General features: G+C 69.0%; 48 protein-coding genes and 4 pseudogenes. 27 read left to right on the top strand and 25 right to left on the bottom strand.

The window, feature by feature from the left end:
• Window positions 1–196: 196 nt before the first annotated feature.
• The 6 genes from IEY95_RS16305 to IEY95_RS16280 all read left to right on the top strand — a co-directional run bounded on the left by IEY95_RS16305 (window position 197) and on the right by IEY95_RS16280 (window position 6,262).
• The gene (locus tag IEY95_RS16305) at window positions 197–2,932 is read left to right on the top strand and encodes a SpoIIE family protein phosphatase (RefSeq protein WP_189186752.1); all 2,736 of its coding nucleotides are present in this window, start codon (window positions 197–199) and stop codon (window positions 2,930–2,932) included.
• Between the two features lie 191 nt (window positions 2,933–3,123).
• Window positions 3,124–3,288, top strand: coding sequence for a hypothetical protein (locus tag IEY95_RS16300; protein WP_189186751.1), 165 nt, complete (start codon window positions 3,124–3,126; stop codon window positions 3,286–3,288).
• Window positions 3,289–3,366: 78 nt separating this feature from the next.
• Complete coding sequence (locus tag IEY95_RS16295) at window positions 3,367–3,864, top strand: winged helix-turn-helix transcriptional regulator (RefSeq protein ID WP_189186750.1); 498 nt, start codon at window positions 3,367–3,369, stop codon at window positions 3,862–3,864.
• Between the two features lie 118 nt (window positions 3,865–3,982).
• A complete protein-coding gene (locus tag IEY95_RS16290; RefSeq protein WP_189186749.1) occupies window positions 3,983–4,507 on the top strand; it encodes an SRPBCC family protein in 525 nt (174 codons plus the stop codon).
• Complete coding sequence (locus tag IEY95_RS16285; RefSeq protein ID WP_189186748.1) at window positions 4,507–5,568, top strand: LLM class flavin-dependent oxidoreductase; 1,062 nt, start codon at window positions 4,507–4,509, stop codon at window positions 5,566–5,568. The genes IEY95_RS16290 and IEY95_RS16285 overlap by 1 nt, the downstream gene beginning before the upstream one ends.
• Window positions 5,569–5,758: 190 nt before the next feature.
• Entirely contained in the window at window positions 5,759–6,262 is a 504-nt protein-coding gene (locus IEY95_RS16280; protein ID WP_189186747.1) for a DUF6174 domain-containing protein, read from the top strand.
• Between the two features lie 712 nt (window positions 6,263–6,974).
• Here IEY95_RS16280 and IEY95_RS16275 read toward each other — a convergent pair.
• Both IEY95_RS16275 and IEY95_RS16270 read right to left on the bottom strand, forming a co-directional pair.
• Entirely contained in the window at window positions 6,975–8,336 is a 1,362-nt protein-coding gene (locus IEY95_RS16275; RefSeq protein WP_189186746.1) for a tannase/feruloyl esterase family alpha/beta hydrolase, read from the bottom strand.
• 82 nt (window positions 8,337–8,418) lie between these two features.
• On the bottom strand, window positions 8,419–10,026 hold the full coding sequence (locus IEY95_RS16270) for a long-chain fatty acid--CoA ligase (protein ID WP_189186745.1): 1,608 nt from the start codon (window positions 10,024–10,026) through the stop codon (window positions 8,419–8,421).
• A gap of 241 nt (window positions 10,027–10,267) precedes the next feature.
• Between IEY95_RS16270 and IEY95_RS16265 the strand changes: the two genes are divergently transcribed.
• The 9 genes and pseudogenes from IEY95_RS16265 to IEY95_RS50645 form a co-directional block, all read left to right on the top strand.
• Window positions 10,268–11,026, top strand: coding sequence for an ABC transporter ATP-binding protein (locus IEY95_RS16265; protein WP_189186744.1), 759 nt, complete (start codon window positions 10,268–10,270; stop codon window positions 11,024–11,026).
• The gene (locus IEY95_RS16260; RefSeq protein ID WP_189186743.1) at window positions 11,019–11,711 is read left to right on the top strand and encodes an ABC transporter ATP-binding protein; all 693 of its coding nucleotides are present in this window, start codon (window positions 11,019–11,021) and stop codon (window positions 11,709–11,711) included. Before IEY95_RS16265 ends, IEY95_RS16260 begins: the two co-directional genes overlap by 8 nt.
• A 48-nt stretch (window positions 11,712–11,759) precedes the next feature.
• The gene (locus tag IEY95_RS16255; RefSeq protein ID WP_189186742.1) at window positions 11,760–13,007 is read left to right on the top strand and encodes an ABC transporter substrate-binding protein; all 1,248 of its coding nucleotides are present in this window, start codon (window positions 11,760–11,762) and stop codon (window positions 13,005–13,007) included.
• 76 nt (window positions 13,008–13,083) lie between these two features.
• Entirely contained in the window at window positions 13,084–13,950 is an 867-nt protein-coding gene (locus tag IEY95_RS16250) for a branched-chain amino acid ABC transporter permease (protein WP_189186741.1), read from the top strand.
• Window positions 13,947–14,978 carry a branched-chain amino acid ABC transporter permease gene (locus IEY95_RS16245; RefSeq protein WP_189186740.1) on the top strand — a complete coding sequence of 344 codons (1,032 nt, stop codon included), beginning with the start codon at window positions 13,947–13,949 and terminating at the stop codon, window positions 14,976–14,978. Before IEY95_RS16250 ends, IEY95_RS16245 begins: the two co-directional genes overlap by 4 nt.
• 72 nt (window positions 14,979–15,050) lie before the next feature.
• A complete protein-coding gene (locus IEY95_RS16240) occupies window positions 15,051–17,009 on the top strand; it encodes a helix-turn-helix domain-containing protein (protein WP_189186739.1) in 1,959 nt (652 codons plus the stop codon).
• Between the two features lie 669 nt (window positions 17,010–17,678).
• Window positions 17,679–18,005 (top strand): hypothetical protein, encoded by a 327-nt coding sequence (locus IEY95_RS16235; RefSeq protein ID WP_189186738.1) that lies wholly within the window; start codon window positions 17,679–17,681, stop codon window positions 18,003–18,005.
• A complete protein-coding gene (locus IEY95_RS16230; RefSeq protein WP_189186737.1) occupies window positions 18,002–18,496 on the top strand; it encodes a recombinase family protein in 495 nt (164 codons plus the stop codon). Before IEY95_RS16235 ends, IEY95_RS16230 begins: the two co-directional genes overlap by 4 nt.
• Window positions 18,497–18,514: 18 nt before the next feature.
• Window positions 18,515–18,631: pseudogene (locus tag IEY95_RS50645) on the top strand (helix-turn-helix domain-containing protein); the annotation flags it as partial.
• On the opposite strand, the gene IEY95_RS50165 reads toward IEY95_RS50645, so the two are convergent.
• Window positions 18,601–18,729, bottom strand: a complete 129-nt coding sequence (locus tag IEY95_RS50165; RefSeq protein WP_268240467.1) for a hypothetical protein — start codon at window positions 18,727–18,729, stop codon at window positions 18,601–18,603. The pseudogene IEY95_RS50645 and the gene IEY95_RS50165 sit on opposite strands and share 31 nt — an antisense overlap.
• A 5-nt stretch (window positions 18,730–18,734) precedes the next feature.
• On the opposite strand from IEY95_RS50165, the gene IEY95_RS16220 reads away from it, so the two are divergent.
• Entirely contained in the window at window positions 18,735–19,319 is a 585-nt protein-coding gene (locus IEY95_RS16220) for a DinB family protein (RefSeq protein ID WP_189186736.1), read from the top strand.
• Between the two features lie 16 nt (window positions 19,320–19,335).
• Here the strand turns inward: IEY95_RS16220 and IEY95_RS50160 are convergent, their stop codons facing one another.
• Entirely contained in the window at window positions 19,336–19,965 is a 630-nt protein-coding gene (locus IEY95_RS50160; RefSeq protein ID WP_373294475.1) for a transposase, read from the bottom strand.
• A pseudogene (locus IEY95_RS16215) lies at window positions 19,955–20,644 on the bottom strand (IS4 family transposase); the annotation flags it as partial. The pseudogene IEY95_RS16215 and the gene IEY95_RS50160, both read right to left, overlap by 11 nt.
• A 355-nt stretch (window positions 20,645–20,999) precedes the next feature.
• Here IEY95_RS16215 and IEY95_RS50390 point away from each other — a divergent pair.
• Window positions 21,000–21,878 carry a Rieske (2Fe-2S) protein gene (locus IEY95_RS50390; RefSeq protein ID WP_189186735.1) on the top strand — a complete coding sequence of 293 codons (879 nt, stop codon included), beginning with the start codon at window positions 21,000–21,002 and terminating at the stop codon, window positions 21,876–21,878.
• A 19-nt stretch (window positions 21,879–21,897) separates the two neighbouring features.
• Window positions 21,898–22,374: a hypothetical protein gene (locus tag IEY95_RS16205; protein WP_189186734.1), complete on the top strand. Its 477-nt coding sequence runs from the start codon at window positions 21,898–21,900 to the stop codon at window positions 22,372–22,374.
• A gap of 329 nt (window positions 22,375–22,703) precedes the next feature.
• Here the strand turns inward: IEY95_RS16205 and IEY95_RS16200 are convergent, their stop codons facing one another.
• Together IEY95_RS16200 and IEY95_RS16195 are read right to left on the bottom strand one after the other, a co-directional pair.
• Window positions 22,704–23,123: a CBS domain-containing protein gene (locus IEY95_RS16200; RefSeq protein ID WP_189186733.1), complete on the bottom strand. Its 420-nt coding sequence runs from the start codon at window positions 23,121–23,123 to the stop codon at window positions 22,704–22,706.
• A gap of 99 nt (window positions 23,124–23,222) precedes the next feature.
• Window positions 23,223–27,602, bottom strand: coding sequence for a cation-translocating P-type ATPase (locus tag IEY95_RS16195; RefSeq protein ID WP_189186732.1), 4,380 nt, complete (start codon window positions 27,600–27,602; stop codon window positions 23,223–23,225).
• A gap of 161 nt (window positions 27,603–27,763) precedes the next feature.
• Here IEY95_RS16195 and IEY95_RS16190 point away from each other — a divergent pair, with 161 nt between their 5' ends.
• Window positions 27,764–28,081, top strand: coding sequence for a hypothetical protein (locus tag IEY95_RS16190; RefSeq protein ID WP_189186731.1), 318 nt, complete (start codon window positions 27,764–27,766; stop codon window positions 28,079–28,081).
• Between the two features lie 117 nt (window positions 28,082–28,198).
• Here IEY95_RS16190 and IEY95_RS16185 read toward each other — a convergent pair whose 3' ends face one another.
• A complete protein-coding gene (locus IEY95_RS16185) occupies window positions 28,199–28,336 on the bottom strand; it encodes a hypothetical protein (protein WP_189186730.1) in 138 nt (45 codons plus the stop codon).
• 224 nt (window positions 28,337–28,560) lie between these two features.
• Entirely contained in the window at window positions 28,561–29,403 is an 843-nt protein-coding gene (locus tag IEY95_RS16180) for a hypothetical protein (protein ID WP_189186729.1), read from the bottom strand.
• Between the two features lie 1,042 nt (window positions 29,404–30,445).
• Here IEY95_RS16180 and IEY95_RS16175 point away from each other — a divergent pair.
• Complete coding sequence (locus tag IEY95_RS16175; protein ID WP_189186728.1) at window positions 30,446–30,619, top strand: hypothetical protein; 174 nt, start codon at window positions 30,446–30,448, stop codon at window positions 30,617–30,619.
• Between the two features lie 814 nt (window positions 30,620–31,433).
• Here IEY95_RS16175 and IEY95_RS16170 read toward each other — a convergent pair.
• The 8 genes from IEY95_RS16170 to IEY95_RS16135 all read right to left on the bottom strand — a co-directional run bounded on the left by IEY95_RS16170 (window position 31,434) and on the right by IEY95_RS16135 (window position 39,760).
• Window positions 31,434–31,967, bottom strand: coding sequence for a DUF3558 family protein (locus IEY95_RS16170; protein ID WP_229703070.1), 534 nt, complete (start codon window positions 31,965–31,967; stop codon window positions 31,434–31,436).
• 372 nt (window positions 31,968–32,339) lie between these two features.
• On the bottom strand, window positions 32,340–32,756 hold the full coding sequence (locus IEY95_RS16165) for an ester cyclase (RefSeq protein ID WP_189186726.1): 417 nt from the start codon (window positions 32,754–32,756) through the stop codon (window positions 32,340–32,342).
• Between the two features lie 482 nt (window positions 32,757–33,238).
• A complete protein-coding gene (locus IEY95_RS16160; protein WP_189186725.1) occupies window positions 33,239–34,420 on the bottom strand; it encodes a cytochrome P450 in 1,182 nt (393 codons plus the stop codon).
• 42 nt (window positions 34,421–34,462) lie between these two features.
• Window positions 34,463–35,818 carry an NAD(P)/FAD-dependent oxidoreductase gene (locus tag IEY95_RS16155; protein WP_189186724.1) on the bottom strand — a complete coding sequence of 452 codons (1,356 nt, stop codon included), beginning with the start codon at window positions 35,816–35,818 and terminating at the stop codon, window positions 34,463–34,465.
• On the bottom strand, window positions 35,808–36,017 hold the full coding sequence (locus IEY95_RS16150) for a ferredoxin (protein ID WP_189186723.1): 210 nt from the start codon (window positions 36,015–36,017) through the stop codon (window positions 35,808–35,810). Before IEY95_RS16150 ends, IEY95_RS16155 begins: the two co-directional genes overlap by 11 nt.
• A 345-nt stretch (window positions 36,018–36,362) precedes the next feature.
• Entirely contained in the window at window positions 36,363–37,334 is a 972-nt protein-coding gene (locus IEY95_RS16145) for a helicase associated domain-containing protein (RefSeq protein ID WP_189186722.1), read from the bottom strand.
• Between the two features lie 507 nt (window positions 37,335–37,841).
• Window positions 37,842–39,212: an outer membrane protein assembly factor BamB family protein gene (locus tag IEY95_RS16140; RefSeq protein ID WP_189186721.1), complete on the bottom strand. Its 1,371-nt coding sequence runs from the start codon at window positions 39,210–39,212 to the stop codon at window positions 37,842–37,844.
• A complete protein-coding gene (locus IEY95_RS16135) occupies window positions 39,209–39,760 on the bottom strand; it encodes a SigE family RNA polymerase sigma factor (protein ID WP_189186720.1) in 552 nt (183 codons plus the stop codon). The genes IEY95_RS16140 and IEY95_RS16135 overlap by 4 nt, the downstream gene beginning before the upstream one ends.
• Before the next feature lie 192 nt (window positions 39,761–39,952).
• Here IEY95_RS16135 and IEY95_RS16130 point away from each other — a divergent pair.
• Window positions 39,953–41,269, top strand: a pseudogene (locus IEY95_RS16130) (nuclease/transposase family protein); the annotation flags it as partial.
• Window positions 41,270–41,655: 386 nt separating this feature from the next.
• Entirely contained in the window at window positions 41,656–41,784 is a 129-nt protein-coding gene (locus IEY95_RS50155; RefSeq protein ID WP_268240466.1) for a hypothetical protein, read from the top strand.
• Window positions 41,785–42,916: 1,132 nt separating this feature from the next.
• Here the strand turns inward: IEY95_RS50155 and IEY95_RS16120 are convergent.
• The gene (locus IEY95_RS16120; RefSeq protein WP_189186719.1) at window positions 42,917–43,363 is read right to left on the bottom strand and encodes a MarR family winged helix-turn-helix transcriptional regulator; all 447 of its coding nucleotides are present in this window, start codon (window positions 43,361–43,363) and stop codon (window positions 42,917–42,919) included.
• Between the two features lie 167 nt (window positions 43,364–43,530).
• Between IEY95_RS16120 and IEY95_RS16115 the strand changes: the two genes are divergently transcribed.
• Both IEY95_RS16115 and IEY95_RS16110 read left to right on the top strand, forming a co-directional pair.
• Complete coding sequence (locus tag IEY95_RS16115; protein ID WP_189186718.1) at window positions 43,531–44,496, top strand: alpha/beta hydrolase; 966 nt, start codon at window positions 43,531–43,533, stop codon at window positions 44,494–44,496.
• Between the two features lie 161 nt (window positions 44,497–44,657).
• A pseudogene (locus IEY95_RS16110) lies at window positions 44,658–44,894 on the top strand (acetoacetate decarboxylase family protein); the annotation flags it as partial.
• 129 nt (window positions 44,895–45,023) lie between these two features.
• On the opposite strand, the gene IEY95_RS16105 reads toward IEY95_RS16110, so the two are convergent.
• From IEY95_RS16105 to IEY95_RS16085, 5 genes are all read right to left on the bottom strand, one after another.
• The gene (locus IEY95_RS16105) at window positions 45,024–46,358 is read right to left on the bottom strand and encodes a flavin monoamine oxidase family protein (protein ID WP_189186717.1); all 1,335 of its coding nucleotides are present in this window, start codon (window positions 46,356–46,358) and stop codon (window positions 45,024–45,026) included.
• Between the two features lie 324 nt (window positions 46,359–46,682).
• The gene (locus IEY95_RS16100) at window positions 46,683–46,835 is read right to left on the bottom strand and encodes a hypothetical protein (protein ID WP_189186716.1); all 153 of its coding nucleotides are present in this window, start codon (window positions 46,833–46,835) and stop codon (window positions 46,683–46,685) included.
• A 234-nt stretch (window positions 46,836–47,069) separates the two neighbouring features.
• Window positions 47,070–50,045: an aminotransferase gene (locus tag IEY95_RS16095; protein WP_189186715.1), complete on the bottom strand. Its 2,976-nt coding sequence runs from the start codon at window positions 50,043–50,045 to the stop codon at window positions 47,070–47,072.
• Between the two features lie 51 nt (window positions 50,046–50,096).
• Window positions 50,097–50,537 carry an Lrp/AsnC family transcriptional regulator gene (locus IEY95_RS16090; protein WP_189186714.1) on the bottom strand — a complete coding sequence of 147 codons (441 nt, stop codon included), beginning with the start codon at window positions 50,535–50,537 and terminating at the stop codon, window positions 50,097–50,099.
• A gap of 247 nt (window positions 50,538–50,784) precedes the next feature.
• Window positions 50,785–51,753, bottom strand: a complete 969-nt coding sequence (locus IEY95_RS16085; RefSeq protein WP_189186713.1) for a hypothetical protein — start codon at window positions 51,751–51,753, stop codon at window positions 50,785–50,787.
• Window positions 51,754–52,037: 284 nt separating this feature from the next.
• Here IEY95_RS16085 and IEY95_RS16080 point away from each other — a divergent pair, with 284 nt between their 5' ends.
• Both IEY95_RS16080 and IEY95_RS16075 read left to right on the top strand, forming a co-directional pair.
• On the top strand, window positions 52,038–53,003 hold the full coding sequence (locus IEY95_RS16080) for a DUF6454 family protein (protein ID WP_189186712.1): 966 nt from the start codon (window positions 52,038–52,040) through the stop codon (window positions 53,001–53,003).
• A gap of 345 nt (window positions 53,004–53,348) precedes the next feature.
• Window positions 53,349–53,870: a hypothetical protein gene (locus IEY95_RS16075; RefSeq protein WP_189186711.1), complete on the top strand. Its 522-nt coding sequence runs from the start codon at window positions 53,349–53,351 to the stop codon at window positions 53,868–53,870.
• 550 nt (window positions 53,871–54,420) lie between these two features.
• Here the strand turns inward: IEY95_RS16075 and IEY95_RS16070 are convergent.
• Together IEY95_RS16070 and IEY95_RS16065 are read right to left on the bottom strand one after the other, a co-directional pair.
• Complete coding sequence (locus IEY95_RS16070) at window positions 54,421–54,876, bottom strand: hypothetical protein (RefSeq protein ID WP_189186710.1); 456 nt, start codon at window positions 54,874–54,876, stop codon at window positions 54,421–54,423.
• Between the two features lie 208 nt (window positions 54,877–55,084).
• Window positions 55,085–56,017, bottom strand: a complete 933-nt coding sequence (locus tag IEY95_RS16065) for an RICIN domain-containing protein (protein WP_229703002.1) — start codon at window positions 56,015–56,017, stop codon at window positions 55,085–55,087.
• 1,086 nt (window positions 56,018–57,103) lie between these two features.
• Here IEY95_RS16065 and IEY95_RS16060 point away from each other — a divergent pair.
• Window positions 57,104–57,426, top strand: a 323-nt coding sequence (locus IEY95_RS16060; protein ID WP_189186709.1) for a hypothetical protein, incomplete at its 3' end; no start/stop codon positions are given.

Below are 57,426 nucleotides of genomic sequence, written 5' to 3'. Positions count from 1 at the left end.
GGCTTGGCCTCAGTGGTGCCCCGCAGCAGATGCCAACGGCCGAGTTGGCGCCGCCGCTCGCCCCAGTTGTCGACCGACCGATTTCATTGCGAGCCCACTCAATATGCGCTGAACTCTGTCGCGCTGAAACCGCCCCAGTTTCCGTCCTGGCATCCACGGATCATGGCGGAATACAAGAAAGTGGTACAAAGGACGCATGATCAGGTGCTGGCGTGGTCCACCTGCCCGGCACAGTGGATTCTGCGGTCCACGAGCGTCGTGGAAGCAGCGGCTGCGCCCGCCGAAGTCCGTGGCGGGCCGGGTGTTCCTGCTGCAGGCAGGGGTCGTCCTGCTCCTCGTCGTCGTCGCGTTGGTGGCTCTCGTCCTGCAGGTTCAGCGGGACAACACAGAAGGAGCGCGTAACCGGTCGTCCACGGCGGCACGCTTCGTGGCCCACAGTCCCGGCCTGCTCCAAGCGCTCGACAGTCCCGACCCGACGGCCGTACTGGAGCCGCGTGTCGTGCAGGCGCGGAAGGATGCCGGCGTCGACTACGTCACGATATTCAGCCCGGCGGGGATCCGGTACGCCCACTCCGACCCGCGGCAGATCGGGAAGCACATCCTCGGCACCATCCCGGACGAGCCGGTCGTACGGCTCGCCAAATCTCCCTATGGCCCTGCCGTGAGCGCGTCCATCCCGATCCGTCGGCCTGACGGTTCCATGGCCGGGGTAGTGGCGGCCGGGGTCACGGTCAAGCAGTTGAACAACTCCGTGAGCCAACAGCTACCGGTGCTGCTGGGGGGCGCGGGCGTGGTCCTGGCGCTGTCTGCGGGAGGTACGGCGCTGGTGAGTTGGCGGCTGCGGCGGCAGACCCACGGGCTGGGGCCGGCCGAGATGACCCGGATGTATGAGCACCACGACGCCGTGCTGCATGCGGTGCGCGAGGGCGTCGTGATCACAGGGGGTGACGGGCGGCTGCTGCTGGTCAACGATGAGGCACGGCGCCTGTTGAGCCTCCCGCCGGACGCCGAGGGACGTCACGCGGACGAGCTGGGCCTGGACGCGGGCATCACCGATGTACTGATGTCCCACCTGCCGGTTACCGATGAGGTGCATCCGGCGGGTGGCCGGCTGCTGGCAGTGAGCGTGCGACCCGCTGCACCGCACGAAGGCGGTTCCGGGAGCGTTGCGACATTGCGGGATACCACTGAGCTGCAGGCGCTGGCGGGCCGGGCCGAGGTCGCCCATGAGCGCCTGGCGTTGCTGTACGACGCCGGCGTGCGTATCGGCACCTCGCTGGACATGCCGCGCACGGCGCAAGAACTGGCGCAGCTGGCGGTCCCACGGTTCGCCGACTTTGTCACCGTGGACCTGACCGAGCCGGTGTTGCGGGGCGAGGAGCCCGGGGAGCCTTGCCTGACCCTGCGCCGAACGGCCGTCGCCGGGATCCGCGAGAGCCGGCTCTTCCCACTGGGGCAACTGATCACGTATGCGGCGCCCACGCCACACGCACGGGCGCTCAGGGGCCGGGAGGCGGTGCTTGAAGCCGACCTGCGTCTTGCTGCCGTATGGCAGCAACAGGACCTGGACCGGGCGGCGCGACTCCTCGAAGACGGGTTCCATTCGCTGGTCACGGTTCCCCTGCGGGCGCGTGGCATCGTTCTGGGGCTGGCCAACTTCTGGCGTGCGGACCGGCCCGAATCGTTCGGTGCGGACGACCTGACCCTGGCCGGGGAACTGGCGGCCCGGGCCGCGGTGAGCATCGACAACGCCCGCCGCTACACCAAGGAGCACACCGTGGCCGCCACGCTGCAGCGCAGCCTGCTGCCCAGCGGCGCGCCCGAGCAGAACGCCGTCGAGGTCGCCCATCGGTACCTGCCGGCCATGGCCGGGGTGGGCGGGGACTGGTTCGACGTCATCCCGCTGCCTGGCGCCCGGGTCGCGCTGGTCGTCGGCGACGTCGCCGGCCACGGCTTGCACGCAGCGGTGACCATGGGAAGGCTGCGCACCGCGGTACACAACTTCTCCGCCCTCGACCTGCCACCCGACGAACTGCTCGGACACCTGGACGAGCTCGTCGCCCGGATCAACCAGGAGGCGGGCTGGGACGACACGGCGACCATCGGGGGCACCTGTGCCTATGCCGTCTACGACCCGGTCACTGGCGACTGCTCCATCGCCAGTGCCGGTCACCCCGTGCCCGCGCTGGCCGGTACGGACGGCGCCGTCGGCTTCCCCGACGTACCCGTCGCCCCACCGCTGGGTCTGGGATGTGAGCCGTTCGAGACGGCAAGGCTCCGCCTGACAGAGGGCAGTCGGCTCGTGCTCTACACCGACGGGCTCATCGATTACCGCGACCGGGACATCGACGACGCACTGCGGCTGTTGCTCGACATTCTCGCCACTACCCCGGACGCCGGAGCCGAGGAGACGTGCCAGGCCCTGGCCGCCACCGTGCTACCGCCACAGCCGAGCGACGATGTCGCACTCCTGGTCGCCCGTACCCGCCTGCTGGGTCCTGACTGCGTCGCCGAGTGGAGTGTCCCCCGCGACCCGGCGGCCGTTGGGCCCATCCGCGCCGAGTGTGCCCGCCGGGTGTGCACCTGGGGCCTGGAGGACATCTCCTTCGCCACCGAACTGATTCTCAGCGAGCTGATCACCAACGCCATCCGGTACGGCGAGGAGCCCATCGGGGTACGGCTGCTCTACGACCGGTTCCTGATCTGTGAGGTCTCCGACGGCAGCAGTACCTCCCCGCACATCCGCCGGGCGGCCGACACCGATGAAGGCGGCCGCGGGCTGTTCCTCGTGGCTCGGTTCGCTCAACGCTGGGGCACCCGGTACACCGCGCGCGGCAAGATCATCTGGACCGAACAGCCCCTGCATACGGGCACCGAGGGGGAGGGGTCGGGCGACCTCCTCCTGGACCAGTGGGACGACGCGACGCTGTGACTTCTCGTGACGTGGACACCAGTGCCGGGTTCCTGTCTCGCTGGGTATTTGTCCTGGTGGCGGGGTAGTTGACGGTGCTCGGGGGCGGGTGCTGGACGATGGTTCCACGAGCTCGGCCGGGGCGGGATGAGGACGAGCGGACCGTCATTCGCCGGTTGTCGCGGGCACGGAAGGCCCTGCACGATGCAGTGATGCGGGCCTGGATGATCGAGCTGAGCTGGTCAGGGCTGCGGGTGCCGGCGATCGCGGTGGAGCCGGACTGCAGCCGTCCCGCGTACTGCCCAGGTGAGCCAGGGTGCGCCACCTACCGCTCGGTCCGGCGGCTCGCCGATCACTCCTCGGTCCGGTATCTCTGACGTAACGGGGGCCCACGGCCACGCTGTCCCCATCTGCCTGCTGGGTTTCATTCTGGAACCGACCGTATGCTGGCCTGCATGAGGCGGACATCCTTTGCGCGCTGGCCCTGCTCGATCGCGCGCACCATGGAACTGCTGGGCGACTGGTGGACGCCGCTGGTGCTGCGCGAGGCGTTCTACGGGATCCGGCGGTTCGACGCGTTCCAGGAATCGCTGGGAATCGCGCGCAACACCCTCGCCGACCGGCTCCGGCGGCTGGTGGACGAGGGCCTGCTGGAGAAGCAGCCCTACCAGACCGATCCGTTGCGCTACGACTACGTGCTCACCGAGAAGGGGCGCGACTTCTACCCCGTGCTGCTGGCGATGAACCGGTGGGGGGACCGCTGGCTGGCCGGCGAGGCGGGTCCCCCGGTCACCCAGTACCACGACGTCTGCGGGCACGAGAGCCACGCCGAGGTGGTGTGCGCCGCCTGTGGTGAGCCGATGACGGCGGAGAACACCCACCCCCGAATGGGGCCGGGCTATCCGCCGCACCTGGCCGAGCGGCCGGACATACGGGAGCGGTTCACGAGCTGATCCAGCGGTTCGGCAGTGCCGCCGCCGACCCTTGACAGGTGAGTCTATCTACGCAACTTTAATGGTCAGGCCCTGATTTCTGCGGGGATCTCCGGTACCGACAGGAGGCCGGCCAGCGATGGAGTGGACGGGCGCGCGCTATGCCGACACCCCCACGGTCGAGGTGCGAATCTGGATCGATGCCCCACCGGAGCGGGTGTGGGAGCTGGTGTCCGACGTCGGGCTGATGCCGCGCCTGAGCGCGGAGCTGCAGTCGGTGCAGTGGCTGGACGGGGCGACCGGTCCCGCCCTGAGGGCGCGGTTCCTCGGCCGGAGCGTGCATGAGGCACTGGGGGAGTGGTCCACCACCTCCCACGTCGTGGAGTTCGAGCCACCGCGGGTGTTCGCCTGGGCGGTCGAGGACCCCGAACATCCCACGGCGCTCTGGCGGTTCACCTGCGAACCGCGGGACGGCGGCACTCAGCTCCACCAGTGGATGCGAATGGGCCCGGGCCGGTCCGGCCTGTCCTTGGCGATCGAGCGGATGCCGGAGAAGGAACAGAAGATCGTCTTCGTGCGGCTGCGGGAGTTCGAGACGAACATGACCGCGACCGTTGAGGCGATCAGGATGCTGGCCGAAGGCGCCGGGAAGGCGGGGATGTGATGCGGACCGCGACCACGATCGAGGCCTCCGGCGGGAGCTGGCCGGAGACGGTGGATTTCGTCACCGAGGCCGAGAAGCTGGGCCTGGACATCTGCTGGGTGGCCGAGGCCTGGGGCTCCGAAGCACCCTCGCCCCTGGGCTATCTGGCCGCGCGGACGGAGCGGATGCTACTCGGCTCAGGGATCATCCAGCTCGGCACCCGCAGCCCGATGGCTATCGCCCGGGCGGCGATCACCTTGTCGAACATCTCCGAGGGGCGCTTCCTGCTGGGGCTCGGCCCGTCCGGGCCGCAGGTGATCGAGGGCCTGCACGGGGTGCCGTTCGCCCGGCCGCTGGCGAGGATGCGGGAGACCGTACAGATCGTGCGGCTGGCGATGTCGGGCGAGAAGATCTCGTACTCCGGGCGGGAGTTCACCATCCCGCTGCCCGGCGGGGAAGCCAGGCCCATGCGGCTGTCGATGCGCGCCGAGCACGCCATCCCGATCTATCTGGCCACCCTCTCACCGAAGTTGCTGCACCTGACCGGTGAGATCGCCGATGGCTGGCTGGGCACCAGCTTTGTGCCCGAGGGGGCCCAGGAGGCGTACTTCGACCACCTGGCGGCGGGCCTGGCCGCCTCCGGCCGGTCCCGCGCCGACCTGGACATCTGCCAGGGCGCCGAGGTCAACTTCGCCCCCGACGAGGACGCACTGCGCGCGATGGTCGCCCCCCGGAAGAAGGAGCTCGCCTTCAGCCTGGGCGGAATGGGCTCGGCCGGCACGAATTTCTACAACGACGCCTACAGCCGCCAGGGTTGGGCCGAGGTCGCGGCCGAGGTCCGGCAGCGCTGGCAGGCCGGCGACCGGGACGGGGCCGCGGAGCTCGTCACCGACGAGATGGTGCTGGGCACCACGCTCATCGGCACCGAGGACATGGTGCGCCGACGGCTGCGGGTGTGGCGCGCCGCCGGGGTCGACACTGTCCGTCTCTACCCCGCCGGCGAGACGCTGGACGCCCGGCTCGCCACCCTGGGCCGGGCCCTGGAGCTGGTTCGCGAAGTGGAGTGCGACTCGGGACAGTAGTGCCCGGGGAGAAGCAGCGCGGTTCGCCGAACGCTTCCGCCCACAGGCGTGTTCAAGTGATCCGCAGCAGCACGACCGACAGCGATTCGGAACATGCGGCACAGCCGCGCGAGGACGCAGGCGCCGCAGGTACCCGAACGTTCATGGGCCGACCGACGTCATAGAGGTAGCCGTCTCCGAGGGAGCCACCATGACTGCCGTACGTTCCAGCCCCCGTCTTGTATCCGCTGCCGTATTGACAGGGGTGCTGATGTGTGCGGCTGCCGGCTGTGGCGGCGAGACCTCGACGTCCTCGGGATCCACGGCGGAGACTGGGCCGAAGAGCGCCACAGCGCAGAGGGAGTCCACCTGGGAGGAGCCTTCCTCGTACGCCTACACGCTGAAGTCGAGTGAAGGGGAACGGTCCCTGATCGGGACATTCCGGGTGACGGTCCAGCACGGCAAGGTGACGGAGGCGGTCGGTCTCGACGAAAGCGGCCGGCGGGTGGTCAAGCAGTCACCCGATGCTGTGCCCACGATTCGCGAGCTGTTGGAGGAGCTGGACCGGGCCCGGCACGACCAGGCGGATGCGGCGGAAGTGGAGTACGCAGCGGACGGGCACCCGGTGCGGATCTCGCTGGACTGGCAGAAGAACGCGATCGACGACGAAGCCCTTTACATCATCAGTGCTTATGAACCGGCAGGCAGTCAGTAACGCGGCGAGGCTCGTAATAATCCGCGTGAACCACTTCACGAAGCTTTTGGGCGTTGTGGCTGACGGGCCGTCGGACGACGGCGATGACTTCCACCACCCTGGGTCTTCCAGGCACGCGCGGAGCACCCCTTGGCCAACACAACTTCCAGCCCCTCCTTCAAGAAGCGCTATGTTGGGCAGACACATCCTGGCCCACGGCGGTTGCGGCGGGCACTGCGAACTCCGTCACCGGCTTCCACAACCTCGAGATGTGCGTCTCGGAGCTGATGTGCGGCCAGAACCTCACGCGGCGCACTTCGTCGCCGACGTGTCCCGTCCGGCCGGATCATGGCGTGGGGGCTTTTTGCGGCCGCATGACCGGCACCGTTCGCCATCAGGCAGGGAGTCGAGGAACCGACGGATTTCGCTGACCTGCTGAAACGCGGCTCAGACCATGAACGTCCCGCGTTGGAGTGTGGAGTTTCCCGATGAACCTCCAAAACAGCTGCCGTGACTACACCATCCCGCGGGACATGACCCTTGGTGCGGTCATGAACCGGCCTGCGGTCCTCCCGTGGTGAGGGGATGGGGGCGGACCCCGCCGTCCTGGTCGTCCCTGCGGAGCGGGCTGTCCGCTGCACCGCCGCACCGCGCCGGCCCGCCCGCCCGCGGAGGCGGTCCACATCGCGGTCACCGCGGGTGTCGGCCGCCTCCACTGCGCATCACGTCGATGTCATTGCAGCGCACAGGAGTTGACCAGGTCGCCGGATGCGGGCCTGGGCACGACGCCGCTCGTCGGCGGGGCCGCCCGGTGCTCGACCCAGTCGGTCAGGGCGCCGAAGGCGGAGCGGTAGCAGGGAAGGATCGGGCGGAGCCGTTGCGGATAGGTGTCGTAGAGGCCGTCGACGTGGGTGCCGCCCTCGATCGTGTAGGAGCGGTGCAGACGGCCGCGGTGGCTGTCGTCGATCATGCGCGTATAGACGTCCGAGTCGGTCGCGATAGGCAGCAGTGCGTCGAGTGATCCGTGCAGTGTGAGCATGGGTTTGCCGATCCGGCCGGTGAGCGAGATCCGTTCGACCGCCCGGCGCACGGAGAGCGGTCGCGACGCGTAGTCGTAGGAGGCGTCCGAGGCACAGGGCGCGAGGATCTCGACCGTCGTCGAACCGGCCGACGCACCGGGGCACTTAGGGTCGTACGAGGGGTCGACCTCGGCGCGGTACACCTTCTGCGTCAGACCCCAGTAGGCCGCCTGGTGGTAGGGCCACAGGAATTCGGTGCCGGGGGCGAATCCGGCGGCGAGCATGTCGTCGTGGGCGGCCCGGCCCGCCTGGTAGGCGACGGCGGTCGGCAGATAGGTGAGCAGGTTCGGCCCGTCGGGCGTCCAGAGGGTGCCCTCCCAGTCGACCCCGCCGTCGTACAGTTCGGGGTGGTTCTCCAGCTGCCAGCGGGTCAGATAGCCTCCGTTGGAGATGCCGGTCATGTATGTGCGGCGCGGCTGATGCCCGTACGCCTGCCGGACGACGGTCTTCGCGGCGCGCGTCAGCTCGGTGGTGCGCCGGTTCCATTCCGCGATCGCGTCACCGGGCCGCTTGCCGTCGGTGTAGAAGTCGGGGCCGCTGTTGCCCTTGTCGATGGAGGCGAAGGCGTAGCCCCGGGCGATGACCCAGTCGGAGATCAGGGTGTCCAGCGAGTACTGCTTGCGCGTCCCGGGCGCGCCGGTCACCACGAGGCGGCCGTTCCAGTGCTCGGGCAGCCGGATGACGAACTGGGAGTCGTGGTTCCAGCCGTGGGTCTTGTTGAGGTGCGAGGAGTCGGGGAAGTAGCCGTCGACCTGGATGCCGGGGACACCGGTGGGGTTCTTTGTGCCCTTTGCGGCGAGTGAGGCCCAGTCCGCGGGGTCGGTGTAGGCGGTACCGGCGGTCGCGGCCGTGGTCATGTCGGGAAGACAGGCCGTGGTCTGCAACTCCGCGCCGGGTACGGCGATGTGGGCTTGGCCGGCGCAGGGGTGCGCGGCGTCCGCCGCGGCGCTCGCGGACACTCCCGCCGTCGACAGAAGCACGGCGGACAACAAGGTGAGGGGGCGTCTGAGGTGCATCGTTCGGGCTCCGGGTGGGAGAGAAGAGGGAAGCGGGTTGCGGACTGCCCGACCAGCCGGTTCGGGCAGAGGGGCTTGGGGATCAGGAGTCGAAGCGGGCGCGCAGCGCCTTCTTGTCGAACTTGCCGACGCCGGTGCGCGGGATGGCCTCGACGACCTCGATACGGTCGGGAAGCTGCCAGCGCGCGAAGCCTGTGGCCTCGAGGTGATCCCGTATGCGTGCGAGGGTCACGGTGGAGCCCGGGCGCGGGGCGACGCAGATCAGCGGACGTTCCTGCCACTTGTCGTCGGGGACGGCGATGACCGCGGCTTCGGCGACCTCGGGCAGGGCCATGACGGCGGACTCCATGTCCACCGAGGAGATCCACTCACCGCCCGACTTGATGAGATCCTTCGCGCGGTCGGCGATGACGACATAACCGTCCGGTGAGCCGACGGCGATGTCCCCGGTACGGAACCAGCCGTCCTCGGTGAACTGGGCGGCGCCCTCACCGCCCAGGTAGGAATCGGCGATCCACGGGCCGCGCACCAGCAGATCACCCATCGAAATGCTGTCCCAGTCCAGGGAGTTGCCCGCCTCGTCGCGGATGTCCATCTGCACGCCGGGCAGCGGAAGACCCGCCCGGGTGCGCACCGCGTCGGTGATCCGCTCCTCGTCCCAGTCACGCATGTGTTCCTTCGGCCAGGCCAGGCTGGCCAGTGGCGAGGTTTCGGTCATGCCCCACACCTGCACCAACGGGATGCCGAAGTCGCGCCGGTAGCGTTCGATCAGGGCGCGTGGCGGACGGGCCCCGCCGCACAGCAGATGTCGCAGTTCGGGCAGCCCGCCGCGGGCGGCGATCTCGTCGGCGACCGCCATCCAGATGGTGGGCACGCCTGCGGCGACCGTGACCCGCTCGGCGGCCATCAGCTCGACCAGCGCCGCGGGATCCAGCGACCCGCTGAGGAACACCTGCTTGGCACCGTAGGGAGTGGCGGTGTAAGGGACGCCCCAGGCATTGGCGTGAAACATCGGCACGACCGGCAGCACGCAGTCACCGGGACCGATCGACATGGCGGCCTGCGAGGACGCGGCGATGGCGTGCAGCACGGTCGAACGATGGGTGTAGATCACGCCCTTGGGGCGTCCGGTGGTGCCGGAGGTGTAGCACAGACCGAGCGGCGACCGTTCGTCGATGTCGCGGGGGGCGTATGCGTCCGGCAGGCCGGCGATCAGCTCCTCGTACGCCACCACCCCCGGCAGCGCGGTGTCGGGCACCTTGTCGCCGAGCACGACGATGTGCCGCACGCCGGCGAGGCCGCCCCGTTCGTGCACCTTCTCCAGGAGGGGCAGCAGATCGGGATCGGCCAGGACGGCGCGGTCGTCCGCGTGGCCGATGACGTAGGCCAGGTCCTCGGGGGAGAGCCTCAGGTTCAGGGTGTGCAGGACGCGCCCGGTGCAGGGCACGGCCCAGTAGGCCTCCAGGTGCCGGTAGCCGTTCCAGGCGAGGGTCGCCACCCGGTCACCCGGCGCCAGACCGAGGGCGTCCAGAGCGTGCATCAACTGCTGGGCGCGGCGCGCGAATTCGGCGTACGTGTAACGGTGCACACGGCCGTCGGGAAGGCGCGTCACGACCTCGGTGTCGGGGAAGTAGCGCGGGGCGTGGCCGAACAGCAGCCAGGTATTGAGCGGTGTCTCCATCATCGCCATGGCGCACATCGTCACCGCGGTGCGGAACCGTAGCGACGGAGGAAGTCTCCACACCCTCCCGCACCTCAATGGAGCATGTACCCACACCGGCGACGGACGCCGCGACGCGCAGAGGGAGAAAACCCACACCCTCGCAGGGTCACCTTGTGGAGATTCTCTCCGTAGCCGCCGCTCATGGCCGAACTTAACGTCTGCCCCACATCGGCATCCGCCGGTGCATCCCCTGCGCATCCGAGGCGTCATGAGACAACCGCGCGCCATTTTGGTCACGCAAGGCCTGTCCAAGGAGTTCCAGGGATTCCGCGCCGTCAGCGCGGTGGACCTGAGCGTCGCCGAGGGCACGGTCCACGCGCTCGTCGGCCCCAACGGAGCGGGAAAGACAACCCTGTTCAACCTGCTGACCGGATTTCTCAAGCCGACCGCAGGGCGCATCACCTTCGACGGACACGACATCACCGGACAGCCGCCGGAGCGTATCGCCGGCCTCGGCGTCGCCCGCTCCTTCCAGGTCACCAGCCTCTTCGAGCAGATGACGGCGAGGGAGCACGTCGAGCTCGCGCTGCAGTCCGGCACCGGTCTCGGCCGCCGGTTCTGGCGCACGGACACACTGATGCGCCGCTTCTCCGGCCGGGCCTTGGAACTCCTTGGCGACGTGGGGCTCGCGCACCTCGCCGACCGGCCCGCCGGACACCTTCCCTACGGACAAAAACGCGCCCTGGAACTGGCCCTCGCCCTCGCCCTGGACCCCGCGCTGCTGCTGCTCGACGAGCCGACGGCCGGCATGGGACTGGAGGACATCGACCGCACCGTCGCCCTCGTCGACCAGATTCGCGAGGGACGCACCGTGGTGATGGTCGAGCACAACATGAGCGTCGTCGGCTCGCTCGCCGACACCGTCACGGTCCTGCAACGGGGCGAGGTACTCGTGGAAGGCCCCTACGACCGGGTCAAGACCGATCCACGGGTCGTCGAGGCGTACTTGGGGGCCGACGTTGCTTGAGATCAAGGGCCTCGGCGCCCGGTACGGCGAGGCCACGGCCCTGGACGAGGTATCCCTGCACGTCGACGAGGGTGAGGTCGTCACCCTCGTCGGCCGCAACGGCGCGGGCAAGACCACCCTGCTGCGTTGCGCCATGGGCCTGCGCCGTGACATGACGGGCCGGGTGGCACTGGCGGGCCGGGACATCACGGCGGCGCCCCCGCACCGCAGGGCCCGGCTCGGTCTCGGCTACGTGCCCGATGACCGAGGCATCTACGCGGGCCTGTCCGTCGAGGAGAACCTGACCCTGCCGCCGGCCGCCCCGCGCTCCGCGTGGCCGCTGACCCGGATCTACGAGGCCTTCCCGGTGCTCGCGGCGCGCCGCCGCTTCCCCGGCGGCAAGCTCTCCGGCGGTGAACAGCAGATGCTCGCACTCGCCCGGGTCCTGCGCGCCGGCGCACGCGTGCTGCTGTGCGACGAGCCGACGGAAGGCCTTGCCCCGGTGATCGTGCAGCAGATCGGCGAGATTCTGCGCGGGGCCAAGGAGCACGGGGTGTCGGTGTTGCTCGTGGAGCAGAACCTGCGCTTCGCCTCCACCGTCGCCGACCGCCACTACCTCCTCGCGCAGGGCCGCGTCGTCGAATCGCTCGACAACACCGAAGTACGCCGGCGCGAGGGCGAACTCCTTGCCTATCTCGGACTGTGACACCCCGTCACCTCCGCTCATTCGGGACGTACGCATCAGGAGGATGCAATGAAGCACAGGCTGTCGACGGTCGTGGCCACAGCCGCCGCGGGGGCACTGCTCGCGGGCTGCGGGGGCGGCGGACCGAGCTCGGGCGGCGGGAAGATCAGTGATGACAAGATCGTGCTCGGCGTGCTCACCGACCTGTCCGGCGTGTACGCGGACATCGCGGGACCGAACTCGGTACAGGCAGTGCAGATGGCCGTCGACGACTTCAAGAAGAAGTACGGCGACAAGGCGGTCACCCAGAACATCGAGGTCATCAAGGCCGACCACCAGAACAAGCCCGAGATAGCCAACACCCAGGCCCGGGAGATGTACGACCGCAAGCAGGCCGACGCGCTCTTCGACGTGCCGACCTCGTCGGCGGCGCTCGCCGTGCAGACCGTCGCCGGCCAGGCCAAGAAGCTGTACTTCAACACCGGGGCCGCCACGACTGAACTCGCGGGCAAGACCTGCAATCCGTACACCTACGAATGGGCCTACGACACCTACATGCTGGCGCACGGCACCGGATCCGCGGTCACCGCACAGGGCGGCAAGAACTGGTACACGATCTACCCGGACTACGCCTTCGGCCAGGACATGCAGAAGAAGTTCGAGACAGCCATCACGGGCGCGGGCGGCACCATCGTCGCCAAGGACCCCACGCCGTTCCCCAGCGACAACTACTCCACCTTCCTGCTCAAGGCCCCGCGCCTGAAGCCGAAGCCGAACGTCCTCGGAGCCCTCCAGGCCGGCGGTGATCTGGCCAACGTCGTGAAGCAGTACGAGCAGTTCAAGCTGAAGGACAAGGGCATCGAGCTGGCCATCGGCCTGCTCTTCGACAGCGACATCAAGGCCATCGGCGCGGACAAACTGGCCGGCACGACGTTCACCACCGCCTGGTTCTGGAACGTCGACCCCAAGGCACAGGCCTGGGCCGACCGGTTCAAGGAACGCACAGGACAGCGGCCCACCTTCGTCCAGGCGGCGGACTACTCGGCAGCGACGCACTATCTCGAGGCTGCGCAGAAAGCCGGCAGCGACAAGGCGGCCGACGTCTCGAAGGAACTGGACGGCACCAAGTTCAGCGACTTCTTCGCCCACAACGCCACCATCCGTGCCGAAGACCACCGGATCGTCCATGACGCCTACCTGGCCAAGGTCAAGGACCCTGCCAAGGCGAGCGAGCCCGGCGACTACACCGAGCGCGTCAAGACCATCCCCGCGGCCGAGGCATTCGACAAGCCTTCCCCCGACTGCCACCTCAGCTGACCACCAGGGCCCGGTGGCCGCCCGCTGCTCGACACAGCCCGACGGGCAGGCCGCCGGCCGAAGACGGGACCCACCCATGACCTCGTTCCTCCAACAGGCCTTCAACGGGCTGGTCAGCGGTAGCTTCTACGCCCTGCTCGCACTCGGCCTCGCTGTCATCTTCGGCATGCTGCGCGTGGTGAACTTCGCCCACGGCGCCCTCTACATGCTCGGCGCGTTCGGCGCGGTCGCCCTCGCCGACACCACAGGGCTCGGCTTCTGGTGGGCCCTGCTGCTCGTCCCCCTCGCCCTCGCCCTCACCGGCACCCTGCTCGAACGACTGCTGATCCGCCGCCTGACAGCTCTCGACCCCCTCTACAACTTCCTGCTCACCTTCGGCATCGCACTGGTCTGCCAGGACCTGCTGCGCATGAAGTACGGCGCACACTCCCAGCCCTACGAGCGCGGTCCCTTCACCGGCTCGATGGACCTGGGCCTGTTCGACTTCCCGCGCTACCAGGTGTTCGTCCTGGCCGTCTCGGTCACCCTCTGCCTGGCCGTGTGGCTGCTGCTCACCCATACCCGGATCGGGACCATCGTGCGGGCGGCCACCGAACGCCCCGAGCTCACCCGGGCGTTCGGTATCGACACCGGGCGCTGGGTCACGCCGGTCTTCGGCTTCGGTGTCGGGCTCGCGGCTCTGGCCGGGGTGCTCGCCGCACCCATGCGGGCGGTCAACACCGGCATGGGCAGCGACCTGATCATCACGGTGTTCGCGGTCGTCGTCATCGGCGGACTCGGCTCCGTCTTCGGCTCGGTGCTCGCCGGTTTCACGATCGGCATGCTCCAGGCGCTCGGCAACCTTTACGTCCCCGTCCTTTCCCAGACCTCGGTCTATCTGCTGATGGCCGTCGTGCTGCTGGTCCGGCCCGCCGGACTGTTCGGCAAGGAGGAGCCCGCATGATCCTCGCCCTCCTCGACAAGCTGCACGGCCGCCCGGTCTGGATCCGGTGGGGCCTGTTCGCCGCTGGGCTGCTCGTCGCGCTCGGCCTGCCGTGGAGCCTGTATCCGCCGGTCGCCACGGACATCCTGTGCTGGGGACTGTTCGCTGTCGCCTTCGATCTGCTGCTCGGTCACGCCGGGCTGTTGTCCTTCGGGCACGCGGCGTTCTGGGGCAGCTCGGCGTACGTCACCGGACTGATCGCCCTGCACAGCGGACTGCCGTTCTATGTGGCCGTCCTGGGTGGCGCCGGCGCCGCCGCGCTGCTCGCCCTGCCCATCGGGTTTCTGGCGGTCAGGCGCAGCGGCATCTACTTTGCCATGGTCACCCTGGCCTTCGCGCAGATGGTGTACTTCATCGCCAACCAGTGGGGCGATGTCACGGGCGGCGAGAACGGTCTGCAGGGAATCCCGCGCGACCTGCCGGGCTTCGATCTGTCGGACTCGTTCGTCTTCTACTACGCGGCCCTGCCGGTGGTGCTGCTCGGCCTCGCCGCGGCCTGGAGGATCGCCCACTCGCCCTTCGGCCGGGTCATCGCCGCCGTGCGCGACAATCCCGCCCGTGCCCGTGCCCTGGGCTATCCCGCCGACCGCTACAAGCTCGTCGTCTTCACCGTCTCCGCGTTCCTGTCCGGCCTCGCGGGCGGACTGTACGCGGTCAACCACGGGTTCGCCTCACTGCAGGAGGTGTACTGGACGACCTCCGGCAAGGTGGTCGTGATGACGGTCCTGGGCGGCATGGGCACGCTGTGGGGGAGCCTGCTGGGAGCCGGCGCCATCGTCCGCCTGGAGGACTGGCTGTCCACCTCCGGCTTCGAGGAGACCGGCCTGGTCACCGGCGGCGTCTTCATCGTTGTCGTCCTGCTGTTCCGCCGAGGAGTGTGGGGCACCCTCGCGCACGCGCTTCGCCCCCGTTCCGGGTCCTCGACACCCGACCCGGAACCACACCTGGAACACGACCACGGCGACGCGTCGCAGCCGGTGTCGCCGTAGATCTGTGCAGACCAGGCCGGGACGGCGAACATCACAGGCGGGAACGCGTACCGGAACACCCAGGAGGCACCCGTGCACTCGACGACCACACGCAGTCGGGCCGAAGTGGAGCCTACGGCACGGCTGCTGCGCCTGTTGCGCGAAGACGCCGCGCACAGCGAGTACGAAGCCCTCCTCGAGCGATGCCCGGAGCAGGACCGGCCCTGGCTGGCTCCGCTGGTCGACGACGCCCTGCAGGTTCGCACACGCCTGGAGGAGCGTCGGCGTCGGGAGGCCGAGCTTGGTGCGCTCTACGAGACCGCGGGTGACCTGTCCTCACTGCGTGACCTGGAGGCCGTGCTCCAGGCCATCGTCCGTCGGGCTCACGGCCTGCTCGGCACCGATGTGGCCTATCTGATGCTCAACGACAGCCAACGCGGAGACACCTACATGCGGGTCACCGACGGAATCCGCACGGACGCGTTCAAACAGACCCGGCTCGCCATGGGCGCAGGCCTCGGCGGGCTCGTGGCCAAGACAGCGGTTCCCTACAACACCCCCGACTACTTCGCCGACCTGCGCTTCGAGCACAGCATCGACGACGTCGTACGCGGTGAGGGGCTGATCTCCATCCAGGGAGTGCCCCTCAAACTCGGCGAGAACGTCATCGGCGTCCTGTTCGCCGCCAACCGCCGGGTCCGCCCCTTCTCCGACCACGAAGTGGCCCTGCTGGTTTCGCTCGCCAACCACGCCGCCATCGCCATCGAGAACGCCACCCTCTTCCAGGACGTCCGCAGAGCCGTCGACGAACTCACCGAAGCCAACAGCGTCATCCGCGCCCACAGCGAGTCGATCGAGCGCGCCGCCGCCCTGCACGAGCGGCTCACCACCATCGTTCTCGACGGCGGCGGGATGGCCGACGTGGCGCAGACCCTCGCCGAAGTCCTCGGCGGCAGCATCCTCGTCCTGGACCCCCGCGGCCGCACCATGGCCGCCGCCGGCGACGATCCGTTGGTCGAACAGGCCCGCAGCCAAGGAACGCTCCCGGATCCGTGCCCCGCCGCCCACGCCGTCCGTGACGCCCGGGTGCTGAGCACGGACGCCCGCCGCACCCGCCGTATCCCGGCGGGCGCCGACGGATCCGCCGCCTGCGCCACCCCCATCGTCGCCGGCAGCGAACTCCTGGGCGTACTGCTGCTCGTGCGCGACCACCTGGACGCCTCAGGCGTACGTTCCCTGGAGCGCGCGGCGCTTGTCACCGCGCTGATGCTGCTCAGCGAACGCACCGTCGCCGAGGCCGAGCACCGGCTGCGCGGCGAGATCCTCGAGGACCTCCTCGGCTCCCCCCATCGGGATCGGGACGGCCTGCGGCGCCGGGCCACCCTGATGGGCCTCGACCTCCTCAGCCCGCACACGGTGTTCGCCGCCCGCTGCCGCGACAGCACCCACCGGCGACGCATCGCGGACGCCGCCGCCTCGTACGCCGCCCATGCCCGGGGTCTCGCGGGCGAATACCGGGGCGACACCGTCGTCCTCCTGCCACAGGACCCGGACCCGGACGAGGCCGCCCGCAGCTTGGCCGACCACTTGTCGCGGGCCGTGGACAGCCCGGTCACGGTCGGCGCCGCGACGGCCGCGCCCGGGGTCGACGCCATCGTCGAAGCACACCACGACGCGGCCCGCTGCCTGGATGTCCTGCTCGCGCTCGACCGCGACGGAGAGGGCGCATCTCCCAGCCAACTCGGTGTCTACGGCCTGCTGTTCCACCAGACGGGCCGCGACGAGCTGCATCGCTTCGTGCGCCGCACCATCGGCCCCGTCCTCGACTACGACACCGCACGCGGCGGCGAGCTCGCCCGCACCCTGCTCACTTACTTCGCCTGCGACACAGGCCTTGGCCGCACAGCTGCCGAGCTCTACATCCACGTCAACACCCTCTACCAGCGCATCGATCGCGTCACCGCGCTGCTCGGCCCGCACTGGCGCCATGGCGACCAGGCGTTGCAGGTCCACCTCGCTCTCAAGATTCATACGGTGCTGGCCGCCGCGTGATCAATGCTCGACGCGGACCTTGTCGATCGGATGGCCGGGGGCGCAATCTGCTCGGCCTGGTCGTCTTCCTGCAGCAGTCGGGACGAAGGGCGTCGTCAAGACATGAGTTGAGTGTCGGGTGGCAGTCAGATCAGGTTCTCCACCGATCGGGGGAGTGACCACGCCTGACGATGACGCCGGCTTGTCGCGGCTCGTACCCCTCTGGCCAGGTGATTGCTTCATTGGCCACTGCACCGTCGAGTCGTGCGCCGTCAATGAGTTGTGGGAGCTGATGCTCTCGTTCCTCCTCTGCGGGACGCTACCGCTCACGCTGGCTGGTGTCGGCGTGGACGGACCGTACTCAGTGCGGCGAACTAGCCCGGCATCGGGGCTAGTTCACCCGCGGTGATCGCTGCCGGGCTGCGGGCCCCGGCCCGGCAGGGGCGGCGAGCAGCGGTCCTCAGTCGATGACGCACCAACGTCTGCCTGCGGCACGGCCGTTGGATCGGCCGCCACGGACAACAGCTCGACCTGAACGCCGTCCCGGAGGCGATCCGAGCACAGTGGCACCACTACAACCTCGTCCGCCGCCACGGACAGCGGATCGTCACCTACGCGCTGGCCGAAGCCACCAGCATCTGTTTCCGCTGGTGGGACAGCAACCGATACGACCGGCGATGGCGGCATCGCATGTCCGCGCTCAGCTGCCCGGGATGGCACGCCTTCAAGGACGACATCGAGCTCGTCGCTTGCACTTACCCGGACATCGTTGCTCTCGCCGGGCTTTTCGCCTCCCCGCACCTGCGGTTCCTTCCCTTCACCGGCAAGGACCAGGACCTGCGGCGGTTCCTCCGGGAAGTCCATGACCGGGCCGCCCCTGGCTACAGCGTCGAAGGCGCCGGCGCACGTGACCCGCTGATCCGCTGGATCGAGGAGGAACCCTACGACCGCAGCCCGCCGATCTATCCCTGGAACCCTCCGGACCGTTCCGACCGTGAGGAGGTGAGCACGCCATGACGACCACGTCCTCCCTGCGGCGGACGCCGCAGGCCCCGGCCGTCGTCGGCTATGTCCGCGCGGCCGCGAACCAGAGCCCGGCCCCGCAGATCAGCACGCTCATGCGAGCTGGCGTCGCCGAGGAGTCCATCTACATCGAGCACGCGAACGGCCACAAAACCGCGGGGCCCGAGCGGGACTTGCTGCTGCCCCAACTTCGCTCCGGCGACACCATCACGGTCACCCGGCTCGACCGGCTCTTCTACTCCGTCCAAAACCTCATCGTCGTCGGCACCGATCTACGCGACCGCGGCATCCGCATCCACGCCGTCGAGCAGCACATCGACAGCAACACCCTCGAAGGCCGCGACTTCTTCGGCATGATGTCCGTCTTCGCCAGCCTGCACCTCATATTCGTACGCGCTGCCACCAACGACGGCCTCGCAGCAGCCCGGGCCCGCGGCAAGACCGGCGGGCGACGGCCACTGCTCACTCCTGAACAGGCTGAGTAGGCACAACAGCTCTATGACTCCGGCGCCTCCATCCCGGAACTCGCCCAGACCTTCAACACCGCACGCTCCACCATCTATCGCTACATCACTCCTAAGAGGGTGTCTCACGTGGCAAGTTTCGCGAGCTTCTTGTAGCAGGTCAGGGCGGCGGCCATGGTCAGGCCTCGGCTCCGCCAGTCGTTGCGGACCACGTACGGGATCTTGAGAGCACGAGCAGCCCATGGCAGGCTCATGCCGCATGATCGATGAATTCGCGAAAGACAATCTGCACGGGAGATTGCGGCGGGACCGCAAGGCGCTGCTCTGGAAACTCGACGGCTTGTCCGAATACGACGCCCGCCGACCTTTGACAGCGACCGGGACCAACCTCCTCGGCCTGATCAAACACGTGGCCACCGTCGAGGCCAGGTACTTCGGCGAGGTCTTCGACCGCCCTTCCCCGGAACCGCTGCCCCGATGGCAGGACTACAACGGCAGCGATCTGTGGGCGACCGAGGACGAGACCCGCGATCAGATCATCGGGTTCTACCGGCGCACGTGGGAACACTCGGACGCGACGATCAACGAGCTTCCCCTCGACGCCCCCGGCCACGTGCCGTGGTGGCCGGAGCCTTATCCCAACACGAACCTGTTCGCCGTCATGGTCCATGTCCTCGGCGAGTCCATCCGGCATGCCGGGCACGCCGATATCCTGCGCGAGGGCCTCGACGGCCGGACCGGGGTGCGCGCCGAACACGAGAAGCAGATCGACGAGGAAGCCCGTGCAGCCTACTGCGCGAAGATCGAGCAGGCCGCCAGGTCGGCCGCACCAATCAAGGCTTAGAGGCAATGCCGTTGCGTTATTGGTCTGTGGGTTGGGGTCGTTTGATGAGGATGGCTTGGGTGCCGGTGTGGGTCGGCTGGGGCCAGGCGTGGCGTTCGGGCCGCTTGAGCCGGTAGTTGGACATCTTGCGTTTCACGACACGGGGCTGGCTTCGGGGGCGTCTGGCGGGCAGGAGTCTTTCCAGGAGGTCCTCCTGAAGTAATCGCAGTGCTTTGACCAGGAGGTCAGGGGGAGAGCTGCCCGGCGTGACGGTCACACTGCGGCGGGCGGAGCGCAGGGTTTCGGTGAAGGAGATGCGGTCAGGGTCGAGTTGGCGGGTGGCAGCGGTTCTCAGCATCAACTCCCGCAGAGCATGGTGGACCAGGAGGTGGGCCCAGATCTGCTGGAGGACACCGTCAGGGGTCTTGCTGCTGAGCGCGACCCGCGCGCCGCGCTGCTGGGTTTTGATCTCGGCGAAGACCGATTCGATCTCCCAGCGTTCGCGGTAGAGCGTGGCCAGCTGCCGGGCCGGATAGCGGCGGGCGTCCAGGAGGCTGATGACCAGGCGGTAGTCCTCGGCCGCAGGTTCCGTCAGCGGTGTCTTTGAGTTGGTAGGCCAGGACGCGGACCTGGACCGGATCCCGGCGGGCCGGGTCGGTGGAGGCATGGATGTGGGAGAGCCATGATCCGTCACGAAGTTGCTTGTCGAGGGGCAGGATGCGGTTGGCGGGCACCCGCCACAGCAGTTGGGCTCCGGTGCTGGTGAACGCCTGCCACAGCGGGACGCCGAGGAACTCACGATCGGCCAGGACGAGCTGGCCCTGGCCGCAGGAACGGGGCAGGCGGCCGACCAGGGTGACTTCCCCGGTGCGGCAGCCGGCGAGTTCTGCGTCCAGCACCGCGTGACTGCCCACTTCCACCAGGGCAGCCATCCGCACCTGGACGAACGCGCTTTTCTTCGTCCCGCGGCCGTTTCCCGGACGCCCGAAGGCGGCCTCGTTCGCTTCGGTGTCGGCAACATCCCAGCACGTTCCATCGACGGCCAGCAGCCGCAGTCCCCGCCAGAACGCCCCGGGTGTCGCCTCGGTGGCCATCGGCTTCGCGGTCGCTGCGAACAGCACCTGCAGCGGCTCGGATCCCAGCCGCTGCCGGGCCCTGAACAGCGAGGACTTCGCCGGAACATGCCAGTCACCGAGCAGCCCCAAACCCCGCAGTCCCTCGACGAGGTGCCGCATCACTTCCAGATACGGAGCAGGCGAGAAAAGAGCCAGCCCCAACACGAAATACACCACTAGCCGTGTGGGAAGCAGCCGCCTACGCTGCTCTGAACGTCCGCACGCGGCCACCACCCGGTCGACCAACCCTGGCGGATACACCCAGGTCAACAGGCCAAGACCCGATAAGTCAGACACAGTCGCAGCCACCCGAACCACCCCCCGGGACCCACTGCCAAGCAGCCTACGCTCACTTCGTGACGGTCAGCGGTGCGGCGGCTGGATGGATACATAGCAGCTCAGGAGCCGGACGAGGCACGCCCTGCGGACCCACCGGAGAGCACACCTGGTGCGGGCTGCTCCCGGCGTCACCGGCTGGGCGTCGGCTCTGTTTGGCGGTTCCGGTGACGCACAGGGGCATTCGCCAGCCTGGCGGGGCGAGCCGGGGGCGACGTTTGCCGCGGCCCGCCCCGGCCACTCGTCCTATATGGGCGATACCAGGGCAAAGAAGAACATACTGCCTACCGCGTTGGATGCCGTCGAAGATCAGGAGTGGTTGGACAGCTTGGCGACCACCCTACGTATGGTCGTTCGTGCGGTCCCCCTGGGCGGGGGCCGGGACGTACTGCGCGGGCTCTGGCTAGGGCATCCCGTACATCCGGCGCTGGTGCAGTTGCCGATCGGGGCCTGGACGGCGGCGGGCATCCTCGACCTGCTGCCCGGGGAAAGCCGGGCAGCGCGCCGTTTGGTAGCGGTGGGCCTGGTCGGCGCGGCGCCTGCCGCCGCAGCCGGATGGGTGGACTGGGCGGATCAGCCACCCCGCCAGGCACGCACCGGGCTCTTCCACGCGGCGGCCAACCTCGTAGCCGTCGTGGCGTACGCCGGCTCTCTGGTGGCGCGCTGCAAGGGGCGTACCGGACTCGGCCGCGTGCTGGGATTCGGTGGCATGGCCGCTGCCACCACGGGCGGCGTAGTCGGCGGTCACCTCGCTTACCGGCAGGCAGCCGGAGTCAACCATGCCGCAGCGGTACCCGTTCTCGTCGATCCGGCTTGGCGCGATGTGGGAGTAGTACACGAATTCCCCGTCGACATTCCCGTACGACGCATGGCGGGTGAGGTGCCAGTCCTGGTGGTGCGGAAGACAAACGGACAGTGGCACGCCCTTGCCGATCGTTGCAGTCACATGGGCGGTCCGCTCCATGAGGGCAAAATCGTCGCGGACTGCATCGAATGCCCCTGGCACGGCAGCCAGTTCCGGCTCGCCGACGGCGAAAACATCCACGGGCCGGCGACCGCTCCTCAGCCCTGCTTCGAATGCCGCCCCTCGTCAAACGGCCACGTCGAAGTCCGTCTCGCCAAGAACTGAGCCACAAGGAGATGCCCCCATGCGCCCTGATGTCCTAGGGATCTACCTCAACGACCACCTCGCCGGTTCCACCACCGGGAAACTGCTCTCCCAACACTTGGCTGAGGAAATGCGCTCCACGCCGCACGGCAGCGACCTGCGCCGTGTCGCGGACGAGGTCGCAGAGGACCGTCAGCACCTTCTCGACGTGATGTCGTTGCTCGGTGTGCCGGCACGACGGCACAAGTTCTACGCGGGGTGGCTGGCCGAAAAATTGCGTCTGCTCAAGCTGAACGGGCGCATCGTGCGCCGCTCTCACCTGAGTACGATCATCGAGCTTGAAACGCTGCGTCTGGGCATCGAAGGGAAGAGCCTGCTCTGGCAGACCCTGCTGCGGCTGACGCCCGCACGCGGATTGGACGAGGCGCGGCTGAAAGACCTGGTCCGCCGCGCGATGGACCAGGCCGAGATGGTCGAAGCCGCGCGCCGCGGAACGGTCGGCGTCGTCTTTCGCTGAGCGTTTGCACCAGAAGCAGGGGATGGGAAGCGGAACTCGACGATCTCTTCAGCGGGTGGCGCACCGGTTCTCCCGCATCGAACCGCACCGCAGGATGCGGGACTGCGTCTGCTGTCTGCTGGGGCCGGTGGGCCGCAGACGAATTCGGATGGTGCCGCAGACGAATTCGGATGGTGTGGCAGGCTGTCCGTCGCCGTGAACAGTTGAACCGGCAAGGAAATCAGGCCGAACGTCAGAGTCCCGTTCCACACGGCACGTGCCATGCCACGGTCAGCTCCTCCCACGTCCCATGCGCTGTCTTGGTAGTGGCTTGCCGGCTCCGGCTGGGGCTATGTATTGGGCGTCGCTGCACTGATCTCGCCGAGCGCCGACTCAGGGTCACGTTCGATGGCCAGGTCTCCCAGAGAGACAATGCCGACGGGATGGCCGTGGTCAACGACCGGGATGCGGCGGACGGCGTGCTCACGCATCAGCGTGATCGCGAGGTCGAGGTTTTCGTCGGGGCTCACCGTGACGAGATCGTCGCTGCAGGCGCTGGTGACGGTGGTTTCATCCGGGTCCGCGCCGTCCGCGAGCGCGCGGACCACGAGATCGCGGTCGCTCACCAGGCCGCGGAGATGGCCTTCCTCCGTCACGAGGACGGCCCCGACGTTCTGATCGCGCATCATCCGGGCCACGGATGTCACCGACGCCAGCGGCCCCACCGTCACAGGCGAGGCGGTCATGATGTCGCGCACCCGTTGGGTCATGTCGAGTCCCTCCTCTTCGGGGGACGGTGCCGCTCACCGCCGCTTCAGGCGCCGACCGAGTACCCACGGAGAGCCGAGAGCACCGTGCAGGGCCACTAGTCAGAAATGCCGGACATACGTGCGGACGCGCGCGATCAGCGGTGGGAGGAACGGTGACATCACCGTTGCCCCGGCCGCGGCGGACAGGGCGATGCTCCACGCGATCGGGCCAAGGGGCGTGCAGCCGAAGAACTGGCTCAGGACCGGGGTCTGGACGACGGCCGCCAATGCGGCCAGAGAGCCGAGCGAGGAGATGACGATCGCTGTGCTGCGGCCCCCGACCAGGAGGGTCTGGCCGAGCTGCGCGCCGACGAGCGCCACCAGGGCGACGGTGCGGGCGCGGGTGGCACGGCCGGTGAACCGCGCGGCCAGCCAGCCGGCCGTAGCGCCCAGGGCGGTGGCCACCGCCCGGCACATCATCTCCTCGGTCAGAGCCGTGCCGAGCGAGACTTCGGGTCCCTCGCGGACCATGCGCTCGGCAGCCTCCGGCTGCGGCGGGCGCAGGGCGACGGCCATGGCCGGGGCGAGGTCGGTGAAGAGGTTGACCAGCAGGAGCTGGCGGGCCGTCAAGGGCGAGGTCCCGGTGGCAGCCGCACCGAGGAGGGTGAAGGCGATCTCGCCGAGATTACCGCCGACCAGGATCGCCAGGGCCTGCCGTACGGAAGCCCACATCGCGCGGCCCTCCACGAGCGCGGCGAGCACCGTCTCCAGCCGGTCGTCCGTGACGACGAGGTCGGCCGCCGCACGCGCGGCAGGGGTGGCCCGCGTACCGAACGCGATCCCGATGTCAGCGAGCCGGATGGCGGGCGCGTCGTTGGCGCCGTCGCCGGTCATCGCCACCGTGCGGCCCAGGCGCTGGAACGCCTGCACCACGCGGACCTTGTGCACGGGGGTGCCGCGGGCGACGACACCGACGTCGGGCAGCAGCTTGTCTAGGCCGCGGTCGTCCAGGTCGTCAAGCTCGGCTCCGGTCACCACCCGTCTGCCGTCCAGGACGCCCAGTTCGCGGGCCATCGACTCGGCAGTGCCCGGGTGGTCTCCGGTGATCATCACGATATGCACCCCGGCGTCCGCGAGTCGGCGCACCGCGTCGCGGGCGGTGCCGCGCACCCGGTCGGCGAACGCGAGAAAGCCGAGGAAGTCGAGGCGGTCCACTGCCTCGTCGCTGAGCTTGCCGCCGGGTGCGTCTCGGAGTTCGGCGACCGCGAGGATCCGATGGCCCTGGGCGGCCAGCTTCTCGCTCGCCGTGAGGATGGCCCTCCTGCCCTTGCGGTCCAGGCGTCGGCCACCGCGGGTGGCACAGCGCTCCACGACCTCCTCCGGTGCCCCTTTCACCGACAGGATCCGATGCTCGCCGCAGCGGCCTCGCGTCGCGTGGAAGCCACGGCTGGGTTCGAACGGCAGGCTGGACGTGCGCCGCCAGCCCGATGCGGCCGTGGTACGGCTCACTCGCGCCTCCTGCGCTCCGTCGGTGACCGCGCCGTCGGTGGCGTGTTCCAGTTCCCCGCCGTTGTGCGGGCGTGGTGTTGCCCGCAGCGCCGCGGCGAGGACGGCGCGCTGCTCGTCCTCAAGCCGTTCGAGGGGGCGGCTGTGGCCGTCGGCGGCGACGGCCACGAGGGAGATCCGCCCCTGGGTGAGGGTTCCCGTTTTGTCGAAGCACAGGACGTCGGTGCGGCCGGCCGCCTCGATGGTTCGGGGGTGTCGCAGCAGGGCTCCGCGTGTGGAAAGCCTTCGGGCGGAGGCGAGTTGGGAGGCGGAGACCAGAAACGGTAGTCCTTCGGGCACGCTGGCCACGGCCAGACCGACACCCGCCCCGACCGTGTCCCGTGCGGGGCGCCCGCGCAGCATGCCCGCCGCCACCACGGCAGCGGCCGAACCGAGGGCCACCGGCAGCGTGGTACGGGTGATCCGGGCCAGTCGGCGTTCGACCCCGGCGGCGGGCGCCGCGCCCCGTCCACCTGCTGCGGCGCGGCCCGCCTCGGTGGCCGTGCCGGTCGCGACGACGACCGCGCGGCCGCGGCCGGCGGCCACGGTGGTCCCCTCGTAGACCATGGACGTACGGTCTCCGAGGTTCGAGGCCAGAACGGGGGCCACGCTCTTGGCCACCGGCAGCGACTCGCCGGTCAGCGCGGATTCGTCGACTTCCAGCTGGTGCGCCTCCAGCAGGCGTCCGTCGGCCGGCACCACGTCACCCGGGTTCAGGTTCACCACGTCGCCCACGGCCAGTTCCTCGGCGGGGGCGATGGTGTCCTGCCCGTCCCGCACCACGTTGGCCATGACGGCAGACTCTCGCCGCAGCTGAGCGACGGCCCGGTCGGTCCGATACCGCTGGAAGCCGCCGAAGAGCCCGGACAGAGCGGTGACCGCCATGATGACGACGGCGTCGAGGACGGCACCCACCGACGCCGACATGGCCGCCCCAACGCCAAGGACGGGCGTCAGCGGGTTCGCCATCTCGGACAGATAGGCCCGGCCGAGCGATGATTGCGGTGCCGCTTCGCCGGTGGTCGTGGCCCGTGCCCGCGCCTCTTCGGCCGTGAGACCGTCGCTGCTGCCACCTGCCCTGGCGAGCACGGTGGCCGGGTCCATGGCATGCCACGGGTGCCGCGGCGTGGGCGGTGGCGAGGGGCGTCGCAGCAGCCGTATTGCCGCCCAGACACCGGCCGCGGTGCCCAGCGCGGCCGCCGCATTGAACGCCGTCACGCCCCGGGCGGCCGGGCGCCGCGCCCGTCCCGCCAGCACCGCCGTCGCGCCGACCACGGCCGCCGCCTGGGCGAGCCGCACGCCCACGCGCGCGGTCTCCCGGGCGGTGCGACAGGCCTCAACGATCATCACGGCCGACGCGGGATCGCCGTCCAGGTACAGGTCTGCGCCCCAGGGCGGTGCGCCCTGCGGTTCGGCAAGGCCCACGCCGACATCGGCGGCCAGGAGCGCGCTCCGGTCACGCGAGAGCAGCAGCACGCCGTCGCCGTCGCGCTGCAGGGCCCGTACGGACTCGAGCAGCCGATCGCCGCCTCCCTCACTGACCGCGTCGGCCTCCCGCACGGACGCATCGGCAGTGTGCGCACCCGCGGCCACGACCTTGAGCCCGGCAGCGTGAGCGGCCGGGACGAAGGCGCTCGCGACGTCGTGCATCTCGGGCAGCACGGAGATCACGGCGATCAGGTGCTGTCCCTGCGCCAGGCCCAGCGCGAGCCGCGCGCCTTCCCGCCGCAGACGGTCCCGGGCCCGCTTCCCCGTACGTCCCTGCAACGTCAGACGCTCGACCGGACCCAGCACCCATTCCCCGTCCCGCTGCACGCGTTCCGGGGCGGAGTCGTCGAAGAGCCGGTGGGCAGTCGCGGCGAATTCACCCGCGGGCGCGTCTTCGTCGAGGACGACCAGATCGGCCAGCCGATGGGACCCGGTGGCGAGCGTGTTCGTGTCCAGCACCGCGGTGCCGATCCGGTCCAGCCTCCGCAGTGCCCCAGGGTCGGCCACAACGATTCCCCGGCGGGCCAGACCCCGGCCAAAAGCGCAGGCGAAGCCCTCGCGCGCAAGCAGCGGTGCTTTCGGGATCGCCGCAAGCGCCGCACCGGCTGCCCGCCCGGGGTGCCTGGTGACCAGCAACGATCCAGCGAACGACGACGCCGCCAGGGCGAGTGCCTGGTCGGCGTAGCGCTCGATCGGCCCCGGCTTCAGCGGCGCCTCGCGGGGAGGCGTCTCGGGCGCCGCGCGATGGGCCGCTGCTGCTGCGCTGCCTGCCAGGCGCGGCTCGGCCGCGGCCCAGGCGGCCGCCTCCGCATCGGCCTCCATCGCGCGCAGGGCATGCCGCAGAGTGTCCACGCCGACCCCGGCGAGACCGCCGGAGCCCGCCTGCCCCAGCGCGGAGAGCGAGGCCAGGAGCACTCCGGAGTTGTCGGTGCCGACTGCCTGCTCCACGACACACCGCAGCCGGGGGTGGGCGTCGACAAGCGGGGCGAGCGCCGCTATGCCCGCGGGGATGGGAGTGCAGCGCGTCAGACCGGCCAACGCCGCCAGGGGTGCGGCCGCCACGTGCAGGGCCATGGCCGAGGCGGAGCGGCGGCCCGTGCCACCAGACACAGGATGCTCGGGCAGCGGATGCGTGACGCCGTGCACTTCCTCCACCGCCTCGACCGCCTCGACCAGGGCGTCCGCGATCGTCCCGCTCTCAAGCGGACCCTCGGTACCGACGACAGCGTGACCGAGCACGGTATTCACCACCGCCCACTCCACCGAGGGCAGGGCGGCGAGGCGCCGCTCGACGTCCTCGGCCAGCTTCTTCGCAGCGGACTCCGGCAGATCGCCGAGGCTTAGACCCCGCACGGCAACGTGCGCGCGCCTTCCGAAGAACCGAACGCGGGCCCGGGCCTCGTCCTGCAGCGCACCGGCCGCGTAGGACACCACAGCCCGCAGCATTCCGCGTCCCGGCAGTGCCACAGCGCATCACCAGCTTCCTGTGGTCCGGCACTCACTTCACGTGCACGGTGAGGCCGGCATCCCGCATTTCCATGGCAACGCCTTCCCTGCACACGCGCCACCGGAAGCGCGCGAGAATTGAAGAGGCACACCACACCGACTCCGATGAAGGGAGGAGGGGGATGGGCAAGACAGCGGAGAAGACGCGACAGGAAACCCACCCGGGCGACGGCGCGGGTCTGCACCTTCACCTGCGCACACTGCATCCTCCGGTGCCGGTTCCGTACCTCACCAGGGAAGAGATGACCAGCACGGCCCGAGCGGCGACAACACGACTGCCCGGTACGCCCGCCGCCAAGGATCTCGTGTTCTACGGAGGCCTTGGAGCAATGGCCGTGGCGGGGGCTCTGGAATGGCCGGTCGCCCTGGCCGTCGGCGGAGCCACCTGGCTGGTACGCAGCGGACGGAAGGAGGAGAAGGCCCCAGATGCCCAGACATAGGCATCCAGGCGTGGGTGAATTCCGGCGCCCGAGCCGGTCGAACGGCATGGAGGGCCGCCGGACGAAACCACAACCCAATGGCGCGCGGTGGCGTGAGCGCTGCCGGGCGCCGCGGTGTTACGCGGCAGCCGGTGCGAAGGCGGTACGCAGAGAGCGTGAGTAAGCGGACCACAGCTGCCACACGAGGCGCAGGACGATCGCCTCAACGAGAGCAACGGTGATCTTTGTTGCCACGGCTGCCAGTATCTCGGCCATGTTGTCTGACTTTCTATACTCGGATACGGGTGTCTGAAACCAGACAATGCAGCCTTTTCCTGCACCGTGGGTGCTTCTCAGGCGTACTTTCGATAGCGCCCAGGTGAACATACGGTGGGTGGTCAAGGACTGGTTGCTGATCGGCACAAGGAGCCGCATCCGTCGGCATCGAGGAAGTTCGCCGGTCGCAGGTCGACGACGACGTCGGAGCGATTCCCCGGGTGTCACGGTGTATCAGGGCGGGACTCATAGCGCAGGCTGTGGAAATGACCGTTCTCCTCGCGCCCGGCAGGGTCGCCACCCAGCACCCGTACCGCCGCGATCGCATACTGCCGTTCCCGCTCGTCAGTGAAGAGGCGCTGTGGATAGCTGCGGGAGACATCAACGGTGGTGCGCAGACCGTGCGCAGCCAATCTCCGCACGATCGGGTGGTACGACACCGTCCGCAGCACGAACGCGCTGACCCATACCGGTCTGCGGGCACCGTCCAGCAGTGCCGTGAACGTTCGGGCAGTGATATAGCTGCCGCCGCCCGTCAGCGTGATGAGGCCGACCTCTGCGAGCGCGCGCCTCAGCCTGGGGCTGGGAGAGCCCTTTTCCAGGTCGTCGGTGAAGGCGGCGTCCAAGAGCCCCACCTCGAGCGCGTAGTGCACGGCGGGTGCCGCCACGTCCAGGCCGAACACCGGCACTGCGTCCGGTCGGCGCCGCTCGGCATAAAACACCTTGTCCCGCGCCGCCAGTTCTGCCGTCGACATTGCCTGGCGAGCAGGTGAGGTGTACCGCTCGTACATCTCCGCCAGCGTGACGTCGTGGTTGAGCAGCGCGGCGTTGATCCCGTACGAGCAGCACACGTCCAGCACCGCCGGACTGTGGGGGCGGCCGTCGTCGAGCGCGGCACGTTCGGTCGCGACTTGCCGGAAGACCGGCTGGGCGTGGTGCGGGATCTCGTACTCCAGCGGGGCCAGCCGCCTGAAATACGCGCGAGGGTCTGGCCGGTCGTAGATGTCGTCGAACCGCGATTTGCCGCCCGTCACACCCTCCACACCGCCCGAGCCCGACCCGGCCATGTCGTACTCCTCCTCGCATAACGCATCCGTCCCTCCATCATGTCCCGCCTCCCGTCCCCCGGGGATGTCTGCCGCACAGGGGGCGCCCAGGTGCACTCGATCGCTCTGCACCGCCAGTTGCATGTGCCGACCGCGGAACGTCTCGGCGCCGTAGCCGCCGGCCGGACTGCTCCGTTGACTGCGCTATCTGGTTGATCTGCTGGCGATCAGTTGGCGCGGGCATGAAGCAATTTGGCCCTGTGTCCAGGAATGCTGAGTTCACTGGCGCGCATCGGGACTTGATGGACGGCCGGGCGGATCTGCCGCGGGTCGGCACTGTGGTTGAGGGCTCGGTGGCGTCGCTGCCGTACATGGTGGTCGATGGGGCGAGCCGGGAGATCGAGCCGGTGAGCCGGTACCTGCGGGATCTGCTGCTGGGCGATGTGAGCCCACTGACCTGTCGGAGCTGCGGTCACGATCTGCTGAGATGGTTCCGGTCTGTGGGCGGTCGATGTCGGGTGGGAGCAGGCCACCGAGGCCGAGACCGCCACGCTGGTGGGGTGGCTGCGGTTGGCGCCGAACCCGCAGCGGCGACGCCGCCGCGTCGGCGGGTTGGCGGCCGGCCCTCTCTGTCAAAGTAGATCGAGTCAGGCATACTGGATGATTCATTGAGTCGAGGGCGGAGAGGGAGTAGTGCCCAGGTGGCCAGCACCAACGACCACGGGACCTCTGATCCGCAGGTAGCAGCCCGTTCGACCGGCCCGCGCCGGTACACAGCGGAGTACAAGGCGAGGATCCTTGCGCGGAGTACGAGACGCTGGACAAGAAGGGCAAGGGGGCTCTGCTGCGGCGGGAGGGCCTGTACACAACCGGGCGACCGGTTGTGCGGGGCTTCTGAGTTGCCGCGGATGGCTGCGGGACCAGCGGTGGCACAGTCCGGCACCGAGACAGAGGGTTCGTCGAGCGACCAGGCGGACACCGTCAAGCCGTGGGTCACCGGCTGCAACCTGCTGTTCGAGCAATCGGCCTGTTCCGCACCGATCTCGGACGGCGGGGCTGGTGGATGGGAGACTGCGAGGACCTCGAACTCGTCGACCAGGCCCGCCAGGCCGGCCACGTCATCCTCATCGAGCCGGCCGCGATCGTCTCCCACCCTGTCGACCGCCTGGAGACCACCCTCGGCTACTTCCTGCGCCAGGCGCCGGGCATGGCGTGTGCGTCGCCCAGATGCACCTGAGCGTGGCCGTGGCGGGATGGCCGGCGCCTCGCGGCCGCCGAGGCCGCAGCATCTACGATGCCACCACGCCGAATCCGGATCTGCCAGAGGCTCAGGCTCATGGTGTGTTCGCCTGAGCAGGATCACGTCCAGACGCTCCACCTGCACTCGAAGTTCGGTGGCGACCTTCGGCGGCAGCAAAAACAGAGCCTGTTGCAGATTGTCCCGGGCCCAGCCCTCGCCGCAGCACGGGCAGGTGAACTCGGCTTCCCACTGCCTCCACCGACGCTTGATGCCGTGGACGCGCACGGACCATACGCTCAGCGCCACTGACACGACGCCTGGAGACAACCGTTCCCGTTCGAGCAGGCGGACGGCGGCATTTGCCGCCCCCGACAGACCCGGGACATCGCGATATCGAACCCATGGTCTTTCCCAAGCGCGGGCCCACCGGCAACTGACCGTCGCCTTCAGTGCTCAGCAGGAAGAGAAGGACGGGCCGCCGCACCCGTATCTGCGCCACCATCTGATCCAGCATGCGGCAGCCGGAGGCGTGCTGAACGACAGGGTGGTCACCAAGAAGTTCCTGCCGAAGCTCGTTGGACTGAAGAACGACAACGAAGGACGCTCTCAGACTGACGTCTGCTGTTCCAGGCGAGTGGCTGTCTGCTGGAGTTCCTCGATGTGGGTGGGTCCGAGGCCGGACTTGCGCCTGACCTCTTTCTCGTCGGTCAGAGCCTGGCACGCCGCCAAACGCCGCGGCCGGTGGCGACCCGCAGCCTCCGGGCGCGGCACTCAACCCCCGCGCCGGCAGCTGGGACGGCCACGCGCCGTGTCAGGAGGACAGCCTGCCCGCGACGACCTCTGCAGCCTTTTTGGCGATGTCGCACATCTGCGCGGGGTTGTCGCCTGCCGTGACGGTGACGCGTACGTATTCCTGTGTGGTGACGTCGAGTGAGACCGCGCAATCCTTCGCCGAACCGGTCGTGGTCTGCGTCAGCACCGCCTTGTGTCCGCCGATGTCGGACAGCGCTTTGGCCCGCGAGCTGTGGAACTCCATGTCGTGGACGTCCGCGCCGCCGTCGTTGATCTCGACCGCGAAGTCGTAACCGCTGCACGTCGGTTTGCCCGGGATGGCCTGCATCGTGGGCTGGGCGAGGTCGTCCTGGTCGAGCTGCGGCACGTCGGCGGGTTTCAGCAAGGTGCACGGATCGACGCCGGCGAGCGGTGTCCCCGTCTTGCCGTTACCGGCACTGTCGCCTTGCGCGGCCGAGCTCCCACTGGCGCCGCCGGCCGGTCCGCCCGACCCCTTGTCGTTGTCGCCACAGGCCGCGAGCCCGAGCACGCAGGCCAGGATCGTCGCCGTCATCACCACGCGTCGCATGTTCATCCCCCGATTCGGTTCCGGCCCGGATCGTACCGAAGAGTGGACCGAGTGGTCTCACGCTTAGCCGGGCGCACGGTCCGCAGCGCAATACCCGATGCTCTCCCGCAAGAGGTCAGCGTCCCACTGATCTGAGTTGGTGCCGGTCACGGCGGCGCAGTGCTGGCCAGATCTCCACAAGCTGCTCGACAAATCCGGCCGGCACCCCGTCTTGATCCTGCGCCGTGGTCGGGGAACGTCCTGGTCGGCGACCGTGTCTCGTTCGATGTGTCCGCTCACGCCGCAGAATCAGCGGCCGTGTAGATCACGGTCGGCTCAATGGAGAAGCGGGCGGAGGGGAGCAGTGCAGTGGACTGGTCATACCTCGGCCAGGTCGAGTTGACGCAGCATGCCGAGTTCGTCGCTGCTGCCCCAGCGCTCGACGAGTTTGCCGTCGCTGTCGAAGCGGCTGATCTGCATGCCTCGGTAGCTCACCTTCTTGCCGGTCGCCGGCTGCCCCATGAGCGGTCCCAAGTGCGTCCCGGTGATCGTGTAGGCGAAGGCCAACTCGTCATCGGTAGCCATCAGGTGCTCGACCTCGACGCGCAAGTCGGGGAAAGCCGTTCGCAGCTCGCTGAACATGGCTTTGTACCCGTCGGGCCCTTGCGTCTGTCCCGGGGCGGGATCGTGGTCGACCGAGTTGGGGGCGACGACCTCGTCGAGGGCGTCCAGGTTGCCGGTGACGACGGCCTCTGCGAAGGCAGTCTGTGCGGCGATGTTCGCTTGCTGAGCCATGGGCACTCCCGGGTGTGTCTGGGGCACCGGCCTGTTCGTCGGCTGAGAGGTCCGCACCAACGCCGTATATCGACCGTACATCGGCCGATCGCCCCCAGCATGTCTGCGAGGCAAGCCCCCGACCGCGCAGGGCCTGCCGGCGGACGAAGAGCACCGACTGCCGTGGGCGGAGCGGTGGAAGGGCCGATGATCTCGCCCCGGCGGACTCCCATAGATTTCGGCGCAGCCGCGCGTGCGCGGTCCTCTCGGCGTCGGCGCAGCGTGAACCCACCGGCCCGACGACGCCGGCGCGGTGGGTTCGTCCGGATGCTGCCCCGCCTCACAGCGGGCGGCTGACCGGGCACCCGGCTGCTGGTCGGGGGACCGAGGGTGGTGTCCTGGGGCAGCCCACGCACGACGGTGGACCATCCCGTTCGGGGGCTCGTGGCTGCGGCGTTGCTGCCATGGAGCGAGGGCCGTCAGTGATTGCCTGACCCGCACTTTCACAGATGGACGGGCAGGTGGCGGGGGCCGCGGAGCATGGCGTTCTGGCGGTAGGGGGGCGGGTCCTGGACCAGGCTGGCGGTGCCGAGGTGGGGGAGCAGTGCGCCGAGCGCGGTCTGGGCTTCGAGGCGGGCCAAGGGCGCGCCGTAACAGAAGTGGATGCCGCTGCTGAAGCCGAAGTGTTGGTTGTCGGGGCGAGTGGGGTCGAACCTGTCGGGCTCGTGGAACCGCTTGGGGTCGCGGTTACCGGAGGCGAGGACCAGGATGACGGAGGTGCCTTGGGGGATGGCAGTGCCGGCTACCTCGATGTCGGCGTGCGGGATGCGTTCGCGCATGTGGACCGGTGGTTCGTAGCGCAGCAGTTCCTCCACCGCCCGCGGCAGCAGATCGGGTTCGCGCCGCAGGTGATCCAGCTGCTCGGGCTGGCGCAACAGGGTGAGCACCCCGTTGGTGATCAGGTTGACCGTGGTCTCGTGTCCGGCGATGAGGAGCAGTACGGCGGTTACGGCGAGCTCTTCCTGGGTGAGCCGGAGGGCCGGGTCGGGCTCGTTGACGAAGGCGGAGAGCAGGTCGTCGCTCGGGTGGCCACGGCGCTGCTCGGCCAGGTTCAGCAGGTACCCGCCTATCTCCATGCGCGCCTGCTCACCGGCCTTGTCGGTCTCGGTGGTGTCCTGGTCGGGCCTCACGTCGGCGGCTGCCACCAGGGCGTCGGACCAGGCCCTGAAGAGCGGCTCGTCCTCGCGCGGCACGCCGAGCAGACGGCAGATGACGGTGACGGGCAGCGGGTAGGCGAAGTCGTCGACGATGTCGATCTTCTGGCCAGACTCGAAGGATGCCATCAGCTCCTTGGTGATCCGGTCTATCTCCGCGCGCATGCCCTCGATACGGCGGGGGCTGTGCGGGGGGCCGAAGGGCCGCATGGCCAGGGTGCGCAGTCGGTGGTGTTCGGGGTCGTCGACCCGCAGGAACGGCTGTCGGGGCGCCTCCCCATGGGGGCGGGGGGCGGCGCTCATCCGTGGATCGTGGAGCAGAGCGGCGATCTGGTGGTAGGTGCCGATCAGGCAGTTGCCGTCCGTCTGCCACACGACGGGACCGGCCTGGCGGAGTTCCTCATAAAGCGGGTAGGGGTTGGGGCGGCTGGCGTAGTCGGTGATCCGTGCCAGCAGGGTCTCGGAGTCCATGACGGCTCCTCGGGGTGGGCAGAACATGGGACGGTCGGTGGTTCACACCACCGTCAGCCGGCGGTCGGGGAGGTGGCCGGTGAGCGCGACGGTCGGACCGTGCGACAGTACGGAAGGGTCCGGAACCTCGGAGGGGATCGTGATGTCGGCCGCGATGGGCCGGTCCTGCGCGCCGGGCGGCGGCGGGAACGGAGCAGCGGTCTCGATCAGATGCCGGTAGTAGTCGAGGGCCTTGGCCATGTCGACGGTGACCGCGGCCGTGACCCGGCCCTGGTAGCCGTAGACCATCGCCAGACGGCGCGCCTCGAGGGACCCCTGGGCGATGACGATGTGGTCGGAGAAGGTGGGCACGCCCACCGACTTGATGTTGAGCCCGAACTGGGTCGACCAGAAGGTCGGGATGGACAGGTGCGGGCGCTGCAGGGGCCCCGGGTTGACCATGTTGTGGGCCGCCACTTCTGCCTGTTCGACGGCGTTCCCCCAGTGCTCCAGTGAGAGCATCTGGTAGCCGAAGAGCGGGTGGGGGAAGCGGGAGACGTCGCCGGCCACGAACACGTCGTCGGTGACGATCCCATACATGTTGAAGGCGCGACACCCGGCGTCGCAGGCGATCCCGCGCGGGCCCGCAGCCAGTCCGGAGTCCGCCAGCCACTCGACGTTGCGGATCGCTCCCAGGGCTACGACGCACACGTCCGCGTCGACTCGGCTGCCGTCGGACAACTCCGCCCCGGTGAAGCTTCCGTTGCCGTGCAGAGCGGTGACCGTCACCCCGGTGCGCAGATCCACGCCGTGATTGCGCTGCATGACAGCGGCGAGCTTCGACAGAGTGCCGCCCAGGGCGCCCACCAGAGGCGCGGGGCCCCGTTCGGCGACCGTGACCTCCACACCCAACTCCCGGCAGGCGGAAGCGATCTCCGAGCCGGTGAAGCCGGCGCCGATCACCAGCACCCGCTCCGGCTTCGCGGCCAGCCGCTCCGCCAGCCCTGCACCGTCCTCACATGTGCGCAGGGTGAACACACCCTCCAGGGCGGCCTCGTCCGGGTCGGGCCAGGGGCGGGCCCGGGTCCCAGTGGTGATCAGCAGCCGGTCGTACGGCAGTGGCTCCCCGTCCTCCAGCAGGACTCGTTTCGCCAGCAGGTCCACACCAGTGGCGCGTACGCCCAGCCGCCACTCGGCGTCCGGATCCATGCGCATCGGCAGCTCGGTGGTGTCCGCTGTGGCCTGCCCCAGCAGCACTTGCTTCGACAGCGGCGGCCGGTCATAGGGAGCGTGGGGTTCATCTCCGACTACAGTCAGTGAGCCGGTGAAGCCTTCCTCACGCAGTGCCTCCGCGGCCCTGAGCCCAGCCAGCGACGCACCGACGATGACGATACGGCCGTCCTTCAGATCACCGGGCACCGCTGCTCACCGCTTCCCCGAGAAGGATCGCCTGCACCGGGCACGCCGCCGCAGCCAGGCGCACGCGCTCGACCTGGTCATCGGGGACGGCCGTGGCGTACAGCAGTCCCTCCTCGCCGTGCAGCTCGAACACATCGGGGGCGTGGAACACGCACTGTGCGTAGCCCTGGCAGCGTGTGAGGTCGACAACGGTCCGCATCTCCACCACTTCCTCCGTTGTCCCACCCCCCTCATTCCCAGCATGAGCCGGGAGCCGGAGGCTCGCACGGCGACTGCTCGAAGAAGGCCACAGGTCGGTTCAGCCCACGACGCGGTCAAGGTTGAACGCGGCGCCGATGAGGACACCAGGGGACACCAGGGGGTGAACACCTGCGGGAATAGCCCAGCCGGCGTTCCGGGGCTGAAAGGGGGTCGGCCATGGGTGCACGTGCCGCGGCTGGTGGTGATGCGCATGAGCACCCGTACTCAACTCTGGGCGGCGGAGAGGCAGATGATGGGTGACTTCGTCAAGTGGGTCGGTGACTCGGTCGGCTTCCGGAAGGGGCTACCAGCGCATGCCGAGGGCGTCGAGTTCCGCCCGGCGCTGGTCGTACGGCTTCGATGCCCGTCTGCGGGTGTTGTCCAGGAACGCCCCCAGCTTGACCGGATCGCCCTCACTCAGTTCTACGCGCTTGCGGGGCACGACCAAATGCCCCTCACGGGCGTGGAACTGGCGTGCGGCCGCCAGGTTGGCCGCCCACCGATCCCCTTGTGTCCGGCGCGCCGGCACCGATGTCTCGCCCTCGGCCGGAGGCTCGACTCCGATGGGCTCCAGGAGGTACTGCTGCGCCGGGACCAGCTGGTCCCACCCGGCACGCTGCCCGGCGATCCACGTTCCGAGGTCCTCGCATTGCACGATCACCTCGCCCGCCCGCTCCGGCAGCGCCCCGCCGGCCCGCAGGTGGGTGAGGGTGAGCCGGTAACCACGCTGCCAGCCGATCTCCCGCACCGGGCACCACCCCGGATCCACCTCCGCAAGAGCCTCTCTACGACTCTCCGACAGCTCACCAGCAGCAGTCAGGCCCGTTTCCCCGGCCTCCCGCCGCGCCGCGCTCTCAACCGTCTTAAGGGCTGCTGCGCGCTGGTTCTTGGCCCACACCCCCACGGGGAAGTCCTCCCACACCGCCGAGGCCGGCGGGAGGACGTGCCCGTGGACATCGGCGTACGAGCGGGCCACGGCCAGGCCCGCGCCCCACGCGGAAGCCTGCACCGACCACACGATCCCGAGCGCTTCCAACTCGGCCACCCGGCCGGCCTCCAAGGTGCCGGCCGCGTAGTAGCGGCGCTGATCAGCCACCCACACCCCCAGCGGATGAGAGCCGACTGACGACCACTCCTGCGGCGTCACGTACGTGTACGTCACCCGCAGCTCGACGTTGCCAGTCTCCCACAGCCACCGCGTGGCCGCCTCGACCCCACGCCGCCAGTAAGCCCCCTCGGGGTCGATGACCCGCAGCCGCACGATAGCGGTGAGCACAGCCGGATCGCGCTCCTCACTGAACCGCAGCACCCCCGGCGCCCGCGCAGACAACGCAACGCGATCAACGTCCCGCTCCCGAACGCCGTCGTCAGCGCCCCCATCGTGGTCCTGGTCGACGCCCTCACCGTCCGCTTCAACACCCCAACGGCCGTTGCGCAGACGAGGATCGGCGAGCCCCTCGATCGTCTCCGAGTCGTGGCCCGCAAGACTCCGAGAACCTTCGTGAGGGTGCCATACGGGTACGAGGTGAGCAGTTCATTCGGATCCTCGCCCCTCCGCATCACCACCGACCACCCGGAGATCAGCACCCCTACAGCACGTCGCATCGTCCGCCAGGCCGCCGCGTTCATCGCCGCGTCCGGCCACCAGATCCGACCGGGCCGCCCGGCAGGACCCAAGCCGGGGCCCCGGCGCCGAACCGTCGTCCCCGCCTGTCGCACTCCGCGGCCGACGCGGGACCCGGGTTCCCCTGCCGGGGCCCGCGCGGCCTCCTCCCACCCCTGGCTACGAACCCGTCTTGGGCAGCACGGGCTTGATCCGGAAGAGTTCGCCGCCGATCTGGCCGATGAGGCCGTGATCGTAGACCATCAGCTCGGGGGCGATCCCTGCCTCCACCGGGCTCTTCGGCACCTGCACCCGGCCGCGCCAGCGCATCGCACCGCTGTCCAGGTCGAGGCCGACCAGATGTCCGGACGGATCGAGGTAGTAGGCCACCCGGCTGTCAAGATCCACAGCGGCGGCGGAGGCCAGTTCCCGCATCGTGGGCTCGCGCGAGTCCTTGCGCAGTTTCAGTCCGAGGTCACGCGACCACAGTCGCTTGCCGTTGTTGGCCGAGTACGCGACGGCGCTGCTGTTTCTGCCGGATGCCAGGATGATGCCGTCCGCGATCACGCCCATCGGCAGGCCGTCGAGGGGGTACTGCGACACCTTGCCCGAGCTGAGGTCGACGCGGGTCAGGGTGGCGGGCCCGGAGTCCCTGAAGGACCTCTGTCCGCCGGCCATACCGCCCAGCAGCACGGCATCCCCGTCCGTGCCGATGTAGGCCGTCGGGCCGTTGACGGTCGCGACCGTCCGTGGCTTGCCGGTCGCCGGGTCCAACCGGACGATGGCGCTGCGTTGCGGGGCTTTCTCGCTGTCCGGCGAGCACATCAGGTACGGGACGCCACCGATCGCGACCCGGTCACAATCGGCCTTCTTCCACGAGTACGTCCACAGTGTCCGGCCCGTCCTGTCGTCCAGCGCGGCCACGCTCTTGAAGGTCGGGGAGTTGGCGAGGATCCCGCCGTCGAACAGCACGGCAGACGCCTGGTTGCGGCTGTCGTCGGCCAGCTCGTGCTTCCACAGCACCTGCCGACTGCCGATGTCGAGGGCGACGAGGTCGGTGCCGGCTCTGGGGGCGCCCGGGGCGTGATCGGCGTAGGTGTACAGCACTTTGTCGCGGATACCGGGCAGCGATCCTGCTGGGGAGCTGCCGCCGTTGACGTCCTTGGCTTTCTGCTGCCACGTGACCTTTCCGGTACGGGCGTTCACGCCGATGCCGTCGTACTCCACTCCCCGGCAGTAGACGGCGCCGGGGCCGGTGGTGCAGGCGTCCCAGGATTTGCCGGGCATCGTGGTCTGCCACAGCAGGTTGCTCTGCTTGCTTACCCGCGAAGCCGGCGGCTGCGCCCCGTTGTCGCCGCCCGCACCGGTGGCCAGGGCCGCACCGAAGGCGATACCGGTGAGGCCGAGGGCCGCGCCGGTCGCGCGCACGAGGATCCGCCGTCGGCGGCGGCGCACGATGCGGCCGGCGATGTCCGCGGGAGCGCTGGGGTTGTCGGGGGTCCACGTGTGCAGGACGTCCCGGATCGCGCGGTCCAGCTGGTCGGCGTTCATGTGTGGGCTCCCTTCGGAATGTTGCTGCTCGGAGCGGCGGCTACGGCCTGAGCCGGGGCACCCAGCTCCGGCGCGAGACTGCGCAGCCGGGCCAGCGACCGATGGGTGGTGCTGCGCACTGTGCCCACCGAGCAGCCCAGGGCGCTCGCCACCTCCGTCTCGGACAGGTCTTCGAAATAGCGCAGCACCAGCATGGTGCGCTGCCGCGGGGTCAGCTGGGCGAGCGCTTGGCCGACGGTGATCCGCAGATCGGCGGCGGACGTGCCGTCAGCGACGCCGAGATCCTCCGGCAGTGCGGCGAACGTCGCCTCGCGGTGCGGGCGACGCAACCGCCAGCGACTGATCTGCTGTCGGTACATCACCTTGCGCACATATCCCTCCGGGTCGTCAATATGCCGCCAGCGGCCCAGCGCCTTCATCAGAGCGATCTGCACAAGATCCTCGGCCTCGTGCCGGTCGCCGCCGGTGAGCAAGTTCGCCAGGCGCAGCAGGGCGCTCCACCGGGCGTCGACGAAGTCCCGGAATCTCTCGTGGTCCTGCGGGTCCATGGGCCCTCCCGTTCCCTAACGCTCCCAAGGACGCGCGGACCACAGTCGATCTATGCCTGCCGTTCCGGGTTTCTTCCGCGGGATCTTGCCCGCACGTTTCCGATCCCGCCTTGAGTCCCACGGCAGCAGACAAGCGACGGCAAGCCGGCCAAGCGACCCGAGCCCCCCGATCCTCTCAGCCACCTTAGAGGTCATCGCCTGTCGCTCCCGGTCGGCGAGAAGGGCAGCAAGCGTGCCTCGGGCGGCTACCGCACACGGGAGGAGTGGTTCGCCAAGTCCCGCCGCCTGCACGTCCTTGAGGACCGGCTTAAGGTGGCGCAGGCGGACCGTGGGGTGGGTGTCGTGCGCGTGGTGCGCGGCGGCAAGCGGCTGCTGAACACCAGGCACCACCCGCAGGCAGCGCAGCTCACCGAGGCACAGTGGCGCCGGCGGTGGCAGGTCGAGCGCCGGTTTCTCCAGGCGGATGGCGAGTCCGGCAAGCGGTTCGGCAACGAGACCATCCGCGTCACCCCCGACGGGGAAGTCTCCCTCAGGCTGTCGGCGCCGCTGGTGCACCTGGCCAACGCCCGGCACGGCCGGTACTTACTCGCCTCTCGGGTGGCGTTCGCGTATCGGGGCGAGCAGTGGCGCGACCGTGTCACCGCGAACCGGGCTGTGGCCTACCGCATCCACGAAGACACGGTGCGGGGCCGCTGGTATCTGACCGCGTCCTGGACCATCCCCCCGGTCAAGACTGTGCCTTTGGCCGCGGCCCGCGTGAGGGGAATGGTCGGCGTGGACATCAACGCGGACCATCTGGCCGCCTGGCGCCTGGACGAGCACGGCAACCCCGTCGGCGAACCGCTCCGCTTCGGCTACGACCTGACCGGCACCGCCCAGCATCGCGACGCCCAAGTCCGGCACGCCCTGATCGGCCTGCTGCACTGGGCCGAACGCCACCACCTCGGCATCGCGGTCGAAGACCTCGACTTCACCACGCAGACCACCCGCGAGAAACACGGCCGCCGCAAACGCTTCCGCAAGCTCATCTCCGGCATGCCGTTATCCAGGCTGCGGGACCGGCTCGTCAGCATGGCGGCCGAACTCGGCATCACCATCGTCGCGGTCGACCCGGCCTACACCTCCCGGTGGGGCGCCCAGCATTGGCAGAAGCCCCTCACCAGCACGAGCAGGAAGCCCACGCGCCATGACGTGGTCGCCGTGGCGATCGGCAGGCGCGCCCTGGGGCACCCGATCCGGATGGGGGCACCTCCCAGGCCCTTAAGGCACTGGGGGAGGATGGCATCACCCCTGCACGACCAGAGGGATCGTGAGGGGCATCGGACCGCCCAGGCCGGCTCGGATACTCCGGGGCGTGAGGGAAACCGCCCCCGCATCCCCGGACCACGGACACGATCCGTCGGCGCCGGACGCGGAGCGAACGCGGTGGACCAGAACGCCCAACACCGTCCGGGGCGTCCGACTGAGCATGAGTCCTGGCAACAGGACTCACTCCCGCTCAGCTTCTAGGAACGGTAGTTGGCACTTTCGTACAGTCGCTTCTCGATCGGCCACCAAACGCGACATTGCCCGCATCAACCGTGCCCCCTGCCTGGTCTCCCAGTTCTACACAAAGAACAAGGGCGCAGCCTTCGTCCCCGCCCTCCAACAGGTCCTGGCCGCAGTCCAGACCGGAGGCCTCGCCGACCTGCCCGAACTCACCGCCATCGCCGCCCGCTTACACCCACGGCCGCACCACTGCCTCCGGCGCCCGCGCCCGCGTCCGGAGCAAAGCCGTCCTGACCACCCCCACCGGCTCTGGCACCGGCCGCGTCGGCGCCCAAGCCATCGCCTTCGGCTCCTCCCGCCTGCGCCCCCTCATCGCTGAAGCCGCCCGCCAAGGCCTGCGCCTGGCCTTGACCGTCCGCCTCGCCAAAACCGGCTACCTGCACCCCTCGGGCAGCCGCACCGACTCACCCGGCATCCGCCGCGACGTCTTCCAGCGTGCCGACCACACCGAGGAACGCGCCTACGGCTCCGCGTAGACCGGCGGCCACGACACAGCCGACTTCGCTCGCCGCGTCGACGCCGCAGGGGGAGACGTCACCGCCGCCGTTCACCAGTGGCTCGTGAAGACTGGACGGATCCGCCCCGACGCCCACATCCTCCACCTGGAGGTGCGCACCTGGCGCCCGCGCTGAGCCGGCCGCCCATTCGCGCAGCTGCAAAAGAAGTTGAACCAGATGACAGGCCGGCCGCGGACCGCTGGTGCGACGTGCGTTGGCGTTCCACGGCTGGTTCCTTGTGCTCTATGAGTCGGCGCAGGCTTGAGCGCGCGCTGCAATCGCCGGAGAGCAGCGCTGCGACTTCGCCAGTTCGGGCACTGCAGCACCGGAGCGACAGCTACCGGAAGCCCAGAACGGGGATGGAAGCCTTATAGGGGAAGACAACCACGCGCCGTCAGTCAGCGAACCGCGCAAGACGAGCGGTACCGGGAGCACGCGCTCCATGAGAACGGCATGGTCTTTCAACGAGGCAACCTGTTCCTGGTGGCTCAGTCGTTGCTTGCCGTTGCGTACAGCACCATCCTCACAGGAGGTCATCACCAAGACCAAGGGACTTCCGGGAGCCGGATCATCGCCGTGTTCGGGCTCGCTCTCGCAGGCACCTGGCTGTATGTCGGTCACCGGCACCTCTGCTAGTGCGAGCTCATACGTGAGCGAGCCCGCGCTCGACTACCTGAATACGCCGAGACACGAGCGGCATGGAATCGGCGAGGGCCAGGCTCACTTCCACTGATTACGTACGTCCTGCCCTCTCTCGCCGGCATCATGTGGATCTTCCTACTTGCAGAGATCTGATCGTGCCTCGACATTCGGGGGCCACGGATCACTCCAAGTGGCGCGCGGATGGGTTTCACGAGAACGCTGACAGAACCCTTTCAGGCCTCAACATCTCGCACCACGCCGCACAATCCAACTCGGCTACGTGTCCCTGGTAGGGGCCTGTCGTTGCCTGTCGTTGCCTGCTTCACCGCGTATGCAGCAGTGGCCGCTGCGTCCGTCCTTCCAGCTCGATGACTCGTACCGCTCTCCTCAGATCGCCTTAGACACCCCGGATGCGGTCCAATAGCAGGTGCTGGCGGTGCCGCCCGTCCTGTCGGCTTGCCCGGTGAGGTCAGCTGCGGTTGACGTTCGCGGTGAGCAGGCGGAGCAGTTGTTTGGCGGTGGTGTCCTGCTCGAGGGTCAGGCCCATGGCCTTGCCGATGGCCAGGGGTACGGTGCGGGCCTTCTCGCGGAGATCCGTACCGGCCTGGGTGAGGCGGATGGTGACGGAGCGTTCGTCGTCGGCGCTCCGCTGGCGGTGGATCAGGCCGCTGGATTCCAGGCGCTTGAGGAGGGGGGAGAGGGTGCTGGACTCGAGCTGGAGTGCGGCGCCCAGGTTGCGGACGGGGACCGAATCCTGGTCCCACAGCACCAGCATGACCAGGTACTGAGGGTAGGTCAGCCCCAGCTCCTCCAGCAGCGGCCGGTATCGCGTTGTGACCGATCGCGAGGCGGCGTACAGGGCGAAGCACAGCTGGTCCTGGAGCAGGAGGGAGCCCTCCTGTTCGGCGTGGTCCATGGCTTCGGTCCTAACGTCGAGCAATCAATCCAGCCCATCCTATCATTTCGCGTGACCGCGACTATATGCCGCTCGATTAAGTTGTGCGCGACTTAATCGAGCGATACTGTTCTGTCGTCCCGCCGAACGGTCGCCCTGGCCGCCGGCACGACCCAGAAGGAGCACCCATGTCCGAAAGCGCCAACCGCCCGGTGCTGGAGCCGGCCGCCGCCGCCTTCGCCGAGGCCACGGCGAACCCTCCGTACCTCTTCGACCTTGGTCCGTCCGAGGGCCGCAAGGCTGTCGACGAGGTGCAGTCCGGCGAGATCGCCAAGCCGGATATCGTCGAGGAATGGGTCACCGTCCAGGGCGGCCCCACCGGATCGGTCCGGGCCCGCATCGTCCGGCCGGCCTCTGCCGGGGGACCCCTGCCGGTGATCCTCTACATCCACGGTGCCGGCTGGGTTTTCGGCAACGCCCACACGCACGACCGGCTGGTGCGCGAACTGGCCGTCGGCGCCGGGGCGGCCGTCGTCTTCCCCGAGTACGACCTGTCTCCCGAGGCCCGCTATCCAGTCGCGATCGAGCAGAACTACGTCGTCGCTCAGTGGATCGTCCGCGAGGGCGCGGCCAAGGGCCTGGACGCCACCCGCCTCGCGGTGGCCGGCGACTCCGTCGGCGGCAACATGTCCGTCGCGCTGACCCTGATGGCCAAGGAGCGCGGCGACGTTCCGCTGGTGCAGCAGGTGCTGTTCTACCCGGTCACCGACGCGGCCTTCGATACCGGCTCCTACCACCAGTTCGCGGAAGGGTACTTCCTGCGCCGCGACGCCATGCAGTGGTTCTGGGACCAGTACACCACCGACGAGAACCAGCGGGCCGAGATCACCGCCTCACCGCTGCGTGCCACCACCGACCAACTGCAGGGCCTGCCCCCGGCCCTGGTCATCACCGCCGAGGCCGACGTGCTGCGCGACGAGGGCGAGGCCTACGCCAGCAAGCTGCGGCAGGCCGGCGTCCCGGTCACCGCCGTGCGCTACCAGGGCGTCATCCACGACTTCGTCATGCTCAACGCGCTGCGCAACACCCATGCCGCCGAAGCCGCCATCAGCCAGGCCGTCGCCACCCTGAGCACCGCTCTCGGCACCGTGTAACCCAGCCATCCCTCTCACCCTGCAGTCCGGGCGGTGCCAATGCCCGGGCTGCAGGGCTTCCTGCGGTGCAGGCGCGGCCTGCTCGGCAACGCCTTGCGCAAGCTAGGGCGAAGGCGAGGGGGCTTCGCGGGCGGAGCCCTGCCGGCCTGAGTGCGCGGCGCCGCTCCCGCCTGCCCAGCGAGCTCGCGCCGCTGGAGATCGCGCCGGGCCTCGGGCTGGTCTCGGTGATGTTCTTCCGCTACGACGTGTGCGACATCGACTTCTCCACCGAAGCCGCCGTCGGAATCGCCGTCAAGCCCGCACGGCACGGCAAGCTCGGATTCGTCGACCTCGTCTCCGCCCTGAAGAACGATCACCTCGACTCCTACGTGCTGTCGCTGCCGGTGAGTACAGAGATCACCGACGAGGCCGATGTCCTGCGTGACGAGGGCGAGCAGTACGCCCTCCGCGGTCAGAATCCCTGGCCCGGCTGCAGCGTGCTGAGTATCGGATGACGAAGCTCCGCTGCACCGCTGGGCCCGGCTACGTCACCTCGAAGGGTTCACGCCCCGTGTGAGCTCGGCCGGGGCGATCGGTGAACCGAGGATCCGCTCGGCCGCGCGGTGCCCTGAGTGGAGCGCGCCGTGGACAGTAGCTGGTTCGCGCCCCCAGGTTGCTTCACCCGCAAAGTGGAGAACGCCGTCGACAGGTCCTGCCATCGCATCGTGATCGTCGTGCGAGGAGCCGACGGCGACGTAGGAGTACGAGCCGAGGGCGAGAGGGTCGATGCCCCAGCGTGTGATCCAGTGCGCCACGGGCTCGGGGACGGAGTCGCCGTAGATCTTGCGGAGGGCGCCGAGCACCGACGAGACCACCTCTTCGTCGGTCTTCTGCTCGATCTCCCGCCCCCAATCACCGCCGGCGAAGGTCAGCAGCATCGGCTTGCCGCTCACCACGGAGACGTCGTACCAGGAGTGCCAGGGGACGCCGGCCCGGCCGTGCTGCCGGATCGCGTAGACATCGTCCTGCCAGAACCGGTCTGGAAACTGAAGGAAGACCTTGTTGAACACGCCCATTCCGAGTCGAGCGATCGGTCCCGCAACGGCGTCGGGCAGAGCGGGCGTGAACTCGATCGCCCCTGCTTTGAGCACGCCCAACGGCACCGTGACGATCACGTGGGCGGCGTCGAAGGACTCGTCCTCCGTGTCGACTCGCATCCCTGTGGCCGACCTCGTGATGGCGGTCACGGTCATTCCCAAACGCACGTCGAGGCCTTCGGCGAGAGTCCGGGGAAGCGCATCGTAGCCAGCCGGGAAGATCACTTCGTCACCTTCGATGGCGTCCTCGTCGAGGGCGTGCGCGGCGACCTGTTCGATCTCTGCGCCGCATTGCTCCTCCGTGCGATGCCGATAGAACGCGCGGACCCGTTCGGCGCGTTCGGGTTCCCATCCGGTCGCGGCAAGGGCGCGCTCGGCCGCGGTGGCGTAACTCTCGTCGTGACCGGACGCCACGACGGTCAGCTGGAAAAGGTCATCTGCCGTGTCGACGTCGATGGTCCACTGCTGTGTCGCGTCGTCGTCCAGCAGGCGCCGCGATTCGTCGTAGTCGGCGATCGGCCGCCCGCCGGCCTGGAAGCTCCCCACCGTGAACTCGCGTGTCTCCATCTCGAGCGCGGTGACAAGTCCGGTGAGTGGGTTGCCGGTGAGGCCATGGATCCATGAGGCGCCATGGTCGACGGAGAACCCTGCCGTGCGGTCCGTCCAGATCCGCCCACCGACGCGGTCTCGCGCCTCAAGCACGACCACGCGTTGTCCTGCGGCGTGAAGCATTCGCGCTGCGGTGATGCCGGCGATTCCCGCGCCGACGACGATAGTGTCCATCATCTTCTCTCTTCTCCGGTCGGATCTGCATGTCGGCTGTCGGAGGCAGGCGTGCCGTCGACAGCCGAAGCTGTTCATTCAGGCGCGAGCACCTGCGGTGCGGCCGTCGCGTGGACCCACTCCCGCACCTCCCGCACCCGGACAGGGCCGAGGGCACCACTGCGCAGCTGTACCGACCGCTGACGGCCCCTCACCGGTCGGCGCGACGCGCCTGCGCCGCCCGTGCGATCCGCCGACCGGAGCAGGAGCCGGTCGAGGCCCGGAAGCCCAGGTGCCGCTCGGAGGCGACCGCGACAGAAGCACGTGTGGCCGTGAAACCACCCGCCCTTACCGAGGTGCGAAACGCCGCTGACCACGTGAGGCGGGGTCGTCCGCGGCGGCGGTCGCGATGATGCCCTGGTCGGAGAGGGCGGTCGCGGGCAGGGCCGCGAGGCCCGGAGTGAGGGTGTGCACGGTCGTCTCGCCCGTGAGCTCGACCACCAGGTCGCCGATGTGCAGTACATGAGGACCTGACGCCGTTGCCGCGCTCGGTCGATGTGACGGAGGGTGACTTGAGCTCGGCGATGTGGGTACTGGTCACCCAGGTGTCGTCGTGCCCCGCGTGGATCTCTGCGGCGTACGAGGTCGAGGGCGGTGCGCTCGGTGTGTTCGCCCGCCAGTAGATCGAGCATCACCTCGGCGCCGAATCGCGAAGCGCCGACGCCGAGCCCGGTGTCACCAGGTGTGGCCGTGGCCGAGCTGGATGAGGGCCAGGTCGAGCATGTCGGCGAAGAAGTCGGCGGCGGTGGTGTCGATGCACAGCGGTGGCTTGATCTTGAGGATGTTGAGGTGGTCCCCGGTGGGCTGGACGATGACGCCGAGGTCGAGCATGCGGTCGCAGAGTTCGGCGGTCTCTTCGGTGGCGGGTTCCAGGGTGTTGCGGTCCCGTATGAGTTCGAGGCCGAGGTAGAGGCCGGAGCCGTGGACGGCGCCGATGATGCTGCAGCGGTCGGCGAGTGCTTCGAGCCGGCGCTTCAGATGGCCGCCGACGCGCACCGCGTTGCCCTGGAGGTCCTCGTCGCGCAGGGTGTCCAGGACGGTGAGGCCCACGACGCTGGAGACCGGGCTGCCGCCGGTGGAGGAGAAGAAGTAGCCCTGCTCGCGGTACCGGTCCGCGACCTCCTTGGACGTGATGACGGCACCGAGGGGATGCCCGTTGCCCATGGCCTTGGCCACACAGACGATGTCCGGGACGACCTGCTGCTGCTCGAAGCCCCAGAACCAGTGCCCCAGGCGGCCGTAGCCGACCTGGACCTCGTCGGCGACGGTCAGGCCTCCGTGACGGCGCACCGCTGCGTACACCTCGGCGAGATAGCCGTCGGGAAGGGCGACTCCTCCGGCGTTGCCGTAAAAGGTCTCGCCGATGAACGCTCCCGCCGGGCGGCCGGCAGCGGCCAGCTCGTCGATCACCGCGACGGCCTCAGGCCCGTAGCGCACGGCATCCGACCCGCGGTGCCGGCCGCGGTAGGAGTTGGGCGAATCCACTGTGTGGACCCAGCTCGGGCGGGTGGCAAGGGCGTTGGGGTTGTCCTGGAGCGAGGTGGAGACTGCGTCGGAGGCGTACGTCCAGCCGTGGTACGCCTCGCGCAGCGCGACGACGTCGTGCCGGCCGGAGGCTCCGATGGCCAGCCGGAGGCCCAGGTCCACCGCCTCGGAACCGGAGTTGACGAGGAACACCGTGTCCAGAGGGTCGGGGAGGAGGGCGGCGAGGCGTTCGGTGAATTCCACCACGGAGGCGTAGTGGAAGCGCGAGTTGGTGTTGAGCCGTCGCAGTTGCCGGGAGACCGCCTGCTCGACGCGGGGGTGGGCGTGGCCCAACGGGGTGACGTTGTTGACGATGTCGAGGTACGAGCGGCCGTCGGTGGACAGGAGATGGTGGCGCCAACCACGCTCGATACGGGGAGGGTTGGCGTAGTAGTGCTCCTGCACGGTGGCGAACGCGGCGTCACGCCGGTCGAGCAGGTCCCTCTCGCGCGTACGGTCGCAGTCGACCGGGAGGCCGAGGAGCGGGGCGGGGTCGGCGGTGAGCGCGAGCCAGCCGGCGGCGTACTCGGGACGGACCAGGCGCGGGGCAGCGGGGCCGTCGGCGGCGCGCAGCGCAACGTGGACAGAGGCGCCGGAGCTGAGGTGGGCGATGTCCTCGCCCGCCTGCACCGTCGCACCGGTGCTGACGACGGGCTGGACCGCGCGGGGGAAGGACAGCGACAGCGCCTGCGCGCCGTAGGTGAGTTCCACACGGCCCGGCGCCGCGGCGAGGACCCTCCCCGCGGCGGGCGCCTGCACCACGGCATCCCGGCCGAGCCAGAGGTCGATTCCGGTGGGCACCGTGGGGGTGGAAACCGCCGACAGCGCCGGTGTCCGAGTGAGCCGTGCATGGGCGTACCGGGTAGCGACCGCGGCCGCTCCGTCCGCGAGCGCGGAGGCCGCGAGCCGGGCCTCGGTGCTGGCGTCCATCCAGGCTCCGTGGTCCATGGACTCGGCGTCGGTGGACAGGTCGAGGAGGGTGATGTCCCCGGCGACGAGGTCCCGCAGGAGAGGGCGCACCGGCGCATCGGCCTGCGCGGTTCGGGCAGGCGCGTCGGCCATGCCGGTCGCGTCCCTGACGAGGCGGATCATCACCGGCAGGGGCAGCCAGGTGGCCTGTTCGAATATGCGCCATTCGCGGTCGAGCGCGGCCTTGGCGTAGGCGTTGTCCTCATCCACAGCGGCCTGCTGCCGCCCGCTGGCCACCAGGACGGCGGCGCGCAGGACCACGAGCGGCCACAACGCCTCCGCCTCCTCGGGGGAGAGCGGCCGAACGGCGTGGAAGGCGCGGACGGCCGGCAGTACGTGGTGAGGGTCGATGCCGTCGTGGTGGAGCATCGAGGACAGTGACACGGCGAGTTCGCCGACTGCCCAGCTCGTGGACGCGTCACCGAAATCGATGACCCCGTTCGGCATGGGCGGGCGGGTGTCGGGACAGCGGATCAGATTGTCGTCGGTGAGGTCCAGGTGCACGGCCTGCGACGGCAGCGCGGAGGCGAGCTTCTGGACACGGGTCCAGGCCTCGGCGGTCGCGGCCTGGACGGCGGCGCGCCGGTCGGGCCCGTCGATGTGCCCGGCGAGCTTGGCGACGACGCGGTCGGCGTGCTGCAGGTCCCACTGGAGAACGCGGTCGAGGCCCGGGTGCCGGAAGTCGCGCAGGGCGGTGCTGACCTTCGCGGCGACCGTGCCCATGGCCGCCACGGTGCCGGGGGACAGGTGCCGTGGTCCCGAGAGCGTGCCGCCGGGCAGGTAGCGCAGCACGCGCGCGACGGCCGGCCCGTTCTCGGTGTCCACCGTCGTGCGCCGAGGGGAGCCGTCAGGGCGGCGCAGGACGGTGGCGATACGCAGTTCCGGGCGGGCCGAGGCGATCAGGTCGGCTGCCGCGTCCTGGGCGTCGATCTCCACAGTGCCGAAGGCGGGGTTGGCGATCTTCAGAATCGCCGCGGGCGTCCCATCGTCGGCGTGCAGCAGGAAGTTGGCGTCCTGCTGGCTGCCCAGCGCCTGCGCGCGAGCTGTGATGTCGAGGTGTTCGGCAGCGATGCGCTCAGCCTCGGCCGGCGCCACGCGGGGTGCGGGAAGGGCGTCCTCGGTGAAGAAGTCGATCGTGCGGCAGTCGTCGGTCGGCATGCAGGGTTCCTCGGCTGGTGCGGGCAAGCAGGGCTGGGACGCTCGGATGCCTCAGTCGACGTGCCACAAGAAGCGGTGAGTGTGAATCGCGAAGTAGGGGAAGTTCTCCACGGATGCGACACCCTCGACGGGCCGCACGACGTCGTTGATGAAGTCCAGAAGATCCCGAGGCTGACTGCACACGACCTCCGCGAACAGGTCGAAGCCGCCGGCCGTCAGGACCGTGTACACGACTTCGTCGTGCCGGGACAGTTCATCGGCGACCGCCCGGGGATCGCCGTCGATGCGCAAGCCCAGGAGTGCCATCGTCTGCTGACCCATGGTCATCGGGTCGGTCACTCCGACGACCTGGACCGCCTTGGTGTCGATCAGCCGCTGCAGCCGGAGCCTCGCGGCCGAGGGTGACAACCCCACCTTCGGCCCTAGATCGGCGTAAGGGATCCGGCCGTCGACCTGCAGCTCCCGCAGGATGGCCCGGTCGATGTCGTCCATGCAGCACCTCTCTCCTGCGTGAACGGCAGGCGTTGCGCTTGTTTCAAGCACAATGCCGGATCAACGCGCTTGATTCAAGTGCGAAGACGATGGAATCGAGCGAATCGCGCGTGCGCTTGCTCGTGAGCGCTCCAGAGTCCTGACGTTCACGGCCGTGGCGACATCCCAAGCCGAGTCCGACGCGGGGCTGGCGTATCCGGCGTAGATCGTGGGCGATCATTGGAGCCGCCCACGTTGGCGGTGTTGGTCAGCCGCGCGGAGGGCAGGTGACCGCCGACCTTCTTGGCCGTGCGGGCTTCGACCGTTGTCCTGATCTGGGTGAGCCGCATATGAAGGAGTGCCGCGTCGTCGCCGACCAGGCCGTGGCGGGCCGCCCACTGGCCGAGCCGGTGGCTGCGGGGCCAGTTCGGTGTCGAACGGGCCGGTGTGCCCGCTGGTCGACGCGTTTTTGACGGCCCCGTGGCCGTTGCCGCCCAGATTGACCACAACGATGCCGTGAGGACAACGCCCGGCTGCGCGCCATCATCCGGTGCAACAGCGGGTAGAAGCCGCCGGTCGTCCTCAGCTGGCGGCCTGGATCGTCGTCCACGCTCCAGTGCACGCTGGTACGCGAGTTGGCCTTGCCCCGCCGGCGCTTGGTCAGGGTCACCGCCACCGCCCGGCCCTCCAGGAGACGGTGCTCGGCGGGCAGCTCCTTCAGCTTCTCCAGGTTCCGGCCGGACAGCACCGCCGCGTAGATCATCAGCGGGGTGAGATCCTCGTCGACCATGAACAGCTGCCGGGCCGTCGCGTAGCAGACCGCCGGGTACTCGCCCGCTGACAGCCGTCGGTAGTCGACCTGGACCCGGCCGGTACGGGCCATCACCTCAAGCCGGGCGCCCTGCTCCCGTTCGGCCTCGGGCAGGCCTGCGGAATCGGTGAGGAACCGCTCCAGCGGCCGCTCGCCGGCGGCGACTCGGTCGCGGATGGCCACCACGTCCGAGCGGGCTGCGGTGACGATGGCCGACAGCTCGCGATCGGAGTAGCCGGGTCGGCCGCTCGACCGGGCATCCGCCCCGTGACCGTGCTGGCCGAGATAGTCCGCCAGGGCGCCGTGAAGACGGTCCTGGCCGGGCAACTCCTTCACGAGCAGCAGCAGTTCCTGCAAATTCTTACGGGCGGTCTTCTCACTGCACGTCTCCCGGCGCGACACCAGGTACCGCTCCAGGTGCCGCACCCTTACGGGCCTCGCTCACTTCGAGGCACCGATGGAATGTGCTGACCTGCTGAAAGGCGGCTCGCGCGGTATCGAATTCAGTCGGTGGCCTGAGATTCGGCGGTCCCCTGCGATGAGGCGAAGTGGTGTGCTCAGTCCGATCTCCGTGGAGAGGCGTTGCAACGCGCGGTTCGGCGACCATTGCAGTTCACGTCATAGGGCATTCACGGCCCGAACATAGATTCGCCGGGTCCCGGGGGCACAACCACAGCAAGAGGTTCATCGTGAAGATCACGAACATCCCAATGACCCGACGCATGGCTGTCGCGGCCGCATCCCTGGCGCTCGTGGCCGGGGGCGTGGCGACCGCCGCCACCGCCGCTCCGAGCAGGCCTGCCGGCGGCGTGGCCTCCGACTTCACCGCGGTGACCCGTGGCACCGCCTGGAATCTGGTCGGCAAGCTCCAGCTGAAGTTCCCGACGTACCACACGGAGGGCATCGCTTTCGCCGGCGACCTCATCTTCCTGTCCTCCGTGCAGATCCTCGAGCCGACAGTCAAGTACCCCGTCCCGCAGGGGCGTTACGACCGCTCGCCGGGCAAGGGCATCGGCCACGTCTTCGTGATCGACCGCAAGGGGAACCTGCAGAAGGACATCGTCCTTGGTGAGGGCGACATGTACCACCCCTCCGGCATCGACTTCGACGGCACCTCGGTGTGGGTGCCGGTCGCCGAGTACCGGCCCAACAGCGCGGCCATCATGTACCGCATCGACGCGAAGACCCTGGAGGTCCATAAGCAGTTCACGGTCGACGACCACATCGGCGGTGTCGTCCGCGACCAGGCCACCGGCCACCTCGTCGGCCAGACCTGGGGCTCCCGCCGCTTCGTCGAGTGGAACCTGGCCGGCAAGCAGCTCGCCTCCTGGGACAACCCCGGCCACTTCATCGACTACCAGGACTGCCAGAGCTTGCCCGCCCACAAGATGATCTGCGGCGGCATCACCAACCTCCCCCAGACCCCCTCCGCCGGCGGTGCCACCGCCACGTACGAACTCGGCGGCATCGGCCTGCTCGACGTGCACACTCACGAGCTGTTGCACGAGGTGCCCTTCCAGCAGTGGTCCACGGCCGGCCACGTGGCCACCCGCAACCCCTTCAAGATCAAGGACGACGGAAACAAGCTGACCATGTGGGTAGCACCGGACAACGGCGACGAGGGCAACGGGACGGAGATCCTCACATACCAGGCGACAGTGCCGGCGACACAGTAAGCCGACCTCGACCTGCTGCCCTGCCCCTCCCGCACAGCACGCAGGCCTCCGGTCGGCACCGCCCGGGGGCCTGCACACGGCAGGGCCACAGAAGGGCATCCAGCTACCTCCAGGGCCCCTTCTGATGCGGCAGGCATCCTGACTGGGAACCCACCGCGGCGCGAGCACCCGCAGCACCGCCGAACACGCGCCGGCTGTCCGGCCCGCCGGCGATGACCATTGGACGCGGTCGACGTGGTGTCGCAGCCGTGACGTACAGAGCTGTCGACGGTCACGTAATTCCCGATCCCTGCGGTCACGTAATTCCCCAGGTCCTCGCCTCGGTGCTCGTCTAGGTTGGCGAGCATGACCATGCGGGGGTGGATCTATCGTTATGTCGGTCCGGCCGACTTGAGGAGTCTCGTCCGACCGGGCGGCGGTGGTCAGATGCGTTCGACGGCAGACTTCGGCGAGTGGGCTTCAGCTCGGACAGCAGAGGAGTTGTCCGAGCCCTTCACCTTCGTTGTCGATCAGACCGGGGCCCTGCGGCTTGCGCCGCGCCGCAGTGAGCACATGGTGTGTGCTGGTGGGGAAGCGGTCCTGTGCGCCGGTGAGATCAGTTTCCGCGAGGAGTCCGGGCGGTGGGCGGTCAACGAGGTGAGCAACCAGTCGACCGGCTATTGCCCGGACGTCAGCTCGTGGCCGGCCCTCGCCGAGGCCCTGGACCAGGCCGGGATCGTTCGCCCGTCCGGCTTCACGCATGAGGTGGTGTTCCGACGCTGCCCCGCCTGCCAGCAGCTCAATATCGTGCGAGAGCAGGACTTCGTCTGCGTCTTCTGCGACGCCGTCCTGCCGCCGGAGTGGAACGTGGACCGGCCCGGACGCTAGGCGCTTGGCTCACCGGTCGGGTCCTTGGGGCTGCGTCCGAGTCCGCCGTCCCCATGGGGAATCGTGACCGCGCGGGTGGGGAATTACGTGACGCTGAAGCGGCCGAGACTGGGGAATTGCGTGACCGCCGACAAGAGTCGGCAAAGAGCGGTCGAAGGAGTTCTTGTAGACACAGTTCGGGGTGATCCAGCGAGCGCCGATGCTGTCGCCGGAGCACTTGCTGTATGGGCCGTCGTGGGAGACGGCGTTGGCCGTGGTGCGGGCTCCGGGGCTGCCCTGGTTCCACTGGTTGGGGACCCAGTCGCTGGCTGCCGCATGGAGGGGCTCAGCGTGGGCGGCGCTCGCAGGCGCGGTCGCGGCACCGGCGATGGGCAGGACCCCGATCGCGGCACCGGCGAGGGGATGACGTAGACGCGTTGCTTTCCTTTCGAGTGATGTTGCGGTGACGGAGAAGGCCGGAGCCGCTACAGCGAGACGATCTGAGGGGCCCGTGCCGCCGGACTGGCGGCACGGGCCGGAACTGCCGCAGGTCGACCGCTGATGACGGCCGTCAGTTTGCCCAGCCGCCGCAGTCGATGTGCTGATTCGTCCCCCTGTACTCGCATACCCGCACGGCGGCCCACCTGACGTTGTAGTAGGTGGTCGTGGGAAGTTCTGCGCTGTTGCCTTCGCCTGCGACACTGGCCAGCTTCTTCTCGACGATATGTCCCGTGGTGCTGTTGCACGGGATGTAGCCGATGTAGGCGATCGCGCCGTTCCCGTCCGCGTCGGTGTCGCTGACCGAGTTCATGTAGGGATTGTCGGGGTCCTTGATCTTCGTGTAGCCGCACCCCGAGCTCGGGTACAGGAGGGCGCCCTCCGCCAGTGCCCCCTGGCTCGAATTTGCCGTACGAAACCAGGACAGCTCGTAACTCACAGCCTGTGCCTGCCCAGTAAGCCCCACCACGGCGCCGAAAGCGGCCACAGCGGCTCCGGCGATGCGTATAAGGGTTCGCTGATTGGTCATGTCTACCTCTTCTCGGTGGCGGGACGAGCAACCGCAGCCGCCCTACAACCCCGCCCCGGTGGTGAATGGTTGTGCCCGATCGGGCAGTACCGATGCTGCTGAGAGGATTGAGGGTGAGACAAGAGCTGTCGGCTGTCCCGGACAACGGACGACTGTCCGGCCTGGTCAGAGGCTCGTCCGGGACAACCTGTACTCCATTGCCCGGTTCTCAGCCCTCCCGCACGAGGAACCGTTGACCGGCACCGCCCGTGCACCGTTCCTCGACGGCTTCCGCCCCTTCTGCGGTGTCCTCGTCGACGATTCCAATGCACCGGCTGCTGTTGCCCGGGCGGATCAGGTACTCGCCCGCGTTTCGGGTGCCGGCGGTGACCAGGTGGAACAGAGTGGCGTGGACGCAGTCGTTCCGGGGTTCCAGCATGCCTTTGACCGGGCCGGTGCTCATGACCGTCAGGCAGCCCTTTCCCTCCTGGGGGTGGTGCCACTGGATGCGGTACAGGTCTTCGCCAGCCGGTTCGAGGTAGGTGCGGGGCACGGTGGCCTGGACGCAGGGAAGTTGGACCGCGACCGCGTTCGCATAGGCGCCGGCGCGGTCGCGTCCGTCGGTCAGGCAGAGGTCGGGTGTACGGGAGGGACGGATCGTGACCCACCCGGTGGCAGGGACAACCCGTTTCCCCGGGGTGTCGGGGTTGTCGAGGAGCAGCCCCCAGGCGATCAGGGCGAACAGCGGGACCATGACCGCGGCCACGAAGCCGGTCGTACGGAACGCCGTCGGACGTGACCGCACACCCACGGCTTCCGCGGCGTCCGGTGGGCTCTCGGCCCCGTCCTCGGACCCGGATGACGTGACTGTCCCAGCGGCGATGCGGGAGGCGATCCGTGTCCGGGCATCCAGCCAGTCACCGACCCGGTGCCCCTGCCCGCAGGCGCGGACGAACGCGGCAACCACTTCGGGCCGCGGCAGGCTGGACCGCTGTAGGACGTCGGCAAGCGTGCTGCGCGCCAGCACGTCACCGCTCAGCGCGGCCCGTTCCTCCAGCTCGCGGTAGGTCAGCCCCGAGCGCACCTTGAGCCTCTGCATCGACGCGACAAAGCCAGCAGCGTCCTGGGCCTCGTACGGCGACAACTCCCCCGTGTTTCCCATGACTTCCATCCTGTGGTGGCCATGACAGGGAGGTCAACGGAGGTTCCCGCCATCCGACCTCGGCGAGATCCGCAGGATTCCCCCTGCCTCCAGGTACAGCTCCACGTCCACGCCCAACGCCACGAGGGCCTGTTCGCGCTCGCCGCCGTGGATCTCGGACTCGCTATCGAAAGAGCTTCGAAGGGGATCGCTACTGAACGTAGTCATTGTCAACGGGATCGCGGATTTGCTAATCCACTGCTAACGAACTGCCTTCATTGCCAACGAAGTCGCGGACCCTACAGACAGGACCGCGTCCGGGGCCGTTCAGGTCAGCTGGGCCAGGACGTCGGCCATGGACTGGTAGGTGTCGCGGACGCCGTCGCGGTTGTGGAGACGGTGCCGCTCCAGGCGAATGGGCGGTGGTATCCGTCCGGCCGGGACGTGTGGGGGCGGCCACCCGCTGGTGCCGGCCGGCGCCCCGGCCGGGGCGCCGTGCGGGCCCGGCGCTGTGGCGGGGGTGGTCTGGTGGGTGGATGCCGTGTGGGCGGTGACGGTGGTGCGGGCCGGTTGCTGGTGTGGCCGGTTGTCTGCAGGCGGCGTCCCGGGCGGCGGGGGCGGATGGGCCCAATGCCGGGTGTGTGCGGCTTCCGCTTCGATGCTGTCGTGTGTAGGGGCGCTGGAGATCCCGGGTGGGGGGTGTGGTGCGGGTCGGTGACCGGGTGGGTCTGGCAGGTGATGGGCGGGCCGGGACGGGTGGGTGCTGCGGGTGCCCGGGGTGGGGGCGGTGGCGTGGGGCGTGGGTGCTTCTTCGTTTGTGCCGGTGTGCTGTCCGGCGGTGATGTGTTGTCGTGGTGCCGGGTGTTCGTGCCGGTTATCGGCATTCTCTCCTTTTGTCAAGTCCCGAGATGTAGGGGCGTGACGGGTTTTTCTTGCCGGGTGCTAATGGAGGCATGGGTTCACGCAGATCAGGTGGCCCACCGCATTGTCGGGTAAAGCGCTGGCGATGTGTTGTGCGGGATATGTGTCCCGCCGGAGAACGGCCCGCGCGTCGGTCGGGGTCGTTCGACAGCCCCTTTCATCATTTCTCACCGGAGGAGAAACTCCATGAATTCCAGCAATAAGCGCCGTCGTTTCCTGATGCTTGCCGCCTCGACCGCTCTGGCCGCGGGCGGTGTGATGCTGCCCGCCACCGGCGCCTTCGCCGCTGCCCCGACGGCGCAGCCGCACATGGTCATAGCCCACCACGCCCACCAGGGCAATGGCAACGGGAACGGGAACGGGAACGGGAACGGGAACGGGAACGGCAACGGGAACGGCAACGGGAACGGGAACGGGAACGGCAACGGGAACGGGAACGGCAACGGGAACGGCAACGGCAACGGCAACGGGAACGGCAACGGCAACGGCAACGGGAACGGGAACGGGAA

It is taken from the genome of Streptomyces albiflavescens (assembly GCF_014645835.1).
In the GTDB taxonomy this organism is placed as follows: domain Bacteria; phylum Actinomycetota; class Actinomycetes; order Streptomycetales; family Streptomycetaceae; genus Streptomyces; species Streptomyces albiflavescens.
The sequence above is the reverse complement of the archived record's forward strand: the minus strand, read 5'-3'. Positions and strand labels throughout refer to the sequence as shown.

Bases quoted from the DNA above. Each gene is read 5' to 3' on its own strand.
- IEY95_RS16305 (WP_189186752.1), top strand. From the start codon at position 197: ATGATCAGGTGCTGGCGTGGTCCACCTGCCCGGCACAGTGGATTCTGC.
- IEY95_RS16300 (WP_189186751.1), top strand. From the start codon at position 3,124: ATGCGGGCCTGGATGATCGAGCTGAGCTGGTCAGGGCTGCGGGTGCCG.
- IEY95_RS16295 (WP_189186750.1), top strand. From the start codon at position 3,367: ATGAGGCGGACATCCTTTGCGCGCTGGCCCTGCTCGATCGCGCGCACC.
- IEY95_RS16290 (WP_189186749.1), top strand. From the start codon at position 3,983: ATGGAGTGGACGGGCGCGCGCTATGCCGACACCCCCACGGTCGAGGTG.
- IEY95_RS16285 (WP_189186748.1), top strand. From the start codon at position 4,507: ATGCGGACCGCGACCACGATCGAGGCCTCCGGCGGGAGCTGGCCGGAG.
- IEY95_RS16280 (WP_189186747.1), top strand. From the start codon at position 5,759: ATGACTGCCGTACGTTCCAGCCCCCGTCTTGTATCCGCTGCCGTATTG.
- IEY95_RS16275 (WP_189186746.1), bottom strand. From the start codon at position 8,336: ATGCACCTCAGACGCCCCCTCACCTTGTTGTCCGCCGTGCTTCTGTCG.
- IEY95_RS16270 (WP_189186745.1), bottom strand. From the start codon at position 10,026: ATGGCGATGATGGAGACACCGCTCAATACCTGGCTGCTGTTCGGCCAC.
- IEY95_RS16265 (WP_189186744.1), top strand. From the start codon at position 10,268: ATGAGACAACCGCGCGCCATTTTGGTCACGCAAGGCCTGTCCAAGGAG.
- IEY95_RS16255 (WP_189186742.1), top strand. From the start codon at position 11,760: ATGAAGCACAGGCTGTCGACGGTCGTGGCCACAGCCGCCGCGGGGGCA.
- IEY95_RS16250 (WP_189186741.1), top strand. From the start codon at position 13,084: ATGACCTCGTTCCTCCAACAGGCCTTCAACGGGCTGGTCAGCGGTAGC.
- IEY95_RS16245 (WP_189186740.1), top strand. From the start codon at position 13,947: ATGATCCTCGCCCTCCTCGACAAGCTGCACGGCCGCCCGGTCTGGATC.
- IEY95_RS16235 (WP_189186738.1), top strand. From the start codon at position 17,679: ATGTCCGCGCTCAGCTGCCCGGGATGGCACGCCTTCAAGGACGACATC.
- IEY95_RS16230 (WP_189186737.1), top strand. From the start codon at position 18,002: ATGACGACCACGTCCTCCCTGCGGCGGACGCCGCAGGCCCCGGCCGTC.
- IEY95_RS50165 (WP_268240467.1), bottom strand. From the start codon at position 18,729: ATGAGCCTGCCATGGGCTGCTCGTGCTCTCAAGATCCCGTACGTGGTC.
- IEY95_RS16220 (WP_189186736.1), top strand. From the start codon at position 18,735: ATGATCGATGAATTCGCGAAAGACAATCTGCACGGGAGATTGCGGCGG.
- IEY95_RS50160 (WP_373294475.1), bottom strand. From the start codon at position 19,965: ATGCCTCCACCGACCCGGCCCGCCGGGATCCGGTCCAGGTCCGCGTCC.
- IEY95_RS50390 (WP_189186735.1), top strand. From the start codon at position 21,000: ATGGGCGATACCAGGGCAAAGAAGAACATACTGCCTACCGCGTTGGAT.
- IEY95_RS16205 (WP_189186734.1), top strand. From the start codon at position 21,898: ATGCGCCCTGATGTCCTAGGGATCTACCTCAACGACCACCTCGCCGGT.
- IEY95_RS16200 (WP_189186733.1), bottom strand. From the start codon at position 23,123: ATGACCCAACGGGTGCGCGACATCATGACCGCCTCGCCTGTGACGGTG.
- IEY95_RS16190 (WP_189186731.1), top strand. From the start codon at position 27,764: ATGGGCAAGACAGCGGAGAAGACGCGACAGGAAACCCACCCGGGCGAC.
- IEY95_RS16185 (WP_189186730.1), bottom strand. From the start codon at position 28,336: ATGGCCGAGATACTGGCAGCCGTGGCAACAAAGATCACCGTTGCTCTC.
- IEY95_RS16180 (WP_189186729.1), bottom strand. From the start codon at position 29,403: ATGGCCGGGTCGGGCTCGGGCGGTGTGGAGGGTGTGACGGGCGGCAAA.
- IEY95_RS16175 (WP_189186728.1), top strand. From the start codon at position 30,446: ATGGGAGACTGCGAGGACCTCGAACTCGTCGACCAGGCCCGCCAGGCC.
- IEY95_RS16170 (WP_229703070.1), bottom strand. From the start codon at position 31,967: ATGACGGCGACGATCCTGGCCTGCGTGCTCGGGCTCGCGGCCTGTGGC.
- IEY95_RS16165 (WP_189186726.1), bottom strand. From the start codon at position 32,756: ATGGCTCAGCAAGCGAACATCGCCGCACAGACTGCCTTCGCAGAGGCC.
- IEY95_RS16160 (WP_189186725.1), bottom strand. From the start codon at position 34,420: ATGGACTCCGAGACCCTGCTGGCACGGATCACCGACTACGCCAGCCGC.
- IEY95_RS16150 (WP_189186723.1), bottom strand. From the start codon at position 36,017: ATGCGGACCGTTGTCGACCTCACACGCTGCCAGGGCTACGCACAGTGC.
- IEY95_RS16140 (WP_189186721.1), bottom strand. From the start codon at position 39,212: ATGAACGCCGACCAGCTGGACCGCGCGATCCGGGACGTCCTGCACACG.
- IEY95_RS16135 (WP_189186720.1), bottom strand. From the start codon at position 39,760: ATGGACCCGCAGGACCACGAGAGATTCCGGGACTTCGTCGACGCCCGG.
- IEY95_RS16120 (WP_189186719.1), bottom strand. From the start codon at position 43,363: ATGGACCACGCCGAACAGGAGGGCTCCCTCCTGCTCCAGGACCAGCTG.
- IEY95_RS16115 (WP_189186718.1), top strand. From the start codon at position 43,531: ATGTCCGAAAGCGCCAACCGCCCGGTGCTGGAGCCGGCCGCCGCCGCC.
- IEY95_RS16105 (WP_189186717.1), bottom strand. From the start codon at position 46,358: ATGATGGACACTATCGTCGTCGGCGCGGGAATCGCCGGCATCACCGCA.
- IEY95_RS16095 (WP_189186715.1), bottom strand. From the start codon at position 50,045: ATGCCGACCGACGACTGCCGCACGATCGACTTCTTCACCGAGGACGCC.
- IEY95_RS16090 (WP_189186714.1), bottom strand. From the start codon at position 50,537: ATGGACGACATCGACCGGGCCATCCTGCGGGAGCTGCAGGTCGACGGC.
- IEY95_RS16080 (WP_189186712.1), top strand. From the start codon at position 52,038: ATGACCCGACGCATGGCTGTCGCGGCCGCATCCCTGGCGCTCGTGGCC.
- IEY95_RS16075 (WP_189186711.1), top strand. From the start codon at position 53,349: ATGACCATGCGGGGGTGGATCTATCGTTATGTCGGTCCGGCCGACTTG.
- IEY95_RS16070 (WP_189186710.1), bottom strand. From the start codon at position 54,876: ATGACCAATCAGCGAACCCTTATACGCATCGCCGGAGCCGCTGTGGCC.
- IEY95_RS16065 (WP_229703002.1), bottom strand. From the start codon at position 56,017: ATGGGAAACACGGGGGAGTTGTCGCCGTACGAGGCCCAGGACGCTGCT.